Raw genomic sequence first — 57,671 nt, 5'->3', positions numbered from 1 at the left:
TCTTTGGTACACCGGCTTTCTGATAACGATGACTATCAGTATGCTTCTTCTGATCAAAGCTACACAAACATTACCTATTGGTACTGCTTATGCGGTATGGACAGGAATTGGAGCGGTAGGAACAGCTTTAATGGGAATTATCTTATTTAAAGATCCTGTAAGTTTCTGGAGAGTATTTTTTATTGTAACCCTTATTGGATCAGTTGTAGGTTTAAAAGCGGTTTCTTCATCACATTAAGATAAAAATATAAACTTCTATCTATATTTAAAAATGAAACCGCCTTCGTTATGAAGACGGTTTTGTTTTTTTATATTGCTGAGTGCTCTGCTTCTCTATTTATATTTTTTATTATTTTTTGAAGACTAAAGGTAAGATTTCATTGCTTCTTAATCCATATTTCTTTATTTCTTCTTCTGAAAATTTCTGCGAATAGAAATTGATATCTGTTTCAAATCCTGCATTTCTTAAACGGTCAAAATAATCCATTCCATACCAACGGACATGATCGTATTGTCCAAAATGTTTCTGGCGTTCTTTTGGATCTTTGATGGTAAAATCTTCATAGGTTGTTGCCAGTGAATTTTTCATCGGAACCTGAAGAATTCCCCATCCTCCGGGTTTCATTACCCTGTACAATTCGCTCATTGCTTTTGCATCGTCTTCAATGTGTTCCAAAACATGATTACAGAAAACAATATCAAAGCTGTCGTTCTCGAAAGGTAAATCAAGAATATCAGCCTTCACATCTACAATAGGAGAATATAAGTCTGCCGAAATATAATTCAGATTACTCATTCTCTTGAATTTTCTCAAAAATTCTTGTTCAGGAGCAATATGCAGTACTTTATAATTTTTAATGAAAAAATCGGTTTCGTTCTGAAGATACAGCCACATCTGGCGATGTCTCTCCAGACTCAAGGTTCCCGGAGAAAGAGCATTTTCTCTTTGTTTCCCGTAGCCATAAGGTAAAAATTTGCGATATGATCTTCCATCGATTGGATCATAAAATTCATCTCCTTTGAAAAACTGATAAATAAGCGGTCTTGCCCAGATGCTCATTTTAATAAGCATAGGACGTGGAATTTTATTCAGTAAAAGCTTAGTTATCTTCTTCATTAAAAGTCCAGTTGGAAAGGCTTCTCTTCGTCACTTACGATCCCTAACGCTTCATATACATAATCAAATGTAGAAAGCAATACCGGCTTACCATTGATTACTGCTACATCGTGCTCAAAATGTGCAGAAGGCAGGTTATCTAAAGTAGTTACCGTCCAGCCATCATTATGGAATTTCACTTTTTCAGTTCCAAGGTTAATCATCGGTTCAATAGCAATGGCTAAACCGTCTTTAATCACCTTTCCACTTCCTTGTTTTCCATAGTTAGGAACCTGTGGATCTTCGTGCATCTGTCTTCCTAAACCATGTCCTACAAGCTCTCTTACGACACCATATCCTTCTTTTTCACAATGTGTCTGGATAGCATGAGAGATATCTCCGATTCTTTTTCCTCTGATACATTGCTCAATCCCTTTATAAAGAGATTCTTTCGCAACTTTCAACAGCTTTTTAACTTCCGGCTTTACTTCCCCGATTTCAAAAGTATAGGCATGATCTCCCACAAATCCGTTAAGGATTACTCCACAGTCTACGGAAAGAACATCTCCTTCTTTTACCACTTCATTATTCGGAAAACCGTGAACTACCTGCTCATTAGGAGAAATACAAAGAGAGTTCGGGAAACCTCCGTATCCTAAAAATGCAGGTTGCGCACCATGATCTTTAATAAAATCGTGTGCTAACTTATCCAAATATAAAGTTGTAATTCCCGGCTTAATTTCTTTTGCCAACATTCCCAATGTTTTAGAAACCAATCGGGCGCTCTCCTTCATCAGACGCAGTTCGTCTATTGTTTTTAATTGAATCATTGTATTAATTTACCAATGTATTAATGTATCAGTGTATCCATATTGATCGATAAATTGGTACACTGTTAAATTGTTATATTTTTATTTTACCAGAAAAGTCCTTTTTTCTTTTCTTTTTTAAGTTTTGAATAAGCCAAAACTTCTCCTCCTTCTACACGGAATTCTATTCTTTCCTGAATAATATTGTAGATTTCACCCCATCCCGGGAACCCACCAATATTTCTGTCATCAATGAACCAGTCTGCATCTAATTTTCTCGATTGATTTGCGGAATCAAAAACCTCTCCTTCGAAGCTTGAATTCACTGCATAAAATTCCAATCCATTTTTTTTGCAGAATTCTACTGCTTCATCTAACGTTTTTCCGTGTCTGTATGTCCAAAGAATAAGCCTGAATCCTTCTGCCTGTAATCTTTTCAAGGTCTCGAAAGCGAAGATCTTTGCCTTTCCAATTCCTGGGTAAGCATCATCAACAATAGTTCCGTCAAAGTCAACAGCAATCTTTTTATTATTTAACATTTTGTTCTTTTTTTAGCTTTGCAAAGATAAGAAATAAAAAAGAGTGCCAAATAGAAAGGCACTCAATACTTTTATAATTTAAAATAATAATATGGGCTACTTAGCTTTTAACCCAGTTAAACTGGAACTGAAGATCCGGAGTAGAAACTCTGTCTGTAACCTTCTGTAATCTTGAAGGAAGCTTCATCAGGTATTCCTGAGCTTTTTCTGCTTTTTCTGTAAGACCTTTTACGTGCTCAATTTTCCATTCATCCAATAGATCTTTCATAATGTTGATATAATCCTGACCGGTATATACCATACATCTTTGTGCTGCATCTGAGAAGTGTCCCCAAAGTTCACCTGCTTTCTGTCCCGATTGTCTCATCAGGTGAGCAGGCATTACAATCTTCTTACGCATCATATCTTCGAAGGCAAGAATCATTTCTGATGGATCTATTTCAAGGATTTTAGCTACGAAATGCTTGTAAGCTTTTGCGTGTCTCGCTTCGTCTGCTGCAATTACACCGCACATTTTAGCTAATTTTCCGTTTCCGGATTGTTTTGCTAATGTTCCTACTCTTCTGTGAGAGATATTGGTTGCCGTTTCCTGGAAACTTGTATAAATGAAATTTCTGTATGGGTCCATGCTTGTTCCCAAATCAAATCCATCATTAATAAGATATTGAGTGGTAATTTCTACCTCTCTCATATTTACTCTACCACACAGGTAAAGGTATTTATTCAATAAGTCTCCGTGTCTGTTCTCTTCTGCCGTCCAAGCTCTTACCCAGTTTGCCCAGCCTAATTTCTCTTCCTGATTAATACCGTCAACACCCATTAACCAAGATTCATAGGAAGGAAGTGCCTCTTCTGTGATACAGTCTCCGATCAATGTTACAAAAAGATCGTACGGCATTTCACGGGCAAAAGTCTGAATTTCTTCAAGATCATGTTTAAATTCATCGCTTGAAGGATCTGGCAAATAATCAGAAGGCTGCCAAATTTTTTCAATTGGCGTTAAAAATTTATCAAGAAAAGAACCTACTTCCTTTTCCAATATTCCCATTACTTCTTTCCTAACAAGCTTTTGATACATTTTTATATTCAGTTTTTAATTAGCAAAGATATGATTTATTTATTATTTAACGCATAATAAAGTATGCAACTCATACCTTATCTGACATAAATCATAAAAAAACGCCGATATACAAGTATAACGGCATTCTTTTAACAATATTATTGAATTTTAGCTAACTAAAATATCTCCTGTCATTGCATTTGGTATTTCAACCCCCATTACATTGAGGATTGTAGGGGCTACATCCCCCAGTTTTCCTGGTTTTAAGTTCCATGTACGGTCTTTATCCATGACAATGAAAGGGACCAGATTGGTTGAGTGTTGAGTATTAGGAGTTCCATCAGGATTCAGCATAACATCTGAATTTCCGTGGTCAGCCAGAATAAATACGGCATATCCGTTTTCATAGGCTGCTGTAGCTACTTTTTCAATACATGCATCTACTGTTTCGGCAGCTTTTACAGCGGCTTCAAATACTCCTGTATGTCCTACCATATCTGTATTCGCAAAATTCAGACATACAAAATCTGCGGTTCCTTGTTCCAGTTCCGGAACAATTGCATTGGTAATGTCGTAAGCGGACATTTCAGGTTTTAAATCATATGTAGGAACGTCTTTTGGACTTGGACATAACAGTCTTTTTTCTCCATTGAATTCTTCTTCTCTTCCTCCTGAGAAGAAGAAAGTAACGTGTGGATATTTTTCTGTTTCAGCAATTCTGATCTGAGTTTTCCCGTTATTCTCCAAAACTTCCCCCATTGTTTCTGTTAATACATTTTCGTCAAATACTACCTGAACATTCTGGAATGTTTTATCGTAGTTGGTCAACGTAATATAATTAAGGTTTAGTTTCTTCATTGAGTATTCAGGAAAGTCTTTCTGTGAAAGTACTTCTGTAATTTCTCTTCCTCTGTCTGTACGGAAGTTGAAGCAGATTACCACATCATTATCGATAATTTTTGCCACCGGAACAACGTTTCCTGTAGCGGTTGTATTGACTAAAATAATAGGTTTAAGGAATTCATCTGTTACATTATTATCATATGAATCTTTGATCGCTGCTAATGCATCGGTTGTTTCGAATCCAATTCCTTCTACAAGAGCATCATAAGCCAATTTCACACGTTCCCATCTCTTATCTCTGTCCATTGCGTAGTATCTTCCTACAACAGTAGCCAGTTTTCCGGTAGTTGCTTCCATATGGTTCTGAAGTTCTTCAATAAAACCTAATCCGGAATGTGGATCGCAGTCTCTTCCGTCTGTGAATGCGTGTACAAAAACATTTTCGTCCAATCCGAATTCTTTAGCTGCAGTCAATAATCCTTTTAAGTGATTGATATGTGAGTGTACTCCTCCATTGGATACCAATCCTATAAAGTGTATTTTTTTGTTTTCTTTTTTAGCATAATCAAAAGCATCCTGAATCACTTTTTCCTGTCCCAGGGTCCCGTTTTCAACAGCCATATTCAATTTTACCAGGTTTTGATAAACGACTCTTCCGGCTCCAAGATTCATGTGTCCTACTTCAGAATTCCCCATTTGTCCTACAGGAAGACCAACCGCTAAACCGCTTGCTTCAAGGGTTGTATGTGGAAATTTTTGATAACAGCTATCTATAAATGGTGTATTTGCTTTGTCTATGGCAGAAACTTCAGGGTTTGTTCCCAGTCCCCATCCGTCAAGGATTGCTAATATTGCTTTTTTTGACATTTTGTAAAACTTTAGTACACAAATTTATTGAATTTCCGATGAATAGACGAATTTGAAACCTCCAATTTTATACTACTCTTATAATCAAAACCCTACCCTTGAAACAAGGCCAGGGTTTGTAATTTGGTAATACCTGGAAGATCTTACCTATATTATTATCTTGATTTAGTTTCCCAATACGATTATTCTTTAAAAAAGTCTTCGAATTTCATATTGTTCTTCTTAGTGTATTCTTTGATATAGGAATCTAGAAAACCACTTTCTTTTAAGAACTTTAAGGGATCAGTAATATGCAAAATATCATGAACCGCTTTATGTTTATCTATCTGTTTATTGAAATAAGCCTCACTAATCTTATATCCCATCCAATACCCAAGGTCATTGGGACGATCGTCCTTTTTAGTAGTTCCGTAAAGCCAATCCATAGGACTGCTTGTTTTTAATACGGTTACGAATTCTCTGTATAATGCATCAGAATGAGCCTCACCATATTGATAAAATGGGCTGTTATTCGTCTCTCCTGAAACCAGTTCACTGATAAAATCTGCACTTCCTTCCATAAGGCAGTATTTCAGTAAATTATCTTTCCCTTTAATGTCTTGCTGAAAATGAACCAATTCATGAGAAATAAGACCAACAATTCCATCCAGGTTTCTAAGATTTTCTGTTCCAATCATTACTCCGTCTTTAGTAAAAGTCCCACCAGTGTTGAATCTTCCATACACAAAATAGATGGGTGGGAATTTAGCTTCAGGATACCAATATTTCATTCCACTATAAATAGATCGGATTCTTTTTTCTTTTTGCTTTAATCCTGACAACACATTACGGCTTTCCAGATAATCTGCTTTTCTCTTTTTCACCATCGTATATAAGGAATCAGCATTGATGATTCGGTTTTCCGTAAAGCCCTTCACTCCAGGAGAACCATTTTTCATATAGTCTATAAAAGGATTTTGTTTTGAGGTATCCATTTTATCAAATGCTTTCCAGAAGTTTTCGGTATCTTTTGTTTCAAAAACAGCTCCCAAAGGATCTGTAGAAAAACCGGTTTGAGCGTTTGTCATTCCGAAGGTCAAAAGTAAGGCAGCAAGGATATGATGAGTCTTCATATTAGTTTTTAAAATTAACGATCAAAAATATGAAAAATTGTACCTCATTTAAATTTGAAAACATATTTTTCAGCATCAAACTTTTCCTATTCTTCTAAAAAGGTTTATAATTTCAGAAACAGATCTTTTATAAATCCATAAATCTTTTTTAATTTTGCGGTATGGACTTACGTGATCAATTGAAGAATCTTTTTCCTGAACATGAAGAGCAGGATTTTGAAATGCCTGAAGAAGAATTCAAGCAGAAAGAACCTTTAGTGTGTAAATTTGAGAAGAAGGGAAGAAATGGTAAGCCTGTAACTATTGTTGAAGGCTGGGAAGGGAGTGAAGAGGACCTAAAAAAAATCTCAAAGAAAATAAAAACCACCTTAGGAATAGGCGGTTCTGAGAAGGACGGAACGATTATCATCCAGGGAGACAACCGTGATAAAATAATGGCTATCCTTAAAGATATGGGTTATAAAACCAAACGTGTTGGCGGGTAGGTTTAGAAATAAACCTGGGCGTCCGGCAGTAACGTTTTTAATTTTTCAATTTTAGATTTTTCTATAGGATTTCCTGTAAGAATCAAGGTTTTCAGGTTTTTAAGCTGACTGATTTCTACAGGAATATCTTTCAGTTTATTGTTGGCCAGATTCATACTGACAATCTTCTTTAATCCTTTTATTCTGGATGAAATTTGTGTGATATTATTGTCACTTACATTCAGAAATTCAAGTTCTTCAGCTTTAAACAGGTTCTCCGATAGTGTGACAATGGCATTTTGCTGCAATTCAAGATATTTAATTTTTTTTGGGAAAGAAAGACTTTCTAAGTCATTGATCTGGTTATTAGCCAGGTTTAAAAACTTTAGATTCTTAATCTGATACAACCGGTCAGCGATAAAACTGATCTGATTTCCCTGTAAATTTATTTCCTCTAAAGTGGGAATTTCCATCAATGCCTCAGGAAATGTATTCAAGTTATTGGCATCAAAATGAACAACTTTCAGATTTTGCAACTTTGCAATATTAGGATTGATGCTCGTTAAACTGTTCAGATTCATAGAAAATGTAGTCAACTTTTTAAGCTGGCTAATTTCATCCGGAATATACTTGATGCTGTTTTCATTTACATTCAAAAACTCCAGTTCTTTCAGCGTAAAAAGCTCATTATCCATTCTTTCAAACTTATTTGCCATCATATTTAGAAAGAATAATGAATCCAGTTTTACAATCTGAGGAGGAAGATTAAACAATCCTTTTTCTCTGAAACTCATGCTGTAAACAGCTTTTTTACTATTCAGAGCATCTTCAATATTGGTAAAAGTAGGATATTTAACAGGATCAATCTGAGCGTTAAACTGAGAAAGTGATAAAATAGAAATAAGTAAAAAAAACTTTTTCATACGAAGACGTTTATAATTTTTTTAAGGCCATATTGAATTGCATCATCTTAATCTTTACTTGTCTTTGCAAATCATAGCGATTTCATCAACAGAAAATGCCTGCCAGTCACTTTCGTTACCAGCAGGCAGAATTATTACTAATTTTACTTCTTTAATAGTTTTACCGTTTGCTGGAATCCTCCTTCTGCTTCAATATTCAGAATTAAAACACGAGATCCTTCCAATTGCGATGTAAAATCAAGATCTAATGCTTTGTTCAATCCATTGAACCTCTTAGTATAAACAATTTTTCCGTCCACACTGTAAGCTGTTACTGAAATATCTTTTAAGCCTTTTGGCGAATTGATCTTCACCATTCCCGAGGTAGGGTTCGGAGCTACCGTTACTGTATTTTCAGCTGCTTTATTTTCAATTGTTCCCAGAGTTCCTTGCGTTCCTAAGTTTCCTTTAAGAGCAATCACAACTGTTGCAGATTTCCCTCTGTAATCAATGGTATTTCCTGTAGCATCAACATCTGTAGAAATGGTAGAACTTGGATGCTGAACTGAAAAGAAACCAAATTTATGATCTGGAGTGAACGTTAATCCTGTAGGCTCAGATCCTGCCGGCATAGAAGCAAATAGCTTTACTTTCGGATTGGCCTGTGTATGATCCGGAGCAATAACCCAAATATAGTTTTTACCCCCATCCTGAAGTACCCAAAGATTTCCAAGTTCATCAAAGGTAAGGTTATCATTCCCATCTCCCCATGCTTCAGATTTTGTTCCCTGTGCGGTTTCGAAAGAGTATACAGAATTAGAACCTCCTACGAATGTTTCTACCTGAGAAGCTGTAGTTCCGTTGTCCTGTAAACGGTATACCCTGTCTAATCCTTTTGCTGTAAAATAGATTCTACCATCCAATGGACTGATATCCACATCTTCGATTCCATTAAATTTAGTTCCACCTACTGATTGTGCCAAATTATTGGTGTTATTCTGATCTGCCTGGGTCTTATTAGGAACCTGAATCCATGTTGCAGTAGTTCCTACCGGATCACCTGCCGCTGTTAATCCCTGGTCTAGTTTTAATACATAAAGATTCCCGGAAGAAAGATTATTTGGGGTATCCATCACATATTTATATACCATGTGAGTACCTCCATCTTCTCCGTAATAGGCAGTAGTTCCAGCATTATTAATCACCACGTTTTCATGGTTCATGATTCCCATCTGCCAAAGTTTCCCCTTGGAACCATCAGCATTTTTAGAAATAACCTGTGCTGTTGCAGGATCAATTTCTACAAGCCATCCGTAGTCTTTATATCCGTCTCCATTCGTATCGTTAGCGGTTACAGACTCTTCTGCTGTTACTACAGTTCCCCAGGGAGTAATTCCTCCTGAACAGTTTCTGATCGTCTGTACCAAGCTAGGATCTGAGAAACTTACGGCTCTTGATCTTGTTAACTGCCAAAGTTTTGTACCAGCATTATAATTAATCTCAGCCATAGTAACGCCACCAGGATTTGTTTCGTGGTTTACTGAAAGGTACCCATTTGTACTGCTTCCCGATTTGGCTACGTAAGCTGTAAAGTCATTCTGACCTCCTACCATTCCACCACCTTCAGTATAATTATCACCTTCCTTCAGGATAAGCTGATATTTATGTTCTGCCGGAATAATAAGTTTACCTGTTTGTGCCGTAGGAACAATAGAGGTAAAACAGCTGATGTGTGACCCGTTGCACACTACAGGTGTAGGCGTACTAGTGGATGTTGTTTTCAGATAGGCATCAATTCTAAGGTCTGAGCTGGTTATACTTCTGTTATGTAATTCAACAGAAATTCTGTTAACTCCGTTTATGAATTTTGATTTTGGAATAGAAAAAATATTATATACATTTTCTGCAGCCCCGTCAATTGTGGTACTGGACAAAGTATTAAATGTAATGACTCCGGCAGGCATATTATCTCTTACTACTTCCTGGCCGTTAAGATATACTACAATACCATCGTCTCTCATCACTCCAAGTTCCATATCATCGGAAAGTGTGGATAAGTTTACATTAAAATCTTTTGCAAAATACGCTGTAACCAATCCGGTAGCCCCTCCATGAATGGTAGTAGCAACAGGATCTCCATATCCTAATGGTGCATTACCAACAGGCCACGAAGAAATGTCATAGTTTTGAGTTTTCCATGCATCCGGTTGCGCCTGATCCAGATCTTTATAACTCCAGGACGTTCCTTTATCAAAAATAACGGTCTGTGCCTGAATAGTTGACCCGGCAAGCAGAGCTAAAGCTCCAATTGTTAGTAGTTTTTTCTTCATTTTAATTTGATTTATTAGACCTTGCAAAACTATTTTTTAAAGACTACCCTTCTGTTAATAAGATTTTAAATATAGGCGGGAGAATATTAATTAATTTAAAACCTAATGTTAAGGGGATTAAGTTTCTGTTAAATTGCGGAATCTCTTTTTTATGATGCATGAATTGTTATGGTTAATATTTCTATTCCATACACAAGAAAACCTAACAGGTTTTAGAAACCTATTAGGTTTAAATTAGATATCCAAAAAAAGCTATAGCTCAACTTCTGTATACCGAAACTCTTCTACTTTGCTTTACTCACATCTGTAAGTGCATTCAGAAAGGCAATTATTTGGTTCATTTCCGTTTGAGTAAGATTTAATTTATCCGGAGCAAGGGTCTGATTTTTCATCTTGAGCCCCAACCCTTCTCCTCCGCCTTCATTATAGAAATCAAGAACCTCTTCTAAAGTATTAAATGCTCCATTATGGAAATAAGGTTTTGTAAGGGCAATATTTCTTACGGTAACGGTTTTAAAAGAATAATCATAGATCCAGGATCTTTCTTTTTTCACAGGACTGTTTCCTCTTCCCAAATCCTGATCCAGTTCTATAGGAAGTTTTTTAATAGGTTGAGTAGTCACACCCAGCACTTCAGATTCGTTTTCATTAAAAAATGGCGGTACCAACCCTGAAAAATGAGGCGCAAAATGGCAGGTTGCGCAGTTCGCTTTTCCCATAAACAGATTGAATCCTCTTTTCACCTCTTCCGAAACATTTTTTTCATTTCTCATGAACCGGTCAAAATCACTGTCAAAAGAATATAAGGATGCAACGTAGGAGCTTAAAGCTTTTGAAAAATTTTCTTTATTGATTTTTCCGTCTTTAAAAGCGGTACGGAATGCTTTTTTATATTCAGATTTTGTTTTTAACTTTTGAATGATACTTTCGTAGCTTGTATTAAACTCATCTGCGTTATATATCACATGTTCAGCCTGCTGTTCAAGATAAAAAGCACGCAGGTCATAAAAAAATCTTTTGGCAAAAACTGCATTGTATAAGGACGGTGAATTCCTCAATACTGTTTTACCCTCCACGTTACTTGCCGACTTAGCTTTAAGGTCTGTAAAAGCATTTTCCTGAAGATGGCATGTTGCACAGCTCATTTTCTCATTACCACTTAAATTCTGGTCATAGAAAATCGATTTTCCAAGATTACGAAGATTCGGACTATCTTCTGAAGATTTCAGCAATGTATAAAAATAAGGATCTAAAAAATCACTACTAAAAAGGTTTTTATTATTGACATTCCAGCCAGAAAATTCTTTCATATCATCAGGTCTGCCATCCCATCTTCCTAATTCTTCATATAAAGGCTGAATATATTTTTTATAGAACTCAATTCTATCGAAGGTTTCAAAATCTTTATTTTTTGAAAGATAACTTATAGCCTCTGCGAAAGTCTGATCTGCTTGTTGGGTATTATAATTTTTAAAATAAGGATCATCATTGATATATTTTTGCATTCCTGAAAGGGCATGACTGGCTTCTTCGGAAATATTCAACGAACCCGGAGTGTCAAAACCTGTTACTCCCAGAGAATAGATCCTGATCAATTCTATACGCAATGGCAACGTTTTATTGTTTCCTTTACTCATTCCGTTTTTCATAGCACTCAGATAAAAACCTGAATAGCTGTTGTATAAAAAATCGGCAATTGTTTTGATCTTTTCTTTCTCATCTCCTGCTTCTTCAGAAAATATCAATTCATCTAAAACCTGTAGTCCTTCCGGTGGAAGTGTATAAGCTGATGTGCCAGCAGCTTCAATATGAAACAAAGGAGCTGCATTGAGGTGAGACTTGGTGAATTCGGGATAATGATAAGCAATATAAAATTCTATTTCCTTAAATGAATTTCTTGTACTTCTTAATGATTCCTGCAGTTCTTCAAGGGAAATACGGTCTTCAGAGAACTTACGGACATCTGACTTCAGCTGCTCAAGCGTACCTTTAAAATCAGATAATCCTTTATTTATAAATGTATTCTCACTTTCTTTTCCTTTGTAAACAGGATTAAAAGACATTACTGCAAATCCTATTAAAAGGATAACAACAAGCAGTGGATAAGATCTCATGAATTTTTAGCGGCAAAACTATCAATCTGATGTTATCTCAATTTTAATAGCAGATTAAATAATGTTTATATTTTTGATACAATATTTTTTACTAATTTTAAACCCCGAAATCAGATTCATTATTCTTTAAGGAACGGTTTATTCTAAAATACCGTTAAAATAATGGCGAGGGGTTATTGGGAGAGGATTTTTTTAATTAAATTCAACACATCAAAACTAAAATAAGAGTATGAAAACAAAATTATTGTTTGCTATTACAGCCAGTTTCCTTTCTCTTACAGCATTTTCACAAAAGAAAAAGCAGGCAGAAAAATCTGTAAAACAACAGGAAATGGCAATATACGCTGAGAAAAAAGGAAATGATTACTATCTGATCCGTCTGGAACAGGATAAAGCAGTACCCAATGTGTACGTCTATTCTAGCGGAATAACCAAACCATATAAAAGCTATACAGACCTTAAAGACGTTGTAATGGAATTTCCAGGGATGATGTCTTCTAATAATTCAACCAAAGAAGAATTGGTTTCTGTTCTTAAAAAAGACAATCATTTTTATGAAATCACTTCACAGAGAAAGGATCCGAAAAACTTTGAAAAGACTGTTGTTACTGTATATGAACTGATGGATGGTCAAAAAAGGATTGTTGAAGAATATGACTCTATTTATCAACTTATGGCTTCGCCTTATAAAGAAGCAATTTTCATTGATTAAAACAAAAAAAATATAAATTATGCTAAACAAACTTGCTGCTTCAGAACTTATTCTGAATGAAGACGGAAGTGTATACCACTTAAATCTTTTACCCGAAGATATTGCTGATAAAATCATCCTTGTGGGTGACCCGGACAGAGTAGCAAAGGTTTCAAAGTACTTTGATACTGTAGAAATCAAAAAAAACAAAAGAGAATTTTATACGCATACAGGAACCCTTCGTGGAGAAAGAATCACGGTAATGTCTACTGGTATCGGAACTGAAAACATCGATATTGTAATGAATGAGCTGGATGCGTTAGTAAATATCGATCTTAAAAACAAGGAGTTCAAAACAGAACATAAGGCCCTTGAATTATTCCGTATGGGAACCTGTGGAAGTGTGAATCCTGATGTACAGGTTGACAATATGCTAGTTACCCAAAACGTAGTAGGATTAGATGGTTTAATGCACTTCTACCAAGACTACAGCTTTGAGAATGAGTTTTCAAAAAGCTTCATGGAGAGATTTCCTTACGAAAAAATCAAACCTATGTTGTACTTCTCAGACTGGGCAGAAGAAATGGGTGAATATTACAAAGATGCTAAATACCACGGAAATACAGCTACATTCCCAGGGTTCTATGCTCCACAGGGAAGACAGCTTCGTCTAAAGGCGGTAGATGACCAATTCCTTGAAACACTGAACGACCTTGGAGTTACAAACTTTGAAATGGAAACTTCCGCAATCTATGCATTTTCAAAATTATTAGGACACAAAGCTATTACTGTAAACAACGTTGTGGCCAACAGAAGACGTGGAGAATTTTCTACAGACCACCACAATTCTGAGAAAAACCTTATTACTTGGGTTCTTGACAGAATTATTAAATAAATATTTATGGGACAGGACATCACTTGCTTGATCACCGATCAACCTCTTGAATTGGATAAAGACATTGTTCATTTTAAGATCAGAGATGTCCTGTTTGTTCCTTTCGACATTATGGGCTCTTCTATTTCCTGGTTGATTGAAGATGCTTACCAATATGAAACAGCGCAAGATCTATTTAGCTATTTCAAGCAATATCAACCTGATGATCTGATCTCATGGGATATGGATGAAAAACACACCGTTTTAGATATCATAAAACTCATTGAAGATCATGATATCAGGAATTTCATCATTGAACACACTGCAGATTTTGCCAGCATGCCAATGGATGATTATTTTCTGGCCATACTGGATGGTAAAATCATAAAAGATTCCATTGTTTTTGATGAAAATGATTTTTCTAAAAAGAACTACGCTAATATTGAAAAATACCGCGAAAAAATTGGACTTAATTTCAACTGGATAGGAATGGATAAATTTCACGCCTATAGTTTTGCGGAAAAGGAATATTTTAGATAAATAATGGAATAGTGTATACTGATTCTATTAAATAAAATCCTCCGAAGATTATTCCCGGAGGATTTCTTATAGGTTTGGGCTAATGTCAATGGATTTTTTTGATAGGTTAAACGGGCTCAAGCTTGTTTCTATTGAATCATATTATTATACCTAATAATTAAAAAGAAAAGACCTCCAAAATTGGAGGTCTTTAACACCATATCAACTATAATAAAAATTTATTATCAAATTTAAAACTCATTAATCATCACATAAAAATGACTTGAGTAGAGACTGTTTGCACTTCCTGAGATATTGGTAAGATTAATTACAATACTCGAAGTGGAAGTCATTCTTGGATTAGAAATCGAAAATGTTGAATTCCCTGCAAAGTCTCCGGCTGGAGAGACCACTACAACTGCTCTTGTTGAACCTGGCTGAAACCCTGATGGAACAGCAATTTCCAGTGTAGCAGATTTTCCCGGAGGCATATTATTAATGGAAACGCCAGGCCATACTTCAAAACTGATTTGGTTTTTCTGTACACTCCCCTTTTCTCCAAGTTTATACTGTCCGTTTACATCTAATCTTGCAGAAGTATTCGGAGCCCCCGTGCCAATGCCTACATTTGCATTATTATTCCCCAACACTATAGCATTGGCCTGTGAGGTAGTTGCTCCATATCCTATCGCAGTTGAAAATTGTCCCAAAGCATTTGCTTCTGATCCTACTGCTGTAGAGTTTTCTTTATTGGTAACCGCATTATATCCTAAAGCAGTTTCGCTGTTTGTATTTGTTTTTGCATTATATCCCACAGCAATAGACTGAAAACCTCCTGCTGAGGCATTATTACCAATCGCTGTGGATTCATTTTTACTGGTTTGGGCATTGTACCCAATAGCTGTTGACTTAAAAGCACCTGCTGTTGATTTATTTCCTATAGCCAATGCATCATTTGCCGTAACTGCAGCTGCACTACCAATAGAAATCCCCTGAAATGCAGAACTTGAACTTCCGATAGCAATTCCGTTCTGGCCAGCATTTGCCCCCAATCCAAAACTTACAGAATTATCTATACCTAGCCTTCCCGCTGTGGCAGCATTTACTTTAAAGATCAGGTCATCCATTGTTTTTGTTCCTAATGATAAAGCTGTATTAGCACCACTATATGTTCCTACATTCTCTCCTATTGTGTTCCATCCAGTACCATCATTCCCTTTATTAGTGCTGGCAGACGTTGAAATTTTATTCCATTTGGAAGCAAACCAATAATAAAATCCAGCTTCTGTTAATCCAGCCTTTCCATTGTTCCATACAATAAGGCCATCTGCGGGAGAAGGAACTGTAGCAACATCCGTATCTGAGGTCAAGGCAATACTTGGAAGAAGTACTCCTTTATCTTTAGCACTTACATGAAGCATAGCAGAAGTATCCGGACTTGATAGCCCAATCCCAATCTGAGCATATGTAAAAAGCGTAAAGAGTAAAAAGAGAAGACTAAATCTTAATTTATAATTTCTTTGCATCACCTATGTTTTTGAGGATGCAAATATACAAACTTTTTAATAAACTACCACTTTTATTGTAAATATAATAATTTAAAACACATTAATGTGACTAAAACTAAAAATACTCACATTTATTTGAAAAAAAGCTAATTAACAATAGTTTAAATACCTCTTTATTTATTGCTATTTGGTGAATTAAATACTTATACATCTCAAAACCAACTATTATACAATTACCATAAAACATCACTAAAAATTGAATAAAACACAACACATTATTTTCTAATAAAGCAAGTTTCAATATGATCATTTACCATCCCTGTGGCTTGCATGTGAGCATAAATAACCGTTGAACCCACAAATTTAAATCCTCTTTTTTTCAGATCTTTGGAAATCATATCAGAAATTTCAGTGGTTGCAGGGATATCCGCTAAAGCTTTTGGGGTATTATCAATGGGACTTCCCCCAATAAATCCCCAGATATATTTTGAAAAACTTCCAAATTCTTTCTGAACCTCTATCAATTTTTGGGCATTGATGATTGTCGCTAATATTTTAAGTCTGTTTCTAATAATTCCTGAATTATTCATCAACTCTTCTATTTTCTTTTCAGAATAATCAGCGATTTTATGATAATCAAAATGATCAAATGCTTTTCTGAAATTTTCTCTTTTAGAAAGGATGGTATACCAGCTCAAACCTGCCTGAAAACTTTCGAGAATAAGGAATTCAAAAATAGTTTCATCATCGTAAACGGGCTTTCCCCACTCTTCATCATGGTATTTCCTGTAGAGATCATCTTTTTCACACCACCCACAACGGATTTTTTCCATAATTATCAAATTTTGTAGGATAAAGGTAAGGTTGATTTATAAAAATATAACAAAAGATTATGAAAAGTTTAACAAAGCCATCTGATTTTAGGAATGGTTATTGTTTATTCAATACTACCAAACCAAATTTATACTATTATGAACAATTCAGATTATAACAAAGCGGAAAATGCAGTAAACAATGTAGAAAATTCTTTACAGAATGCATCGGACAAAGCCAAATGGAAAATCAATGAATTGGCAGACAGAGCCAAAGACTATATTAATGAAAAAAGAAATAATGACGAAGAAGCCAAACAGGAAGACTGGTTGGACAGGGTAAAAGCTAATGTATCCGATGCATGGGAAGATATTAAGGATAAAGCAGATGAAGCGTGGGAAAAAACAAAAGATGCAGCAGAGGATGTGAAGGCAGAATGGAATAAGAAAACGAATTAAAATTTCAGTCATATAAATATTTTCAAGAAAATGGGGTCTTATAATTGATAAGGCTCCATTTTTATTATGTCATAACCACAATTATTGCTACATTTGTATTTCAATAAACATTAAAAAATTATGTCATACGGTTTACTTAAAGGCAAAAAGGGAATTATATTTGGAGCCCTTAATGAACAATCTATCGCATGGAAAGTTGCTGAGAGATGTCATGAGGAAGGCGCAGAATTCATCTTATCTAATGCTCCTATCGCTTTGAGAATGGGAGAACTTAATGGTTTAGCTGAAAAAACAGGTTCTGAAGTGATTGCTGCAGATGCTACTTCTATAGAAGATCTTGAGAAACTTTTTGATGCTGCTGTTGCAAAATTTGGTAAAATCGACTTTATCCTTCATTCCATCGGAATGTCTATCAATGTAAGAAAAGGAAAACATTATACAGAAATGAACTACGATTGGTTAGAAAAAGGCTGGGATATTTCAGCAGTATCTTTCCATAAAGTAATGCGTGTGGCTTGGGAAAAAGACTGTATGAATGAATGGGGAAGCATCCTGGCTCTTACTTATATTGCAGCTCAAAGAACATTCCCGGACTACAACGATATGTCTGATAACAAAGCTTATCTGGAAAGTATCGCAAGAACTTTCGGAAATTACTGGGGCGAAAGAAAAGTACGTGTTAACACGGTTTCTCAGTCTCCAACAATGACCACTGCAGGTAGCGGTGTGAAAGGTTTCGGAGGATTCCTTGGCTACGCTGAAGACATGTCTCCACTAGGAAATGCTACAGCTCTTGAATGTGCAGACTATTGTGTAACTTTATTCTCTGATCTTACTAAAAAAGTAACGATGCAGAATCTTTTCCATGATGGAGGATTCAGCAGTTCAGGGGTTACTCAGAAAGTGATTGGTAAATATGATGCTGAATAATAGCATTTAATATACGATAAAACAGAATCGGCGGCCTCTACGAGGCCGCCGATTCTGTTTAAAATAATGTTAATATGATATTATAAAATTACGGTCTGTATAGAGTGTGCCGGGGCATTTAGCTTAGCTGCCATCCCTTCAATCCAAAGATTTGTTTCGATATCATTATCGGAGTCGTTCATAATCACAGTAACCAGCTGACCGTTTTCATTCATAAAAGCAGAAGATGTCAATGCCGCTCTGTTGGAAGATGAGCCTATCCTTTGAGCATTAGGTTTGATGTATTTTGAAACGTGTCCGATGTAGTAATACTCATAAGTATAAAATACCTCTCCTGTTTTCGTATCGGCAATGATAGGAGCAAAACAAAAATTTCCTTTATGGTTGGGGCCTCCGGTTTCATCCAGAAGAATATTCCAGTCTGTCCATAAAGCATTTCCTTTATTAAAATCGTTCAGCATATTTTTGCTGTACAGTTCACCAAGGCTTACATCGTAAATCCTGTCCATAGCAAACTGTTCTTTACAGCCTTCCGTGAAAGCAAGGAACTTATCCGGAAAAGCTCTGTGGGTTTCTGCGAGGTTATCAAATAGCTGAGTTTTATTATTCCATGTTTCATACCAATGATAGCCGATTCCATGAGCATACTTTGAAGTTTCAGGATCACCAAGTGTGGTAGTTGCTCTTTGATAAATCAGATCTCTGTTGTGATCCCAGATCATTACCTTTTTATCTTTATACCCGTTTTTCCAAAGGGTTGGGCCAAGATTATTCTTCAGAAACTCCCCTTCTTCTTCGGCAGTATAAATACATGATTCCCAGGATTGGGTCGCCATAGGTTCATTCTGAACGGTTAAGCCCCAAACATTAATTCCTCTTTTTTCATATTCTTTAATGAATTTAATATAATAATCTGCCCAGGTCTGATAATATTGGTTTTCCAATCTGCCTCCTTTGTATAAACTTTTATTGGACTTCATCCAGGCCGGTGGGCTCCATGGGGAGAAATAAAATGTAAAATTATTTCCGATTGCCTTCTGAGCTTCCTTAATCATTGGAATTTTATACTTTTCGTCATGAGCAAGGTTGAATGTTTTCAAAGAAGTATCGTTATCTTCTACATAGGTATAGGAATCGCTGGAGAAGTCACAGGAGTTCATATTGGTACGTACAACGGTATATCCCAATCCGTTTTTTCCAAAATAAGCTTCCAGAATTTCTTTTTGCTTGTTCTTTGGCATTTTGTAGAATGTTTCTGCGGACGCATCCGTAATAGCCCCTCCAATTCCGATCAGCTTTTGATATTTAAAACCAGGAGCTACAAAAATACAGGCTTCCGTTTCCTTGGGCTGTCCGAACTGCTCAAATTTTACGGAACCTTTATCTACCATTCTTTCATTCACTTTAGAGTTGGTAACAATGACCTTAGCTGTTTTTCCTTCATGCTTTTTCCAATAATTCTGGGCATTGACATTGATGGCAACCCCGATTACAAAACAACTTACAATTAGTTTTCTCATGATTTTTTTGTTTGTGGACCGTATGTCCTCTTTTTCATTATTTATTTTGATAGACTCTTACATAGTCTATATAATACTTTTGTGGAAAGATAGTGTCATCTATACCCTCTTTTCCGCCCCAGAAACCGCCTACTGCCAGATTTAAAATAATAAAATAAGGCTGGTCAAAAGGCCATGCTTCATAGGTTTTTTCTTTATTTTCATACGTGAAAATTTTTTGATCATCAATGTAAACATTAATTTTTTCCGGGGTCCAATCTGCTTTATACACATGGAATTTTTCGTTTACATCTTTTACCATCAAAGTATCTGTCTTCTGAGTTCCCAGAATATGATTGTATTTTTTAGTATGCACCGAAGCATGGATGTATCCTGGATTAAATCCTACATGTTCCATAATGTCAAGTTCACCATCATCCGGCCATTTCTTCATATTTTCACTCATCATCCAAATCGCCGGCCACGTTCCCCGGCCCTTCGGAAGCTTTGCACGCACTTCTATCGTTCCATATTGAAAAGAAAATTTTCCTTTGGTTAAAAGTCTGGCAGAAGTGTATGTATTCTTTTCCCAATTTTCTTTTTTAGCTTCAATAACAAGGTTTCCATTTTCCATACGGGCATTTTCCAGTCTGTTTTTGGTATAAAACTGAGCTTCATCATTTCCATAGCCATCACCACCCACATCGTAGTTCCATTTTAGTGAATCCGGAAGGCCTTTTCCGTTAAATTCATCACTCCAGATCAGTTTTCTCCCGGAATCTGCTTTGTTGGAAGCACAATTTAATGCAAATAAGGCTAATATTCCTGCTGCACAAAATTGAATGGTATTTCGAAATTTAATATTCATATTGTTAGGTTTTGCTAAAGCCTCTTTATTTCTTTAGTTTATTGTGACCAGGACAAAGACCGATCTTACTAAATATTTATTTCATCCAATTAATTCTTTTGGTTTGTACATTCTGAGAATTGGTTCCGATCATTATGTCGAAATCACCGCTTTCCCAATCGAAGTTCAGATCTTCATCAAAAAATTTCAGATCATCCGGAGTTAATGTAAATTCTACTTTTTTAGCTTCTCCTTTTTTGATGAATACTTTTTTAAATCCTTTTAATTCTTTTACAGGTCTTACTACTTTCCCAAAAAGATCTCGTATATATAACTGTACCACTTCCTCACCATCATATTTCCCGGTATTGGAAACTGTAACATTTATGGTTAATATCTGATTTCCTTTCAGGTTTTCAGAACTCAAAACCATATCGGAATAGGCAAAATTTGTATAGCTTAACCCAAATCCAAACGGAAATTTCGGATCGTTGTCAAGATCAATATACGCTGAAACATAATTTCTGTCCGTATTATTTTTTGCAGGTCTTCCCGTATTATAGTGATTATAATACACTGGAATCTGCCCTTCAGCTCTCGGGAAAGTCATAGGAAGCTTTCCACCCGGATTTACGGTTCCAAAAAGAATATCGGCAATAGAATTTCCCGCTTCTGTTCCCAGCCACCAGGTATAAACAATAGCTGGAATATGGTCTGCCGCCCAGTTGAAAATCAAAGGTCTTCCTGCATTAATCATGAGCACAATTGGTTTTCCTGTTTTGGCAATTTCTTTCAACAAATCTTCCTGTACTCCGGAAAAGCCAATAGTACTTCGGCTTTTTGCTTCACCACTCATCGCATGTCCCTCTCCTAAAGTCATAATTACCACATCTGCTTTTCTGGCGGTCTCTATTGCTTCTGCAAACATCGTTTTGTCCTGATCATCTACATTACAGCCTTTTGAATATAATAAGGTAGAGTTTTTATCGAGTTGATTTCTAATTCCATCAAACTGTGAAACAATTCGTTGGGTATCATCTTTAAATGCTATAGACCAAAACCCATGATTGGCTACGATTTCCTTTCCAAACGGACCAATCAAAGCCACTGTTTTTGCTGTTTTTGAAAGCGGAAGGATATTGTCCTTATTTTTAAGGAGAACGATACTTTTAGACCCGAATTCCCTTCCGAATTTTCTATTTTCCTGGTTATTAGTTTGTTCTTTTTGTCTTTTTTCATTACTGAATCGGTAAGGATCGTCGAAAAGCCCCATCTCGAATTTTTTGGCTAAAATTCTTCCTGTGGCATCATCTACTAATTTAGGATCAACTTTTCCTTCTTTAACAAGTTTCGGGAGTTCTGCCATATATACCCTGCTTTCCATATCCATATCACTGCCTCCCTGAATTGCTTTTTCAGCGGCTTCAGCACCATCTTTTGCATATCCGTGAGGAATCATCTCCCCAATACTGCCCCAGTCCGAAACCACAAAACCTTTATAATTCCATTTTCCTTTTAGTAAATTCCTTTGGATATATTGATTGGCAGTAGCTGGAATTCCATTGATATCATTGAAAGAGTTCATAAACGTAGCCACTCCTGCTTCGGCAGCAGCTTTGAAGGGTGGAAGATAAGTTTCATTCAGTTGCCTAAGGCTCATGTCAACAGAATTATAATCTCTGCCGCCTACCGCTGCACCATAGGCTGCAAAATGTTTTGCACAAGCCATAACCGCATCAAGATTTCCTAATCCTTTCCCCTGAAATCCTTTAATTCTTGCCAATCCGATTTGAGTTCCCAGATAAGTATCTTCTCCTGAACCTTCCATCACTCTTCCCCACCTAGGGTCTCTGGCAATATCTACCATCGGGGCAAAAGTCCAGTGAATACCATAAGCAGAGGCTTCTGTAGCGGCAATTCTTTCTGATTTTTCTATCATTCCCAGATCCCAACTTGCAGCCTGCCCGATATTAACAGGAAAAGTAGTTCTGTATCCATGAATAACATCTTGTCCGAACAATAATGGAATCTTCAATCGTGATTGCATGGCCAGTTTCTGAAATGCTCTGGTTTCTTCTGCTCCGGCAACATTCAGCATAGAGCCCACTTTTCCCTTTTTTATTTCTTCTAACACTGCAGCTGAATTAGAATGCTGAGGCCCTGTGGCATATTCAAATCCACTATATTGCACCATCTGCCCTACTTTTTCTTCCAGTGTCATTTTAGACAAAAGCTCTGCGACTTTCTGATCTGTTGTTTTCTGTCCGTAGACATTCATTCCAAATGCTGAGAATGCCAGTAAGAAATAAACTCTTTTCATACTTATTCGGTTAAAAAATATAAGTTGCGGCAGATTGCCCAGGAATGTTTACTGTAGCGATCTTTCCGGCAAATTTAATATTAAAATTTTCAATTTCTTTATTATCGTTCTGAACAATCAGCACCGTTTTTCCGATTGGAGTTTTGAATGCTGCAGTCGATAAATATTTTGTCTGGGTTGAAGCAATACGTTGAGATCCCGCAGGTACAAATTTAGAGGCGTGTGCTACAATATAATAGGCAACATTCCTGGTAAGATTCTCACTGTTTGCAATGGTTATTGCCCCTTTACATTCCGTACACCCACCGTCTGTATGGGGACCATATTTTGAATCATTAGCTAGGTTCCATTCCAGAGCTATTCTGCTCCAGTTTCTCATGGATCCGATAATTACATTCTTCATGTGCCAGTTCAGGTCTTCATTGAAAGTTCCTTTTGAACCTGTCCACTGCTCAGTAAAATAGAGATTCTTATCCGGGAAGGCATTATGTACTGTACTTAATGCTGAAATATCACCTTCATATAAATGAAAAGCGGAACCGTCAATATATTGATAGGCTTCAGGATCTTTTAAAATATCAAGAGCATACTCAAGTTTGTTACAATTATGATCGTATACAACAATCTTCGTTCTAACATTGTTTGCTTTAAAAACAGGTCCTAAATGCCCCTTAATAAAATCTCTCTGTTTTTCTGATGGCATATACAAACTCGGATTATTTCCCGGATGTAAAGGCTCATTCTGAGGAGTGATGGCATCAATAGTAATTCCTTCATTATGCATTCCCTGAATATACTTTACAAAGTAGCGGGCATACGTTTCATAAAATTCAGGTTTTAAACTCCCTCCTTTTGTCTTTCCGTTATCTTTCATCCAAACCGGGGCTGACCACGGAGCTGCAATAATTTTAATCTTAGGATTGATCGCTAAAATTTCCTTCAACATCGCAATCAGAGCTTTATCTTTTACTAAACTGAATTTGGAAAGAGAAACATCAGTCTGCCCTTCCGGAAGATCATCGTAGGAAAAAACTTCCCCATCAAGATCTGAAGCTCCAATGCTTACTCTCAGATAGCTAATGGAAATAGAATTTTTATCGTTTCCAAAAAGTTCATTCAACAGATCCTTTCTTTTCGCTGGAGATAAACGGTTAATCACCTCAACACTCCCTCCTGTCAATGTATATCCGAAACCATCAACATATTGAAACTTTTGGGTATCATCAATTTCAATATTCTGAAGGCTATTAGATGTATTTACAAATCTGATGGGGGTCTGAAACTGTAACCTTACACTTTCATCTCCTTTAGTAAGCCAGTAATTCACTTCATTTCCTTTATTCTGAGTAACTGAGGTACACGATAAAGGAAAAAGTACCACACCGCAAAGCAGTGCAGTACCTTTAAAGAAACTATATAAGTTGTGAAACTCCATATTTAATATCCCGGATTTTGGTGCAACGCTGTATTCGGCAATTCATTAAACGGAATGGGTAAAATTTCATTTTTACCAGCTTTAAATCCTTTGAACGCAAGCTTTATAGGAGCATCACCCCATCTTACAAGATCAAACCATCGGTGTCCTTCACCGGCAAGTTCTCTCCTTCTTTCATCTTTTATTGCCTGCATAGAAACCGGAACCGAACTTAATCCTACCCTTGCTCTTACCGCATCCAATAAAGCCTGAGCTCTCGCTCCTGATCCTCCCAAAGCCTCTGCCTCCATAAGATAGGTGTCAGCTAATCTTATGGCTACATAATTTTGTCTGAAGTTGAGTTCCGCTGCTCCGGGAAGTGAACTTTTCAAATCATTGGTAGGTAAATATTTATTTAAAAAATATCCGGTATCCGAAAATGCAGGGCTATAAGTAACCTTATCCTCTGCTAACAACGGTTTCATATTAAAAATAGTTGCATTCATTCGCGGGTCATCCTGCATAAAATTATACAGGTCTTCAGTCACTGTATTAAATGCCCACCCCGGATATAAATCAGGAGCATCATTATCTTTAATCTTTTTGTTAATGGAGTAAGAACGGGGTCCCAGCATTGCATTGATAGAGTTTCCTTCATCTTTTCCCTGTCCCCAGAAGCCCCAGTCAGAATTCCCTTTGTTGGTATGCATAACTTCCAGAATAGATTCCGTTGAAAACTTATAAGGATCTACCGTTTCTGGTCCTACTTTAAATAAATCTCCATAATTTGCTACCAATTTGTATCCATATTGGCTGGTACCTCCCGGTGTACCGTTCACCTGTTCAAATTGTGCTGCGGCTTCCGGCATTTTCTTATCATAAAGATAGATCTTTCCTAATATTGCTCTGGCTGTTCCCTGTGTAATTCTTCCTCTATCATTACCTGTAGCTATTAACATAAGATCAGGAAGTGCAGCAACGATATCGTTTTCTATCTGCGTATAGACTTCGCCTGGTTTTGCCTGTGGAATGTTCCAATAATCATCATCAAATTTTACACTCTTAAGAACCAAAGGAATATTTCCAAACATCCTTACCAATTCAAAGTAATATAAAGACCTTAAAACCTTTGCTTCGGCACTGTATCTTTTTTTGAGGCCTTCATCCATATTCGCTCCGGACACTCTCTCCATTAAAAGATTGGCACGTGCTATACCCTGATAATAATCTCTCCAATAGCTTGCAGGCATTGTATTAGGGTTTAGTGAATAATTATTGATTCCCTGAATACCTGCCCCGTCATTAGAATTTCCACCTCCGGAATAAAAATCATCAGATCCGGCATTAAAAAAGGTAACTGTATTCTCAAATCCCCCGGAATATTTTCTTAAAATATCATATACAGAAACCAGTGCACTAAATGACTGTCTCTCATTCTGAAAATAAGTCTCCGTTTTAAAAGCTCCTGAATTCTGTACCTCATCCAGATAAGAACCACTACAAGCAATATTGCTAAAGCTCAGACCTGCCAAAAAAGTTACAGCAAGCCCTTTATATATAAAACTTTTATTTTTCATGTTATTACGTATTAAAATTGAATGTTTGCCCCCAGTAAGAATGTTCTTGCCTGTGGATAGTAAGCTCTGTCAACTCCGATAATATCTTGTTCAGAGTTATTTCTTCCTGCAATTTCCGGATCATATCCAGTATATTTTGTAAAAGTGAAAAGGTTTTCTCCGGTGATATATAATCTCACTTTACTCATTCCAAATCGGCTCGTAACGTCCTGAGGAAGTGTATACCCCAACTGAATAATTTTTATACGTACATAATCTCCTTTCTGAAGGTAATAGTTAGACATCCATGAATAATTATGGTTAGGATCATCTCTGGTAACTCTCGGATTTGTATTGGTAGAACCCTCTCCTGTCCATCGGTCTAAAATCTTTGTCTGATAATTCGCATCAAGAATATCCAGTCTTCTTAACCCCTGGAAAATTTTGTTGCCAGCTTGCCCTTGAGCAAATATCATGAAATCAAAGTTTTTATAATTCATATTAACGGTAAGTCCAAAGGTGTATTTTGGGATAGAACTTCCTAAATTCATTTTGTCTTCCTCATCAATTTTACCATCGCCGTTATTATCCTGCCAGATAAAATCTCCTGGTTTAGCATTAGGCAACAGCTTACCACCACTAGCATTTACATAGGCATCAATTTGCGCCTGATTTTGAAACACACCACTGTAGGTCTGTCCGTAAAAAGACCCGTAAGGCTGCCCTACCGCGACTCTTGATACAGCTCCCATCGTCTGGAAAGAAGCAAGATTGAAATAATCAATATCATTCTCTAATCGCAAAACTTTGTTTTTGATTGTTGCAAAATTTCCGTTTACAGATATACTGAAGTCTTCCCAATTCTTTTTGTATCCCAATTCGAGTTCCAATCCTGAGTTTTCCATATCCCCTACGTTTGACCAAGGTAAATTAGGAACCCCTACATAACCGGGAATGTTGATCTGTCTTAAAATATCAGTTGTTTTCTTCTTATACCAATCTGCGGTAAGAGTGAAATTATTGAATAGCTTAAGGTCTGCGGCAATATTCAGCTGGCTGGTTTGTTCCCATTTCAGATTTGGGTTTTCCAATGTACTCGGAGCATATCCTATAATGATATTATTCCCTGAATTGGTATAGTTACTTCCTGAAACCATAAAACTTGCAAATCTGAAGTTCTCCATTTCGTCATTTCCTAAAACACCATATCCTCCTCTTAGTTTCAAACTATTAATCACCTTATTTTCTGGCCAGAAGTCTTCTTTATGCGCATTCCATCCTAAAGACATAGACGGGAAAGTTCCCCAATGCTGGTTGGTGGCAAATTTTGAAGAACCGTCTCTACGAATGGTTCCTGTAAATAAATACTTATCAGCATAATCATAAATAATTCTACCAAAATAAGAAGCTTTACGGGTTTGAATCCCATCCCATCCTTTAGCTGTAATATCATCCTGAGGAATATCAAAGTTAAAAGAAGCATCCTGCCAGCTATCAATAGGTAAATTACTGTAAGTTAAGCTGGCCCCACCTGATACATTATATCGATATACTCCTTGTCCTATCAAAATGCTTAAGTTGTGATCCCCAAATTTATTCTGATAGGTTAATGTATTTTCCATGCTCCATTCAAACTTATTTTCATCCACTTTGTTCAGACTGTTGAAACCTGTATTTCTGTAGTTGGGACTTAAATAATATTTAGGAGTAAAGGTGCGGCTTCCCCAATACGATTTTTTACCATTTAAACTTGACTTGAAGGTAAAATGGTCAAGAAACTTAAGCTCAGCAAAAACATTTCCTACAAAATCATCAGACCAGTTGTAATTGCCCTGCTGAATGGAACGAAAAGCTCTTGGATTTGTCATTTCATTGTTTACATACCGCGAAATCCCGTACGGATTGCCATTGGGATCACGAATGATATAAGGATCTGTGTACCCGCTTGGATCTACCTTCGACCAATCTGTAACCACTTCCGGTGTAATTGGATCCAGGTTAACCGCCGAAGCTAAAGGTCCTCCATATTCTTCATTGGCACTTACACCCTGAGATTTGGTATGGGTATAAGCAAAGGTTTGCCCTAACGTTAAGTAGTCTGTAACCTTGTGAGTGGAATTGAATCTGGCATTGATTCTTTTATAGTAGGATATATCAGTCATTACAATACCCGTCTGATCAAAATATCCAAACGATGTATAATAGCTTGATTTATCATTACCTCCAGTGATACTTATCTCATGAGAGGATTTTTCTCCTGTCCCAAAAATAGTATCCTGCCAGTTTGTACCTTTTCCAAATGATTCAGGATTAGCAAATCTAGGAGTACCTCCATCATTTACAAAACCTTCATTAATAATTTTTGCATACTGAGTGGCATCCAGAAGGTCCAATTTTTTAGACGCATTTGAGAACCCATAAAATCCATTATAAGAAAGTACCAGTTTCCCTTTTTTCCCTTTTTTTGTGGTAACCAGAATTACCCCTTTTGCAGCAGAAACTCCATAGATTGCGGATGATGCCCCGTCTTTCAACACTTCAATACTTTCTATGTCAGACTGGTTAAGCCACCCGATATTATCCACTACAATACCATCTACTACCCATAACGGACTATTACTTCCGGCTCCAAAACTGGTAATACCACGGACTCGAACCGTTGCTGCAGCACCCGGCTGCCCGGAATTGGTAACAACAGAAACCCCTGCAGCCCTTCCCTGCAATACCTGTTCCGGCTTACCGGTTGGGATGTTTTCTATGTCACTCGCTTTAATACTTGCGATAGCTCCGGTGACGTTAGACTTCTTCTGAGTTCCGTAACCAATGACTACAATCTCATCTATTTTATTCTCTTTAGAAAGCGTGTCCTTTTTTGTTTGGCCACTGAAGTTAGCCGTAAAATAGAGGACGGCAATCACTCCTAAATTTCTCGATATTCTTACATTCATATACAGCTATTTGTTTTAATTCTCAAATTGAGACAATAAAAATATATTTTTTTTCAATTAATTAACATTATATTAATAAATATTTTGAAATTTCGTTTATTATTGAGGGCTAAAAGCCATATCTTCGCATCAATTATTCACAAAAAGCTATAAAAATTCAATAAAGTTAACTCCCGAAATGACCGCTAAGCTTTCTAAAATTTCTCTCCCGTTAAAACTTACCTTCCTTATTTTCTCTATGGTGCTAAACTGTATGGGACTTATTATTCTTCAGCTTGCAGATACCAAGATCACCTATGGAGAGCTCGGATTTTTGGAATCTTTTAAAGATCTTCCTATTGCATTTATCTCTCTGTTTGCCGTAAGCCTTATCAATAAAACAGGATCAAAAAGAGCATTGATTGCTGCTTTGGCTATCGTAGGATTCTGTTCTTGCCTGCTTCCTTTTATAGAAGAATTTTGGTTTTATAAAGTATGGTTTGCTATTATCGGAGCTTGTTTCGCAATTGGGAAAATATGTGTATTCGGAATCATCAGAAATAATATTTCTGATGAAAAATCTTTAGCCAAAACGATGAACAGTGTAGAAGCTTCCTTTATGATAGGGATCTTTGCAGTAAATACAGGTTTTGGATGGCTCATCTCTAGCCAGTATTCTGAATTCTGGAGATTTGGATTTCTGTTGATTGCCGCCTTATCGGCTGTAACCATATTCCTACTTTCTAAAGCAGAAATAACGGAATCTAAGCCATCGGAAAGTAAAAGTATTTTTGTTGAATTATCAGGATTCACAACCCCTGTGGTTGCTTTATTTCTTGCCGTGATCTTCTTTATTGTTTTTGTAGAACAAGGATTCAATTCGTGGCTTCCCTCTTTTTATAAGAACCATCTGAAAGTGAATTCATTTTTTGCACTTCAGGCTACCTCCTTTCTATCCCTTTTCTCCTATGCAGGAAGAACCGTTACTGCTAATATTATCCGTAGATTTTCACTATCAAAATATTATATTACATGCATATCCCTTATTATTGCTCTATTGCTTGTAATTTTAGGAATTCAGTATTTTGATTCTGAAGATTCTAGAATGATTCTCTTTCTATTTCCAGTGATAGGATTATTTCTGTCACCACTCTATCCTGTTGTCAATTCAAAAATGATTGCTTTAGTAGATAAGGAAAAGATCAATCTATTTACTTCTCTTATTGTTATTTTCTCTTCTCTGGGAAGTTCAGTGAGCTCTATTATTATGGCTATACTCTTTGGAAAGCAGCTATTAAACTTTTATCCATTATATATTTTATGCTCTGTAATTCTTCTTTTTGTGATTAGTTTGATATATTTTAACGTCTCAAAAAGAAAATATAGAAAATAGTTTTATTTTTACAACCATGAAAATCAAAGACACAAAAAGTAAAGAAACACTTCAGGAACTGATCGACACCAAGGATTTCGTTGCTCATATTTCTGTAGACTGTACGATATTCGGATTTCACAATAACATTCTGAAAGTATTGTTATTGAAGTATCACGATCTGGATCTGTGGTCACTCCCAGGTGGTTTTGTTTTCAATGATGAGGATCTTAGGGAAGCTGCGGAGCGGGTTTTGTACGAGCGAACCCATCTTAAAGGTTTGTTTTTAAAACAATTCCATACATTTGGAAGGATTGATCGTACAGAAAATAATGTTCACCAAATCCTCCTTAGAAATAAAGGGATAGAAGTGCCGGAAGATCACTGGATCTTTCAAAGATTTATTACAGTAGGCTATTGCAGTCTTATCGATTTTTCATTGACCAATACTTTTCCGGATGCCTTTAATGAAAGCTGTGAATGGTTTGAAGTGAACAATCTTCCCAAGATGGCTTTCGACCACGACAGAATCATAGAAACCGGGCTGGAATACCTTAGAATGAATATCAATACCGAAGTAGCAGCCAGTAACCTTCTTCCTGAAAAATTTACCATGAAGGATCTTCAGGCTCTTTATGAAACTATTTTAGGGCAGAAATTCAGAAGAAATAATTTCCAGCGAAAAATATTAAGTCTCAATATTCTTGACAGATTAGAAAAACTATACGACGGTTCTGCTAATAAAGCTCCGTACCTCTATAAATTTAAAACTGAGGTACACAATGCCACTAATCAGTACCCTATCTCCAATGATGAGGAAACTTAAAATGTTAATTTTATCCCTTAAACAGGAAAAAACAGCATTATCTCTTTGAAAACCAGTCTTTAGATAAGTTTTCAAAAAAATTTCTCAAACACCACGAAAAATGTTATTTTTAACAAAATCAAAAAATCATGTCATATTATCCTCTTACAAGCATCCCTGATTATTATGGAATTGATGCTTTACTTACTGAAGAACACAAACTGATCCGCCAATCTATCAGAGATTGGGTTGAAAGTTTTGTAATGCCGCAGATAGATCAGGCAGCTCAAAATCATACAGATCTTCCCGGTCTTATGAGAGAACTAGGAAAAATAGGAGCATTAGGTCCATATATTCCGGTTGAGTATGGTGGTTCCGGATTAGATCAGATATCTTATGGTCTTATTATGCAGGAGTTGGAAAGAGGAGATTCTGCAGTTCGTTCTGCAGCTTCTGTACAGAGTTCTTTGGTTATGTTTCCCATTAATGAGTTCGGTTCTGAAGAGCAAAAGAAAAAATATCTTCCAAAGCTTGCTTCGGGAGAAATGATTGGTTCTTTTGGATTAACTGAGCCTAACCATGGTTCTGATCCGAGTTCTATGGAAACTTATATCAAAGATATGGGCGATCATTATCTTTTGAATGGGGCTAAAATGTGGATCACGAATTCTCCTCTTTGCGACATTGCAGTGGTATGGGCAAAGAATGAGGAAGGAAAAATACAGGGAGTAATCGTTGAAAGAGGAATGGAAGGATTCACTACTCCGGAAACACACAATAAATGGAGTTTAAGAGCTTCAAAAACCGGAGAATTGGTATTCAATGACGTAAAAGTTCCTAAAGAAAACCTACTTCCGGGAGTGACAGGGCTAAAAGGTCCTTTATCTTGTCTGAACTCTGCCAGATACGGAATTTCATGGGGAGTAATCGGAGCAGCTATTGACTGCTACTGTACAGCTGTTCAGTATTCTAAAGAGAGAAAGCAGTTTGGTAAGCCTATCGGTTCTTACCAGCTTCAACAGAAAAAATTAGCTGAATTCTTAACTGAGATTACAAAAGCCCAGTTACTATGTCTTCAATTAGGAAACCTTAAAAATGAACACAAGGCAACTCCAGCACAAATTTCAATGGCTAAACGTAACAACGTAAAAGTGGCGATTGACATTGCAAGAGAATCAAGACAGATTCTGGGAGGAATGGGTATCATGGGGGAATTCCCGATGATGAGACATGCTGCCAATCTGGAGTCTGTTATTACTTATGAAGGAACTCATGACGTTCATTTGTTAATCACCGGTTTAGATATTACAGGTATCAACGCTTTCTAAGAAAAGTAAAATATAAAACTGAGAGTCTGGTCTTTGGATCAGGCTCTTTTATTTTACTCACTTTCCGGAGAATTTAATATTCAATGAATAATTGTTATTGTCCGAATATTTTTGTGAATTTATTGAAGTTATTACCTTAACACTATTAAAAAATCACTATATGAAGAAAATAACAACTTTTTTAATAGGACTTACAGCTCCATTCTACTTTGCTCAACAGGCAGGAGACCTTGTAAGCGCCGAACAGAAACTGGATTTAACGCCGCAGGGAGTTATTAATTTTATTGCCAATAATCTTGGTGAACAAAATGCCCCGGATTTTGTAAATTATCTGAATGGGTTTAATGTGGGTTTAAAAGGATATAAAATAACCTATTATACCAAAAATGAAAACAATATTCTTGTAAAAGCAACAGGTCTGCTGATGTATCCTAATGTCAATATGAAACTTTCCACCGTAGTTTCCGACCACGGAACTACTGATAGCAGGCATAATGTTCCTTCCAATTTTAAAGGAACCCTGACAGCCGGATTTGTTGTAGAGCTTTCTTATGTTCTCAACGGCTACATTTTAATGGCTCCCGATTATGTAGGAATGGGTGACGGAGATGGTGTACATCCTTATGTAGATTATGCTACTGAAGCGGGTGCTACGATTGATTTTGTTACTGCAGCTAATAAAGCACTGGCCCAATTGGGAGTAAAACGCTATGATGAATATTTCTTAGCAGGCTATTCACAAGGGGCTCATGCAGCAATGTCTACTCTAAAAAGGCTGAACGTTTCCAATCCCGGCAACCTGAAATTTAAGTATGCTTATATGGGAGACGGACCTTACGACATGTCGGAAACCACTTTAAAGAAAGGTGTTTTAGAAAAAGATATTTATCCGTTTAGTTCCTTCCTGGCCAATGTTCTTCACAGCTGTAACAATACAGGATATAAAACATATACTAATGATATTTCGGAAGTTATTTCCGCAGAATATCTTGACAAATACAATTATCATGTTGTTCAGGACAACGGAGGTCTGCTGTGGGGACCGTTTCTATGGAGAAAAATGTTCACAACCAATTTTGTGAATGATGTGACCAATAATCCCAATCATACATTCAGACAATGTCTGAAACCTAAAGATGTATACGACTGGTATAATAAAACTCCTATGACGCTAGGCCATTCTACAGTAGATTTAGCCATTCCACCTGAAAATACTTCCAAAACTATTGATGTACAACGTGGTTATTATGCATGGTGGGATCTGAATAAATATAAACTGGACTCTTTCTACTGGGGACCTATCGGGCATGTAGGAGGTATTGTTCCATTTGTTCTGGCTTCTAATGCCAAATTCAACACCTTAAGAAGCGGCGGTCTTTTTAATCAATGGGCTGTAGTGGGCTCTATTTTTGGAAAACAGTCAACAGCATCTTCATCAGAAACGCCTACTCTATTTTCCTCCCAGATAAAACCTGACCTCGGAAATATGCAGTTGATTGAAGTTACTGATTTCAATACAGAAAATGCTGGCAGCAGATCAGCAAATGATCGTAGCTTAACCACTCTAAAAGATGGTGTATATCTGTTAAAAGTATCGGAAAACCATAAGGATAAAATGCTTCCATACATCAAGAATAGTCCTAAAGAAGTGGCTGAAAGTGAAGTTGTACAATCGGAAAACAATTCAGTTTTAAAATTAAAGATTGATGAGAACGAACTTTCAGCGGTTCATATTTTTGATGAAAACAAAAATCTGGTTCAAACGATTTCCAAAGATCAGTATCAGGAAAACAATGGCATCAGCTTACAAGATCTGGATGCACAGAAATATACATTCGAAATAGTGACCTCCTATTATAATCTGCAGTTCAATAAAAATATTGGAAGTAACAAACTGGAAAACCGTACAGATATCTTTGCTCAGAACAAACAGATCAGAGCCAGAGCTAATAATAATATTAAAAATATCAGCATATACAGTATCTCAGGAACTTTACTCCTTCAGCAGGAAGTGAATTCGCAGCAATTCGAATCAAAAAATATGGAACAGGGAGTTTATGTAGTACAAATGACTCTTTCCAATGGAAAAACAATCAATAAAAAAGTTAAACTATAGCATCAATCCTTTTTATATATCATTTTCAAGTTAATTTTGGCACTCCAGCAATGGAGTGCTTTTTTGATCAACCAACTATTTTATTGACAATAATTTATCTCCCACAGATTACACGAATTTCCAAGACGTTTACGATAATTTAAGCCATTAAGCTTCTGTTTAAGGATTAAGAAAAGTGAAGTTCATAGCTAAAACTATTGGTTAAGCTATCTCCCTTTTCACATTTGATGAAACTTAATTTTACTTAAAATCTTATTAGGTCATAATGGTTTAAATTTATGCTATTCTTTAACAAAAGCATCTCATTCTGTAAAGAATAATTCTAACAATAAAAATTAGAAATACAATTTCACAACTTTCATATGAAATAAAAATAAAACACTATTAAACAACAATATACACCAAAACAAACCTAATTTTTAAGGTCAAAAAAAGATAAAATCAATAAAGCAAGTAAACTGATTTTTATCAATTATTTTAAATTATTCTAAATAAAATTAGTTATCTTATCTGTAGCCTCCTACCTTTGCCGGAAGAATAATGCCAGATGGTACCAAACGATCCTCGATTCCCTTTTAAAACACAAATTTTCACATTTTTATTTCTCACTGCATTTTCAACAGCTCAATCGCAAGACAGGTCTGCGACTGTTTCATTTGAAATAAAAAATAATCATTCTGAACCGGCTACCGATTCAGAAATTAAAATTCTATCCGCTAAAACTATATACTCCGCCTCTACCAACGATAAAGGTGTTGCGGTTATTTCTGCTATCCCCGGTCAGTATACTATTGAAATTCATAAAAATAATATCGTTCAATATTCTGGTAAGATTAGCATCACAAAACCTGAAGTATTTACCTTTTCACTGGCAGACAAAATCAATTCCATTGAAGAAGTGATTATTACAGCCAAAGAAAGTCAGGGGTTAACTTCATCTTCTATCATCAATCAGCGTGCTATGCAGCATTTGCAGCCCTCCAGTTTTACAGATCTTCTGGAGCTTCTTCCGGGAGGACGATCCGGAGACCCTGTCCTGAATCAGGTGAATAAAATAACGCTTCGTGAAACAGGTAATCCTGGTAATGATTACAATACTTCTGCCATGGGAACTACATTTCTGGTAGATGGTGCTCCATTGAACTCCGGGGCTAACCTTCAATATACCTATGATTTTTTAGACAAGAGCAATAACGGACTGAAAAGACGGCTCAATCTAACAAGCGGTGTAGATATGCGAAGCATTTCAACAGACCAGATTGAAAAAGTGGAGATTCTGCGTGGGATTCCTTCAGTAATTTACGGAAACCTTACCTCCGGAATTGTTAAAATCACCAATAAATCAGGATATACCCCATGGAAATCCAGATTTAAAGCAGACGGTTACAGTAAACTATTCGCTATTAGCAAGGGATTTGAAGATAAGGAGCAAAACCTAAAAATCAATGCCGGAATTGATTATCTGAATGCTAAATCTGATCCAAGAGACCAGCTGGAAAACTATAAAAGAATTACAGCCAATTTTGCTTTAGCAAAAGAAAAACAACGCAATCATGGCATATTCAGATGGCAGACCCATTTGAGTTATACAGGTTCACTGGATGGCTCAAAGACCGATCCGGATGTAGATCTATCTCAATTAAATTCATATGAAGTCAACAATCATTTGGTAAGCCTTTCGAATGTATTTAATTACATAAAAACAGAACCTTCTTTTTACAGATCAACAGAGATTCAGGCAACAGTCAATCAAAGATTTGACAAAATAAAACAAACCAAATTTATCCAGTTGGAAAACGCCACTGCTTTCCCACTTTCAAGAACTGAGGGTGAATATGACGGTTATTATCCTGAGGCGCGATACATTTCAGACTATACGGTAGATGGTAAACCGCTTGATATTTTTGTAAAAATGGTTAATAACTTCCAATGGAATTTTAAAGCTGTAAAAAATGAAATCAACACAGGATTCGACTGGCAATTAAGTAAAAACTGGGGTCAGGGACAATTATTTGATGTTTATAAGCCCATAGATCCTAAAGCCACCTTCAGACCACGCGCCTATCGTGATGTTCCGGCCTATTCTACTTCTGCTTTGTTTTTAGAAACGATCAGCACGGCAAATCTTGGTCAGCATCAGCTGGCATTAGCATTGGGATTAAGAGGAAACTCAATGCTCAATCTTCCTACTCAGTTTAAAATGAACGGAAAAGTATATCTGGACCCAAGAATCAACCTTCAATGGAATCTTCCGGAATTCAGCCTGATGCATAAAAAGGCTCAACTTGCATTAACATTAGGCTATGGTAAACAGAGTTTATTCCCGGACCTTAATCTGCTATATCCGGAATTGATTTATAAAGATATCCAGCAACTCAATTATTTCCATTCTAATCAGAATTATAGAAGAGTGAACTATAAAACGATGATCTATAATCCTCAGAATCCGGAAATAGAGCCTGCTGTCAATGAAAAGTTCGAAACAAGGATCGACTTTACCTTTGGGCTTCATCAATTATCCGTAACTGTTTTTAAGGAAAAGATGCACAGCGCATTCCGGTCTATGAATGAATATGCTGGCTATCAATATAAAAAATACGATACCTCTGCTCTTAACCACGAAACCATAACTTCTCCACCGGATGTCAACACACTTCCCTATCAGCTTATGACAGAGAACTTCATGTATTCTGCCCAGCGAAATGGAAGTAAAATAGACAAGGAAGGGGTAGAATTTCAATATTCTTCCAACAGAATTCCTGTCATTAATACAAGATTTACATTGAGTGGTGCCTGGTTTCGTACAAAGTATGGGAACAGCCTGCCAGTCTACAAAAGACCTGATCTATTGATTAACGGGAGACCTTATCCTTATCTTGGCCTTTATAATGGAATGGAGCCTAATTCTGTAAACGAAATACTGAATACAAATCTGATGATGGATACCTACATTCCAAAGTTGGATCTGATCTTCTCTACCTCTTTCCAGTTTTCATGGTATTCGATGAGAAAACTAGATCCGATGAACGGAATTCCAAGCCATTATGTAGATCAAAACGGTAATATATTCCCATTCGACCCTGGTATAGCCAGAGAAACCATTCTTGAAAGATTGATTATTCCTCAGAATGAGGACCGGTATAATGCTACCAGAAGACCATTGGAAGCCAATCTTAATCTTAAAGTAACCAAAAGCTTCAGGAATAAGACTGTTATTGTTTCCATGTTTGCCAACAGACTTTTCAGTTATTACGCTCCTTATAGCGTTAATGGATTTACGATCAACAGAAAAGGGACTTATGATCCGTATTTCGGAATGGAGATCAATTTCAATTTATAACAATTTCAAACCAATAAGTTATGTTAAAACAATTATTTAGAACACTATTACTATTGTGTGCTGTATTAAGTCTTGCGGCATGTTCGTCAGATTCCGATGCCCCGGAAACCCAGGCACAAACCACGTTAAATCTTCAGCTGAAAGTAGTTCCGGAAAACATTCAGGTCAAAGAATATAAAACTCTTACGGTAAGCTTTAAGGAATTGAATACCGGTTTTACAGCTACTGAGGTGCTTAAAAACACCAATTCTCTGAAAAAGGTTCTTCCAACGGGAACTTATAATATCACTGTGGAAGGAAGCATTATCTATACTGATAATTCGGTGGCCACAGAAGCAAAAGTAGGTGGAGTTCAGACCGGAGTTGTCATCAATGGCACTGAACAGACCAAAATTCTTGACATTTCAATGAAAGCCGGAAGCAGCGACCTTATCCTTGAAGAAGTATTCTTTACGGGAACTAAAACTCCACAAGGAGCCATGTATTTTGGTGACCAATATTTTAAAATAACCAATAATACAGACAAAACATTATATGCTGACGGGATGCTGCTGATACAATCTGCATTTATGACGAATGAAAAGCAGGAATACAGTCCTAATATCATGGGAACTACATTCTCTGCCGGAGCCATTATCAGAATTCCAGGAAATGGAACAACGTATCCGGTATTACCTGGAGCCTCTATTATCATTGCAGAAGATGCCATTAATCATAAAGAATTCAATCCGTCATCTATCAATTTATCTCACGCTAATTTCCAGATCTTCAAGGAAGATTCTGATGATATTGATAATCCTGCAGTCCCTAAAATGGTGAATGTATTTGAAAAAATGGTAATCCACACGCAGGGATATTATGCTTACGCTTTAGCACGTATGCCACAGGGAATGACCAATGAGTCATTAATCAGCCAGAACTCGTACACTTATACTTACAATCTTACTTTCGGAGGAGATGTTTATCCTATGGACGGAACAGCTGTTAAAATTCCGAACGAATGGATCACAGATGCAGTGAACTTAAGTGTACAGGATTCTTTCCTATGGTTGGTTACTTCTCCTTCTTTAGACATGGGATGGACCTCAGTAACATCTTTTGATGGTGATAAAAACCGTTTTGGAAAAGCAGTCCGCAGAAAAGTTATAGGAAAAAATGCCGAAGGTAAAGATATCTTAAAAGATACCAATAACTCCACCGCAGATTTTGAACATGGTGTAAAACCTTCATTATTCAACTAAAATGAAACATTTTCAATCCATACTTATCCTGCCTGTTCTTTTTCTTGGCTCTGAAATATATGGTCAGGACAATGATACGATCATGAAGAAGATTCGTGAGGAGTATAGCTATGAAAGGATACTCAAAAACGACATCAATACCAACCCGGCCAATAGGTTGGGTTCAAGGAAGTATCAGATTACAGTTTTTAATATATTCACCCAAAACAATGATACTCCCAATGAAATCCAGCAAAAGGGCAAAGGAAAAAATCTCTGGGGGGCAGAAGCACGTACCCACCAGATATTGGATCCGAAAACTGTGGTTTGGGGGAATGCTTCTTACTCACAAGGAAAAAACAAGCAGCTAGTATGGAATGAAAATGCTGATTATGACATCATCTACCCCTACGTAGCAGCAGACAGTGTGGGGGGCGACATGAAGTTTGAAAATTATGCATTTTCAGGGGGATATTCTAAGAAAATCAATTCATTTACCCTGGGGATTACGGGAAGTTACAGCGCTAGTTTGAGCTATCGTGATATTGATCCGAGACCTAAGAATACTTCTGCTACCTTTTCATTGGCTCTGGGAGCTAATAAAATGATGTTTGAGAAGTTTAAGATCGGGGCTTATGTAGAAGCTGAAAAATATACCCAAAAGCATTATCTGAGTTTTGTAAGCAATCAGGGGTTTCCAATGATCTACAATATGAACGGTCTGGGAAACTATAATGAATTGCTTTCAGGAAAACTTCGTCAGGCGTATTATGAGGGATGGACTTATGGTGGTGGTTTACAGGTTTTTGAAGCAGAAAACAGATCATGGTATCTTACTGCGGGAATCAAGAAACTGAATCTTGATAAGCTTCTGACCGAATATGCAGATCTTAATGCCTCCAAAATTGATGAACAACAATTTAATTTTTCGTTAGGAAAGTTTTTTGAAACAGACAGAATCTCCTGGGGAATTTCTGTTATCGGAAACCATATCAACAGAAAAGGAACTGAGAACTTATTTCTTAATGACAATTCAAGGAATTATATACAAATTGGTTCCGCAGAAAAATACACTCATCAAATAACCAATCTGGTATTGAAAGGGCTCATTACAATGGAACATCCAGAGGCAAAATCGTCCCTGATTCCTTTCTTCGGATGGATTCAGGAAAAAGAAAAATATAATACTCCTCTTTCTATCATTGATTTAAATAAACTGGTCTACGGCGCAGATTTTCAATGGCTAAAAACATTCACAGATAAACTTGCACTTTCTATTTCTACGGGAATTTCTGTAACGGATGTCTATAAAAAAAATTCGGTCTTCAATATTTCCGGAAAACCTGCTATTCAGCAAATGCTACAGGAAAATTACAAATATCAGTCTTCTGACATCTGGCAGGCCAAACTTGATCTTAATTTTCATTTCAACGCTCCGGTTATTAAGAATGCTTATGTAGGGGGTAAAATGATGTACAGTAATTTCCAAAATGGTAATAATATGCTTTTTGCAGCCACCATAGGAGGTATTTTTTAAGTAAAAAACATGAAATTTTCAGATATTAAATTAATACTGCTGATAGGCACAATTGCCCTATTTTGTATGCAGCATACTTTACGAACCTACACTACAGATTATGGAGAAGTGGCAGCACAATACAAGAAACCTATACAGTATTGGCCTAAACCTTCCATAGATGGAGATGTCGACTGGAAAGAATTTGAAGCAATAGAATGGGATTCCAATTATTATGAAACCCAGGAGCTTCCTGAGGTAATGCTGGGGAAAAAACTGTTCTTTGACCCGAAATTATCCGCATCAGGTCAGGTTTCATGCAGCAGCTGCCATAATCCTGAATTAGGTTGGAGTGACGGGCAGGAAGTGGCATTAGGAAACGACCATCTGTTGGGAAAAAGAAATACACAGTCCCTTTATAATATTGCAGACAGAACTTCTTATTTCTGGGATGGAAGAGCTAAAACGCTGGAAGAACAGCTTGTAGGTCCCATCTCTGCTCACAACGAAATGAATATGAAACCGGAAAAACTGGCCGGGAAACTTTCAAAATATAAGGAATACAAGCAACGTTTCAAGGATGTGTATCATACAGATAAGATTACGTTTAACCAAATTGCCAATGCCCTGGCTACCTTTCAGCGTACTCTCAGAAGCCAGCCGAGTAAACTGGATAAATTCATTAAAGGAGATCACAAAGCCATGAGTGATAAGGAAATCTATGGGATGCACCTGTTTCGTACTAAGGCAAGATGTATGAATTGTCATTACGGTAAATATCTGACTGATGAATCATTTCACAACATAGGACTCACCTATTACCAACGTGAATATGAAGACCTTGGGCTTTATCATATTACCAACAATCCCAATGATGTAGGCAAGTTTAAAACTCCTTCTTTAAGAGATTTGAATTACACTGCTCCTTGGATGCACAACGGATTAATGGATGATCTGCATGGAGTTGTTAATTTATACAATAGCGGAATGCAAATGATTAACCCCAGTCCTGAAGAAAAGAAAGCTGATCCTAAATTTCCGGTCACCGATCAAAGGATGAAGGCATTACAGCTCAATAATGAGGAAATAGATGCCATTGTGGCTTTTCTGAAAAGCATGTCAGGAAGTTATTATAAAATGCCGAGACCTGAAATTCCAAGACAATAAATTGGGCTGGAAGAAGGAGGCTGGAAGTTATGATTGAAAAATGATTTCCGGCAGCCTTTTTTCATTAATTTAAATGATTAAGTAGCATCATCTTCATTAATTTTTTAGCTTCCTTACCATAAAACAATCTCCAGCTTCTTTATAGCATCTAGCTTTGTGGGTTCTTTATTCTCTTAAAACTTAAACCCAATACTGAAATAGATCCTTGAAAAATCAAGTTGGTTATTTCTGGAAATATTAAGATTAATAGGACCTATAAGAGATTCATAGCCAAGGTTGACTCCGTATCCGAACATTTCAAAACTGTCATTAAAAGGAGAAAACTCTTCACTCACTTTTCCATAACTGAATGAAGGGGTTATGTATAATCTCTTCATAATTCTATACTGAAGCGACACTCCAGCTTTGGCAACAGAGTTCATAGGAAGCTCTTTCTGGCGAAGTCCGTTAAATTCTGGGTTTAACAAATCATAGTTGTACTCACTTCCTCCTAAATTATATTTCTGGTTCAGAAAAAAGTAAGGGATTGTATCTTCTTTGTAGGAACCAAAACTAGTTCCCAGAAAAAGATTCACCTTTGCTGCCAGCCTTCTTGTAATAGGATAAGCAAAATTTTCATTCAGCGTAAACGACACCAGATTCTTAGGTACAAAATAACCAGGGTTGTTAGGATTTAAGATAGGATATAACTGAGGCTGCACTACTTGCAGGTCATACAACTTATATTGATCTCCAAAATAGAGTCTTGTACTTACCTGAAGATGATTCCCTTTGGTAAAAAAGTACCTCTTATTCAGATTATTCTGCTCAAACTTCAGAAATGCGTTAAAATTACTGTGATTATAGAGCTTTTTGCTAAAAATATCTGCCCTTGCCTGATCTATTTTATCCAGCAAAGTATACATTCTTTCCGTGCTGAATTCTGTTCCTAAAGAAATAAAAGCATTGGGGTTGATATTATAATTTAAAGCCACTTTTCCTGTGATATTTCTATAAATATGGTTAGGAAATTTCGTGGTATAATCTTCATCATCATATCCCAATGTTCTAAATGTTAAATCATTACTTTTAAGATGTATCATTTTAGCCTCAAGATCAATCCACCAATGGTCGCCGCTTCCTAAAAAAAGCTGGTAAGCCAGCCTTGCCTTAAAACGCTCTGAAATATCGATAGTAGCCAGGAACCTTGATCTGTTTGCCAGGATATTCCGGTACGTATAATTTACAATAATCCCCACCGACTGCTCTGTATCATAATGAAGAGCCAACTTAAAAGCTCCTTTCTTAGCTTTTTTAACGAAAATATTCATTGTAAGTCCATTGCCCTCATTGGTATAAGTGTAATAAACTTTTTCATATTGACGCACTCCAAACACTCTGTCTATTGCTTCATTGACGGTTTTCACATCATAATACTTCCCTTCCGTCAGCCCAAGTTCCTTTTTAATCACAGCAATTTCTACTTCATCGCTAAGTGGAGTTCCGTTTTCCTCGTTAAAGGTAAATTTTGTGGTAGGAAGCTTTACTTCCTCAATTTTTTCATGTTCATACTTGATCCCTAATCTTTTCTGAGCTTCTGCCAATGCAACAAATTCAGGGAGATGCTTCCTGGCTTCTACTTCTCCTATTTTAATGATCCTTCTGAACCTTGCAAAGTCTTTTGTGGTAATATCCCCCAAAGGGTCTACAAAGTCAACCAGAATGTTGGATAAAGCCTTCTGATGCTTAAAATCCTCTACAGAACGGATAGCATGCGTCTGGTAGATCATTTTCATAGGATTTTCAATCTCTTTTTTGGTAAAAAGCCTGAATCCGGTATAGCCACCGATAACAAAATCTGCTCCCATCTGACGAACTTCATTAGCCGGATAGTTTCGGTCTAACCCGCCATCAACTAATAACTTTCCATCAATATACACCGGAGCAAAAGCTGCAGGAATAGCCAAAGTAGAACGAATAGCCAAGGGAAGAGATCCCTTCTTCTGCATAATCAGCCCTCCGTTTTCAATATCTGAAGAAGTAAGCTCTACAGGAATCCTCAATTTACTGAAATCATTGATATGTTTTGCGTTAAAGGTTAGTGTATTCAAGACCTCCCCCATATACTGCCCTTCAATGTAGGAGCTGGGAAGCGTTGGAACTCCTTTTACGACCGGAAATTCAAGAATATATTTATCATACTCATCCTTCTCACTGATATTCACCTTGCTGTAGGGGATTTTATTGCTCAGAATCCTGTTCCAGTCTACTTTATAAATAGTTTTCTTCAATTCGTCGGCATTATATCCCATTGCATACAAACCTCCCAAAATCCCCCCCATACTGGTTCCGGTAATATAATCTACCTTAATTCCTAAGGAATCGATCATTTTCAAAATTCCAATGTGAGCAAACCCTTTGGCACCCCCTCCACTCAGAGCCAAACCAAATTTGGTATCCTTCGTTACATTTTGTAATCTGATATTCAGAGAGTCGTTAATCTGTTGGGATTTAAGAAAAAGAGAAAAAATGACAGTTCCCAAAAGCAGGAATTTTTTCATGAGACAGCCTGTTTTTATGTGTATAAAAAATTCACAGTAAATATACAATTATACCGTAAAAGCTGCTAAAAAACATTATCAATTTCCCTATTGAAGAAGAATGTAAAAAGATTTATTGTCAAAATAACTTTTCATGAGTATGACTTTTTTGGAAAATAGAATATTGTTACTAAAATAATTTAAGGTACTTAAGCCATTTATAATATTATCATTGGCTGCACCAAAATAAGTTTCATCAGAATCGATTTTTAATCCATTTCTTCTTAGCTCAATTCAAAATAAAGTGCACTCAAAAATAAGCTTTGCGTCACATTAATTTCGGCCACAGCCAAAAAACTATTTAAAAAATTGTATAAGATTAATAAGACTTCACAGTTTCCACAAAATTGATATCAGGATTCAGAATTTCCTGTATAAGACTTTTAACAGATCTCATTGCATCATCAATATCTCCCTTATCAAACACCAGAGGAACCATTCCTTTTTTAGCTTCTGCAAAACTCCAGATACCCGTTTCAATTGGAAAGCCCCAAAATTCCGGAAGATGCTGTACCACATAATGATAAATACAAAGTTGCAATGCCTGTTTTCTGTCACTGTTATGGAAATAGCCTTCTACATTATCCTCATCAATTTTTACATGGAGATTTTTAATTTTTGCTGTTTTATAATCAATGATCCTTAACGTTCCGTTTAGTTTATCAATTCTGTCGATAAATCCTAAGAACGAAATTTTATCATTTCCGTCGAGATAAAACTCCACATTTTCGAACTTTCTTTCAATGTCAATAATCTCTAATTTATTACCTCCTCTAATAAGATCCAGATCATGATTCAAAATGTTTTCAATTACTTTTTTCGCAATAGCCTTGTGGATATAGTTCATCCCTTTTTCATAGAATTCTGGCTGGTGTTTAAGCTTCTCAATAGCAATATTAATATATTTATCTATTGCTTTAACTGATTTCTCTAAATCACTTTCTTTTAAAACCTTACCCTTCAATACCTCATAAATTTCTTGAAGTGAATAATGAACTAAGTTTCCATAATTTTTCACAGACAGTTCCTCTTCAATTTCGTCTGACTCTGAAGTATTTAATATCTTGGATAAGTAAAAATCAATGGGATTATAAAGGTAGCTTGTTAGGTGGGAAGCCGATACCCTTTCCTTCCATTTCTGAAGTTTTTGTCTTACACTTTCCGTCTTGGAAATCTCTATAGGCTTTGTGATAATCGGTTCTGAAGAATTCTCAATAATCAGGTGTTCAATCTCATGGGAACTTTCCATTTCGATCTGGGTAATAAAACGGCTTTTCTCTCCCGTATTCACTCCTGAACTTAATGCATTGTACAACAAATGAACATTTTGGGCATCCTGAATCAGCCTGTAAAAGTGATAGGCATAAATACTGTCATTTTCCAAAAAGGTATGGAGATCAAAAAATCTTCTGATATCAAAAGGAATATAGGTATTTTGTGAATTTCCCAATGGAAGTTTCCCTTCATTGACTGAAAGCAGAATCACATTTTCAAAATTCAGAAGACGTGTTTCCAGCAATCCCATAATCTGTAACCCTCTTAATGGCTCACCCTGAAAATCGATACTTTCAGAATTGATATGCTGGTTGATGAGAATTTCCAGCGTTTCCATTTTAATCTCGATATTATACGGAGTCAATTGGTTTTTAATGATCCTGAAGGCATTCTCGAAATGAGATACATTTTCATATTGAATATCATCTATTTCCAGCCATTTCACCTGGTGACAAAACGATATCAGAATATCCAGATAAGTATTCGTGCTTGCAGCTTTTTGCAGAAGACCAAAGTAAGATAACTCTCCCAGAAGTTCATTCAAAAGCTTTTTAGAGATATAAACGATATTCCTTTCTTCTATCTTTGCTTTAAAATCATTGATGATTAGCTCATCTTTGGCTGATTTCGGAAGCTCTTCAAGAATAGGAAATACATCCCTGTAGTAATACGAAGTTTTATTTTTTTCCAGCTGTTTCTGCAGATAAAAAAGTCGTTTTACAGCATTGGAGAAAGACAGGTTCTTCAATGGGAATCCCATCGTGATATTCAGGTTATCTACCCCATGCATCACATCTAGGCTCGCAGGAAGAAGGTTCTCATCCAGCAAAACTACTGCTGTGTTTGAGTAGGTTTTATTATTGATTTCTTTAAAGATCTCCGGCAACACTTTAGTTTGCGTTACATTTCCGGAAACTTCATATACTTTGATCTTTTTAGGTTGGTTAAAGTCATCCTCTATCCACTGAAAAGCCCTGCTATCATCAAATTCTTTCCATGTCTTATGATTTCTGAGGAATTTTCCGGCCTCCTGTCTTTCATCATTAAAGTAATAACGGTCTGCCTGAAAAAAGCACTGAGCTTTATTCCACCGCAAAAGACTTCTTACCAATTTTTCTTCAACTGGCGTAAAGGCGTTAAATCCGCAGAATATAAACTGCTCTGAAGTATTCTTCGCGAAATCAGCAATACTTGCTTTAGCAGCCTCGTGAATCATTCCTGAGGTCGCCCAGTTCTTTTCCTGTAACCTGCTTTTTAATTCGGGAAGAAAAACATTCATATTCTGCCAGAAATTAAGAAATTTCTTTCTGGGTACATCATCATCCTCACCAAGGTTCTGGGCCCATTCTTTAATCCTTTCTTCATCAAACATGTACTGTAAAACCGCCACGTCACTATCCGAAAATTTCAGAATATCATCCCAATCCTTCTGCAAGGTTGGAAACCACTTCAAAAAGTCAGAGAAATTATCTCTGGGGATCAGGTTAAGACTTCGATACACGTCGAATGAAAAAAGCCAAAGCGGAATTCCCTGGATAACCTGTTTGTCAGCAATTGAGTTAATTAGTTCCTCGATGGTAAAAAAGTTGGGAAGAAATCCAGAATAGTTGTTTTCTTCCAGAATCTGTCTGATAAATACAATCGGACGTTTTCCGGGCAGGATGATATTAAACGCAGATAGATCCGGGTTTTGTGCCAACAGTTCGTGGATGATCTTATTGAGGAATTTCAAGGGGCTTGGTAGCTTTTAAGGTTTTCTAATTCTTGAGAGATAGCAGCGTTGTATTCTGCCTGTTTTCCTTCATCCATTCCATGACGGGTATCTCTGTCATAGGTTATCTGAAAGTTCTTATATTCGTTGGAGATTGCGTTATAAATAGATTTAAATAACTTATCGTAATCGCCGGAATTCCTGATTTTTTCTGCTATAGTTTTTCTGAATTTCCTTACAAAAAGTTCAGCAATATCAAAGTGTTTCTGCTCATGCAGCAAAATATAATCATTGATCTTTTTGACGTCCTTCCACGATTTATCTTCGCTGAAAATTGTCTTTATTTCAATTTTTACAGGAGATTTTGGATTGGAGGATTTCACTACAGAATATTCCCAACCACAATTGGTATAAGCCGCAACATCCGGATTGTTTCTTCTGTTGACAGGACTTTTAAAATTGTCCCATACCAGCTTTTGCCCTTCCTGCCAGATAATTTTCTGTCCAAACACAGCATTTGCCGCCAATAGACAGAATATAAAAGTCAATTTCATTATTTCACTACAATCGTTTTTGTAATCCAGTTATTTCCTCCGCTCCAGAAAGTAAAGGTGTACTTTCCTATTCTCTGCGGATTAAAATTAATCTGATTAACGGCAGAGTAACTCTTTTGAGTACAGGGACCATTACTAATGTACTTATAAGCAGTAACTGATCTTTCAAAATTACCATTATGAATATAATCGTACCCATAAAACCCCTGGCACTGAGAAGAATAGGTGGAATAAGTTTTTATGCGTTGTATCGCAAAGACATCCATAGTGTCATTGGTAATTTTTACACTGTCTATTTTGACCTTATCAATAGATTCTATGGTCTGATAATCATCATCATTACATGAAATCAATACAAAGCCAAACAATAATGCTGAAAATCCAATATTTAGAAACTTTTTCATAATCTTTAATTTTCTGATTACCAATACATATTTAGTAAAAATTATTCTTTATTCCAAGAAAATCAAGAATTAAAATTACCTTTTGATAAATAAACTACTTTTTTAGTATCAAAAAACTCTTCATCAAAATAATTTTTTAGGCTAAAAATTTCACATTTAAGTCCGGCAAGTTCTTCAGCAAGATCCCCGCCTTTTAAATATAAAATCCCATTATGTTTAGGGTTAAACTGGTCTTTTTCAAATTTTCCTTTCAGCCATCTTAAAAATTCCGGCATCTGAGTGACCGCTCTGCTGACTACAAAGTGAAATTTTTCTTTTAATTTCTCTGCTCTTCCGTGGATGGCTGTTACATTTTTCAACCCTACTCCTTCCGCTACAGCATTTACTACACTAATCTTCTTCCCTATGGAATCAATAAGAGTAAATTGTGTTTCAGGAAACAGAATTGCCAATGGAATCCCCGGAAAACCACCTCCGGTACCAATATCCAACACTTTCGTTCCAGGAGCAAATTCCATTACTTTAGCCACTCCTAACGAGTGAAGAATATGCTTTTCATACAGCGATTCCATATCTTTTCTGGAAATTACATTGATCTTTTCATTCCATTCATGGTACAGGGTTTCCAGTTTTCCAAACTGTTCTAGCTGTGTTTCGGTAAGATCCGGAAAATATTTTAATAGTAACGATGTAGACATGTGAATTATTATAATCTGCAAAAGTAAGTTTTTATTGGCTTTCTTCAAATTTTAAAGAAGAGTATATTAAAAAAGAGGCCTTAATTTCAAATATCACATCCCTTTCAAACCTGATAAAAATCTTTAAACCTGCTCCTTTTTTATTTCTCCTACAAGGTGTTTTTATTATATATTTGTTAAAATTCAAAAAATACATGGACAAACTTTCAGATAGAGTAAAAAGACTAGGATACTCACAGACTTTTGTAATGTCTAATAAAGCAAGGGAAATGAAGGCGAACGGAATTGATGTCATCAGCTTAACCCTTGGCGAACCGGATTTTGATGTTCCGGACAATATCAAACAGGCAGCATTCGATGCCATTAACCAAAACTACAGCCACTACTCTCCTGTTCCGGGATTCCTGGAACTGCGCGAAGCGATTGCTTATAAATTAAAAAGAGACAATAATCTGGAATACAAACCAACACAGATCTGTGTTTCAAATGGCGCAAAACAGGCTATTCTCAATGTTTTAGCTGCTATTATCAATGATGGTGATGAAGTTTTGCTTCCAGCTCCTTATTGGGTAAGCTACGATGAAATGGTTAAAATGATGGGAGGAGCTTCTGTAATGCTTCCTACTTCTTATGTTACCGATTTCAAAGTAACTGCTGAACAGCTTGAAGAAGCAATTACTGATAAAACAAAAGCCATCCTTTTCAGTTCACCATGTAACCCATCAGGAGGATATTACACCTATGATGAATTGAAATCTATTGCTAAAGTGGTCGCTAAATATCCTCATGTAACGATTATTTCAGATGAAATCTATGAATTCATCAACTATGAAACAAAAACTACTTCCATTGCCCAGTTCCCTGAAGTGTATGAGCAAACTGCCGTAATCAACGGGATGTCAAAAGCTTTTGCAATGACCGGCTGGAGAATCGGATATTCTGCATGTCCAGAATGGCTGGCTAAAGCCTGTGAGAAAGTACAGGGACAAATGACAAGCGGAGCTAATACTGTAGCTCAAAGAGCTTCTATTGTTGCTTTAAAAACCGATCCATCAGAATACAGATACATGATTGATGCTTTCAAAAAAAGAAGAGATCTTGTATATGAGCTTATCAAGGAAATTCCAGGATTCAAAGTATTACTTCCAAAAGCAGCTTTCTATTTCTTCCCGGACATTTCACATTATATCGGAAAAACACTGAACGGAACAGAAATCAAAAACTCTGATGATTTCGCCATGTTCTTATTGGAAAACGCTCATGTAGGATGTGTTGGAGGATTCTCTTTTGGAAGTCCGGAATGTATCAGATTCTCTTATGCAGCATCTGAAGAAGAATTAAGAGAAGCAATGAAACGAATCAAAGATTTATTAGAGCAATTTAACTAAGAATCAAAAAACTAAAATAAAACACAGCCATACCAATGAATTTGTTTAAAAAATTAACAATCGTTACCAGTATTGCAGCAGCAAGTTTTGCAGGCCATGCTTTCGGACAGGACTATCAATGGAAGGAAGCAACTTCCAATGGATACAAATATAAGTTTGTCACCAATGACCCTACCGCCGCAAGATATTATACTTTAAAGAACGGATTAACAGTTATTTTAAGCCCAACCAACAAAGAACCAAGAATCCAGACCTATATCGCTACAAAAGCAGGAAGTAAAACAGATCCTGCAGATCATACAGGTCTTGCTCATTACCTGGAACACATGCTCTTCAAAGGAACCAATCAGTTCGGATCTAAAGACTGGGCGAAGGAAAAACCTCTTTTAGACCAGATTGATGCTCTTTATGAGAAATACAACCAGACCAAAGACGAAGCTAAGAGAAAAGAGATCTACAAAGAAATCGACAGGGTTTCCGGAGAAGCTGCCAAATACGCGATTGCCAATGAATATGACAAAATGATGGCTGGTATGGGTGCTGACGGATCAAACGCTTTCACCTCTTTTGAACAAACAGTATACACGGAAGACATCCCTTCCAATGTTATGGATAAATTTCTGGCTTTGCAGTCAGAAAGATTTAGAGAGCCCATTCTCAGATTATTCCATACAGAATTAGAAGCAGTATACGAAGAGAAAAACAGAACGCTTGATGATGATGGAGACAAGGTATATGATATGATGTTTGCTAACCTTTTCCCTAATAACAATTATGGAAAGCAGACTACCATCGGAACCATTGAGCATTTGAAAAACCCTTCTCTGCACGCGATCAGAGATTATTATAACAATTATTATGTTCCCAACAACATGGGAATCATCATGTCGGGAGATTTCAATCCGGATGAAGCTATTGCCAAGATTGACAAAGCTTTCTCTTATATGAAATCTAAACCGGTTCCGGAATATAAAGTAGGTCAGGAAAAAGCGATTACCTCTCCAGTCATAAAAGAAGTGGTAGGACCTGACTCAGAAAGTGTAATGCTTGGCTTCAGATTTCCCGGTGCTTCAACAAAAGATGCAAGACTATTAAACTTTGTAGGCAGCATGCTGACCAACGGGCAAGCTGGATTAATTGATCTTGATCTGGTGAAAAAGCAAAAATTACTTGGTGCTTTTGCTTATCCTTATGCCCTGAAAGATTATTCGGTATTACTTCTGCAAGGAAAACCGACTGAAGGACAGTCTTTAGATGAAGTGAAAAATCTTCTTCTTCAGGAAATCGATAAACTAAGAAAAGGAGAATTCTCTGATGACCTTATTCAGTCTATCGTAAACAACGAAAAAAAGAATACGATTCAAAAGGATGAAAAATACTCTTCAAGAGCAAGCATCTTAATGGATGAATTCACTTCTGATGTTGATCACAAGGCAAACCTAGAATATATTGAAGAAATTTCTAAGCTTACCAAAAAAGATATCATGGACTTTGTTTCCAAATATCTTCAAAACAACAATTACGTAGCGGTTTATAAGAAAAAAGGAGAAGACAAAAACATAGTAAAGGTTGACAAACCTACCATTACTCCTGTTTCTGTAAACAGAGAAGACCAATCTGCTTTTCTTAAGAAAATTGATGAAATGCCTGAAAAAGCAATCGCCCCGGTATGGCTAAACTATGATAAGGACATTGCTAAAAACAAATTAGGTGATGTAGAGGTACTTTCTGTAAAAAACACGGACAACGCATTATTCAGAATGTACTATCACTTTGATTCCGGAAAATGGAACAACAAAATGCTTCCATTAGCCGCAGAGTATCTACAGTATTTGGGAACTAATAATAAGTCGTCAGAAACTATTAGTAGAGAGTTCTATAAACTGGCATCAAGCTTTAAAGTAAGTGCAGGCAATGAAGAAACTTATGTTTCCTTGGAAGGCCTGAATGAAAACTTCGATAAAACAATTGGTTTATTTGAAGATTTGATTAAAAACTGTAAAGCAGACCAGGCAGCATTAGACGCTTACAAAGCAAGACTTAAGAAAGCCAGAGCCAACGCAAAGCAGAATAAAGCCACCATCATGGCCGGATTAAGAAGCTACGCTCAATATGGAGCACAGAATCCATTCAATAATGTTTTGAGCGATGCTGAACTTGATGCCCTGAAAGCTGAAGACCTTGTGAATATCCTTCATGATTTATTCAACTTCAAGCATAGAGTTTTATATTATGGACCTAAGACAGGAGCTGAGACGGTAGCTTCTTTAAAACCTATTCACAAACTGCCTTCAGCACTTAAGGAACTTCCAAAGACAAAAACTTTTGAGCAGATTCCAACAGATAAAAACAAGGTCTTATTTGCTCATTATGACATGGTACAGGCCGAAATCTTCTGGGCAAGAAACTCAGAACAATACAATGCTGGCATTACCCCTACAGTAAGCTTATTCAACAACTATTTCGGAGGTGGAATGGGTTCTATTGTTTTCCAAACCATCAGAGAATCTAAAGCATTAGCTTATTCTACTTATTCCTATTTTGCGCTTCCAAGCAAGAAAGAGGATAAAAACTCTATTATGGCATACGTGGGAACTCAGGCTGATAAATTCAATGAAGCTTCTTCTGCTATGAATGAACTTCTGACTACCCTACCAAAATCTGAGCAATTGTTTGAAACTGCCAAAAGCGGATTGAAAAAAACAATCGCATCTGAAAGAATTTCTCAGGATGGTATCATTTTCTCTTATTTGAAAGCCCAAAGACTTGGAAATAATACAGACATAAGAAAAAACATCTACGAACAGGCTCCCAAACTGTCATTCGCAGACATCAACACTTTCCATGATAGCGAAATGAAAAACAAGAACTACACCTATTGTATCGTGGCATCACAAGACAAAGTAAATGAAGCCGATATGCAGAAATTAGGAGAGATAAAAAAACTCAATTTAACTGAAATATTTGGTTATTAAAATAACAAAAAGCCCTGGTTTCAGGGCTTTTTATTTAACAACACATCAAAAACAATTATAGATTTTATTTATCGAAAAGTGTTTGTTTGATAGATAAAACTTCTCTATATTTGCATCAGAAATTTAAATATAAAAACAGAAAATTATGTCTTTAGTAGGAAAAAAATTCCCGAATTTAACAATCGACGCAATGTCTGAAATGGGTGACGATTTAAGAATCAACATCCTTGAAGAAGCAACTAACAACCAACAAAAAGTTCTTTTGTTCTGGTACCCTAAAGATTTCACTTTCGTATGTCCTACTGAGCTTCATGCTTTCCAGGAGGCTTTAGGTGAATTCGAAAAAAGAAACACTAAAGTAATTGGTGCATCTTGTGATACAAACGAAGTACACTTCGCTTGGTTAAACACACCAAAAGATAACGGAGGTATTGAAGGAGTAACTTATCCACTTTTAGCTGATACTCACAGACAATTAGCAAACACTTTAGGAATTGTAGATCAGGATTTCGAATACAATGAAGAAGGAGAAGAAGTATTCACAGGTTCTAACGTAACTTACAGAGCAACTTACCTTATTGACGAAACTGGAAAAATTTTCCATGAAGCGGTAAACGACATGCCTCTAGGTAGAAACGTAAAAGAATTCTTAAGATTAATCGACGCTTATACTCACGTTCAAAAACACGGTGAAGTATGTCCTGCAAACTGGGAAGAAGGTAAAGACGCTATGAAAGCTGACAGAACTTCTACAGCAGAATACTTAGCAAAAAATTAATATCTTAATTTTAATATAACAATGTAACAATCTAACAGTATAACAATTTTAAAAGTTTTTTGAATTGTTAGATTGGTAAATTTTTAGATTGTTACATTGTTTATTTTTTTTAAAAAATAAACTTATGTATACAGAATTAACCGAAGATACATTACAGAATATTGTAAACGACAATGAAAAAGTAGTTGTTCAGTATGGAGCAACATGGTGTGGAAACTGCAGAATCATGAAGCCAAAATTCAAAAAATTAGCATCTGAGAATGAATCTATTCCTTTCTTATACGTAGATGCTGAGAAACTTCCTGAAAGCAGAAAATTAGCAAAAGTAGACAACTTACCTACATTTGCTATCTTTAAAAATGGTGAATTGGTAAATCAGGTTCAATCTAACCAGGCTGAGAGTTTAATTAATCTTTTTAACGAATTAGCATAATGAAATTACCAGTAATCAGACAATTCTATCAGAATCAAACCCCTGAGAACTTAGAAAAAACGTTAGAAGTGCTAGAAAGCTTCTCTGAATTCAGAGGAACAAGTGAAGAGGATCTAAATGTTGCAGGAGAGCTTATTACCAACATTTGCGGAGCTTTAGAAGTTCATGCTAACGTACAAAACGGGATGAGCGAAAAAGATGCACTAAACTCATTTGCACAAAAGGTTTTAGGATCTATTGATAAATAATCAGAAATACACAACATAAAAGTTTGTTAAAAAACTCTATATTTGGTAAAACTCATATAGAGTTTTTTTTTATTAACACCAAACAACAACGCTATGAAAAAAAAACAATTTGCCATTCTCTTGGTAGTAGCTTGTTCTGTAGCCTTAAAATCACAAGTTGGGATCAACACTAGCCCGCCGCATCCCAACGCCGTTTTACAACTGAAACCTAATCCTACAGTCACAACCGCTAAAACGTTTATCCTTCCTCAACTTCCCGATCAAAAAAACGGGGGTATTGCCCCAGCATCAAATCCCGGTAATATATCTATAACCAATCAATTGGACAATGGGATGATGTACTACAATACAGATACGGGATGTATTGATTATTGGGTTGCCACCAAATCAAAATGGGGCTCCCTCTGTTCTACCCCTCCGCCAAGTCCGGCCATTACAAAAATCACCAATGATCAGGACTCTTACCTTTATACTTTTAATTCATCCTTAGGAACTAAAAACCCACCTTCCATTAATTTACTGGCAGACATTACAGCTCCTGGTAGTATGGTCATTAATACTTCTGACGCCACCCAAAACACAAATGGGGTTAACTACACTTACAGCGGTCAGATATATGCCGGAAACAATCAGGCGATTCCCTTGGTAACAACACAAGGTTACCCTCAAAATACAGGAGTTTTTCGTTATAAGGCAGTGTATGACTCAAACGGAGATGGAGTTCCGGATACCGTTGTAGCCAACCAAAACAATAACCCCTATACTTTTATTATAAGATATCAGGATATCATCCCTGGACAGATCAAGAACACAACAGCCTCACAAACAACTCCTTCTTTCAGCAACCCCAGCTTTGTAAGCACCCTAAATGATCTTACAATTCCTGTACCTCCTGGGCAAAAAATAGATGCTACCTACACTCTTAATCTTACGAATACCAATAATGCATATGCAGGATCTTTTGCTTTCCCAGCTATAACCGATGCTACGGCAGTTCCTTCCAGCTCATTTAGCTTATCAGGGTCATATACGAATAAAAATGGCAATGGTACCGTTATCAATTCAGGATCGCTCAATAACACAACTAACAGAGATAAGAATCCTGTACAGGGACGTGCCACAGACTTAACAACAACCAATCTCAAACAAACCATAGAGATAACTATCTCATATACAAACAACAGTTCCGCTACAGTGGATTTTTCTGTTGCTGTGGTACAAGACATCAATTTCCTCAACAACACTCAAACCATCACAATACCTTCTGCTACTGTAACCTATACCACGACCACACCCGGGGTAATATAACTAACAAAAAAGATATAATAAAAAAGACCTGATATAAATATCAGGTCTTTTATTCTTTATCGTATTCAATTAACTTCTTCTGCTCATTAATATATTCAGGATATACCAGAATAAAAGCATAATAGAAGCAAAAAGTTGTAATGCTGCACCCACATACTGATTCGTAGCATAAGAATCTTTCAGCTTACTTGTCTGATATAAAATCGCCGCAGAAGCAAGAATCACCATTCCTACAGAGAACCATAACCCAAGATTAAAACCAAAGGCCATTCCTCCAATGATTAATCCGATTGAAATAAATCCTCCAATAATAATGATATTTCTTAAAAAAGAAAAATCTCTCTTGGAAGTAAATGCAACTGCAGAAATACCTGCAAACATGGCTACCGTTAAAGTAGCTGCCTGAAAGATAATATTAGCACCACCGGCAATATTAGTAGCTATAAAAAGCAATGGTAAAAAAATCACCGCCTCTAGTACAATATAAAAACCTAACCCAAGATACTGAGTGGACTGACTTTGCGAAAGTGACCATTTAGAGGCTAAAATAGAAGCCAACCAGAAGACACCGATAATTAACAGCCAGGTAAACCTTCCGCTAAACATCATCGCAATAATCTCTACCGGTACAGTCTTTAACAAAATAGTCTCAACTCCAATAAATGCAAGAATTGATAGAGCAACGTGCAAATAGGTCTTCTTGTAAAAATTCGCCTTCTCCACTTCTGAAGAATGAGCGACTAAAACATCTGTCATCATAGTTAATATTTTTTTATCGAAATTTATTTATTCTTTTTAACAGGCAATACACCCAGAATCTTCCCATCATCTTCGAATACAACACTTATCACTTCTTTTGAGGAAGAATCACCGGCATATTTGTATTTAATATTAGGATGATTAACACCATCCATCGTTACGTAATAGCCTACTTTTAAAATCTCAAGTTCTTTATTGGGATCAATACCATCCCTTACTTTTTTAAGAACATCTTCTGTGACAATTTCCTTTACCTTATCAGCAAGTGTTTCGTTCACCGTTTTATAATCCGAAGATTGCAAAGCGGCAATAAACTTCTGAAAATTAACATTATACTCATTGACTTTCTCCTTACTTATGGTAGCCAGCTGTTCTTTCTTTTGATTGTTCTCAACCTTCAGCCCTGTAACTTTCTGAGCAAACATTACCTGTGTGCCAATAATCGCCAGACCTAAAAATATTTTTTTCATAATATTCGTTTTGTAATTGGGTGAAATAGTGATGGAAGATACGAAAATCAGACCAGTTCTAAAAATTTCATCGTATCCACATTATCTGCATAAGTATCAAGGCCTGGATTTTGTGCTTCACCAAAATAAATTGATTGTAATCCCAACTCTTCTTTAGCTACTACACATTGAATATTTTCCTCGTTTTCGGCAATGAAGTTTTTAACATCATCCAATGATTCGTATCTGCTAAAATTAATGACAGAAAGCGGACTGAACAAATTATCATCTTCTTTCAGCATCACAAAGTTGTTATCCCAGAATTTTTCCAGATTCAAAAGGTAAACTGCTCTGTTATAATCATAATTATTAGCATATTTATTATGATTGATAATATCCTGGAATCCTAAAAAGTTTTCAAACAGTCTGTCGATCACAAAATCCTGAGGAATAAAGATTCGGGTTACATTTCTGCATCCCAGCCCAAAATATTGGAAGATATCTTTTGCTAAAAGTTGTAGTTCTTCATCAGTTTCATCACCTTTCAAAACAGCAACAGAAGTTCTGTTTTTACGAATAATGCTCAAATGGTTTTTAAAATAATACTCAAGATATCTCGCTGTATTATTACTTCCGGTAGCAATAACTGCATCAAAATTCTCTAATTTTTCTACAAATTCAAACTGAACCTGGTCTCCAGAAAACTCTTTCCATTTTTTTAACAAAAACGGAATCAAATACTTATCCTTAGATGAC

46 protein-coding genes (2 of these 46 running past the window's edge) are annotated in these 57,671 nt (G+C 36.4%); 21 read left to right on the top strand and 25 right to left on the bottom strand.

Going from position 1 to position 57,671, the window contains the following annotated elements; translation table 11 throughout:
• On the top strand, positions 1 to 238 hold the 3' portion of the coding sequence (locus EL260_RS12265; RefSeq protein WP_123855625.1) for a DMT family transporter. It extends 95 nt beyond the left edge of the window; 238 of the gene's 333 nt are visible here — the last part of the coding sequence; its start codon lies beyond the left edge, outside the window; the stop codon is at positions 236 to 238.
• A 111-nt stretch (positions 239 to 349) separates the two neighbouring features.
• Here EL260_RS12265 and EL260_RS12260 read toward each other — a convergent pair whose 3' ends face one another.
• The 6 genes from EL260_RS12260 to EL260_RS12235 all read right to left on the bottom strand — a co-directional run bounded on the left by EL260_RS12260 (position 350) and on the right by EL260_RS12235 (position 6,326).
• Positions 350 to 1,117 carry a class I SAM-dependent methyltransferase gene (locus tag EL260_RS12260; RefSeq protein ID WP_123855624.1) on the bottom strand — a complete coding sequence of 256 codons (768 nt, stop codon included), beginning with the start codon at positions 1,115 to 1,117 and terminating at the stop codon, positions 350 to 352.
• Complete coding sequence (map, locus tag EL260_RS12255) at positions 1,117 to 1,926, bottom strand: type I methionyl aminopeptidase (RefSeq protein ID WP_123855623.1); 810 nt, start codon at positions 1,924 to 1,926, stop codon at positions 1,117 to 1,119. Before map ends, EL260_RS12260 begins: the two co-directional genes overlap by 1 nt.
• An 86-nt stretch (positions 1,927 to 2,012) precedes the next feature.
• Positions 2,013 to 2,444 carry a BT0820 family HAD-type phosphatase gene (locus EL260_RS12250; protein ID WP_123855622.1) on the bottom strand — a complete coding sequence of 144 codons (432 nt, stop codon included), beginning with the start codon at positions 2,442 to 2,444 and terminating at the stop codon, positions 2,013 to 2,015.
• A gap of 100 nt (positions 2,445 to 2,544) precedes the next feature.
• On the bottom strand, positions 2,545 to 3,522 hold the full coding sequence (locus EL260_RS12245) for an acyl-ACP desaturase (RefSeq protein WP_123855621.1): 978 nt from the start codon (positions 3,520 to 3,522) through the stop codon (positions 2,545 to 2,547).
• Between the two features lie 150 nt (positions 3,523 to 3,672).
• Positions 3,673 to 5,214 carry a 2,3-bisphosphoglycerate-independent phosphoglycerate mutase gene (gene gpmI, locus EL260_RS12240; protein ID WP_123855620.1) on the bottom strand — a complete coding sequence of 514 codons (1,542 nt, stop codon included), beginning with the start codon at positions 5,212 to 5,214 and terminating at the stop codon, positions 3,673 to 3,675.
• Positions 5,215 to 5,396: 182 nt separating this feature from the next.
• Entirely contained in the window at positions 5,397 to 6,326 is a 930-nt protein-coding gene (locus EL260_RS12235) for a DUF2268 domain-containing putative Zn-dependent protease (RefSeq protein WP_123855619.1), read from the bottom strand.
• A gap of 161 nt (positions 6,327 to 6,487) precedes the next feature.
• Here EL260_RS12235 and EL260_RS12230 point away from each other — a divergent pair, with 161 nt between their 5' ends.
• Positions 6,488 to 6,811, top strand: a complete 324-nt coding sequence (locus EL260_RS12230) for a translation initiation factor (RefSeq protein ID WP_068943063.1) — start codon at positions 6,488 to 6,490, stop codon at positions 6,809 to 6,811.
• Positions 6,812 to 6,813: 2 nt separating this feature from the next.
• Here EL260_RS12230 and EL260_RS12225 read toward each other — a convergent pair whose 3' ends face one another.
• From EL260_RS12225 to EL260_RS12215, 3 genes are all read right to left on the bottom strand, one after another.
• Complete coding sequence (locus EL260_RS12225; RefSeq protein WP_123855618.1) at positions 6,814 to 7,713, bottom strand: leucine-rich repeat domain-containing protein; 900 nt, start codon at positions 7,711 to 7,713, stop codon at positions 6,814 to 6,816.
• 143 nt (positions 7,714 to 7,856) lie between these two features.
• Positions 7,857 to 10,022: an alkaline phosphatase PhoX gene (locus EL260_RS12220; protein ID WP_123855617.1), complete on the bottom strand. Its 2,166-nt coding sequence runs from the start codon at positions 10,020 to 10,022 to the stop codon at positions 7,857 to 7,859.
• Positions 10,023 to 10,306: 284 nt separating this feature from the next.
• Positions 10,307 to 12,136 (bottom strand): cytochrome-c peroxidase, encoded by a 1,830-nt coding sequence (locus EL260_RS12215; RefSeq protein WP_123855616.1) that lies wholly within the window; start codon positions 12,134 to 12,136, stop codon positions 10,307 to 10,309.
• 229 nt (positions 12,137 to 12,365) lie between these two features.
• Between EL260_RS12215 and EL260_RS12210 the strand changes: the two genes are divergently transcribed.
• The 3 genes from EL260_RS12210 to EL260_RS12200 are packed head-to-tail and all read left to right on the top strand — an operon-like array spanning position 12,366 to position 14,241.
• Positions 12,366 to 12,848 (top strand): hypothetical protein, encoded by a 483-nt coding sequence (locus EL260_RS12210; protein WP_123855615.1) that lies wholly within the window; start codon positions 12,366 to 12,368, stop codon positions 12,846 to 12,848.
• 19 nt (positions 12,849 to 12,867) lie between these two features.
• Positions 12,868 to 13,722 (top strand): nucleoside phosphorylase, encoded by an 855-nt coding sequence (locus tag EL260_RS12205; protein WP_123855614.1) that lies wholly within the window; start codon positions 12,868 to 12,870, stop codon positions 13,720 to 13,722.
• A gap of 6 nt (positions 13,723 to 13,728) precedes the next feature.
• Positions 13,729 to 14,241, top strand: coding sequence for a hypothetical protein (locus EL260_RS12200; RefSeq protein WP_123855613.1), 513 nt, complete (start codon positions 13,729 to 13,731; stop codon positions 14,239 to 14,241).
• Positions 14,242 to 14,471: 230 nt separating this feature from the next.
• Here the strand turns inward: EL260_RS12200 and EL260_RS12195 are convergent, their stop codons facing one another.
• Positions 14,472 to 15,746: a hypothetical protein gene (locus EL260_RS12195; protein WP_123855612.1), complete on the bottom strand. Its 1,275-nt coding sequence runs from the start codon at positions 15,744 to 15,746 to the stop codon at positions 14,472 to 14,474.
• Positions 15,747 to 16,003: 257 nt separating this feature from the next.
• Positions 16,004 to 16,561 carry a DNA-3-methyladenine glycosylase I gene (locus tag EL260_RS12190; protein ID WP_123855611.1) on the bottom strand — a complete coding sequence of 186 codons (558 nt, stop codon included), beginning with the start codon at positions 16,559 to 16,561 and terminating at the stop codon, positions 16,004 to 16,006.
• Between the two features lie 138 nt (positions 16,562 to 16,699).
• Here EL260_RS12190 and EL260_RS12185 point away from each other — a divergent pair, with 138 nt between their 5' ends.
• Together EL260_RS12185 and EL260_RS12180 are read left to right on the top strand one after the other, a co-directional pair.
• The gene (locus EL260_RS12185) at positions 16,700 to 16,999 is read left to right on the top strand and encodes a hypothetical protein (protein ID WP_123855610.1); all 300 of its coding nucleotides are present in this window, start codon (positions 16,700 to 16,702) and stop codon (positions 16,997 to 16,999) included.
• A gap of 120 nt (positions 17,000 to 17,119) precedes the next feature.
• A complete protein-coding gene (locus EL260_RS12180) occupies positions 17,120 to 17,929 on the top strand; it encodes an enoyl-ACP reductase FabI (protein WP_045496151.1) in 810 nt (269 codons plus the stop codon).
• A gap of 80 nt (positions 17,930 to 18,009) precedes the next feature.
• Here the strand turns inward: EL260_RS12180 and EL260_RS12175 are convergent, their stop codons facing one another.
• The 6 genes from EL260_RS12175 to EL260_RS12150 all read right to left on the bottom strand — a co-directional run bounded on the left by EL260_RS12175 (position 18,010) and on the right by EL260_RS12150 (position 28,513).
• Positions 18,010 to 19,449 carry a glycoside hydrolase family 30 protein gene (locus EL260_RS12175; protein WP_123855609.1) on the bottom strand — a complete coding sequence of 480 codons (1,440 nt, stop codon included), beginning with the start codon at positions 19,447 to 19,449 and terminating at the stop codon, positions 18,010 to 18,012.
• Between the two features lie 37 nt (positions 19,450 to 19,486).
• On the bottom strand, positions 19,487 to 20,296 hold the full coding sequence (locus tag EL260_RS12170; protein ID WP_123855608.1) for a glycoside hydrolase family 16 protein: 810 nt from the start codon (positions 20,294 to 20,296) through the stop codon (positions 19,487 to 19,489).
• Positions 20,297 to 20,372: 76 nt separating this feature from the next.
• Positions 20,373 to 22,595 (bottom strand): beta-glucosidase BglX, encoded by a 2,223-nt coding sequence (gene bglX, locus EL260_RS12165; protein ID WP_123855607.1) that lies wholly within the window; start codon positions 22,593 to 22,595, stop codon positions 20,373 to 20,375.
• Positions 22,596 to 22,605: 10 nt separating this feature from the next.
• Positions 22,606 to 24,030, bottom strand: coding sequence for a glycoside hydrolase family 30 protein (locus tag EL260_RS12160; protein WP_123855606.1), 1,425 nt, complete (start codon positions 24,028 to 24,030; stop codon positions 22,606 to 22,608).
• Between the two features lie 2 nt (positions 24,031 to 24,032).
• Positions 24,033 to 25,586, bottom strand: coding sequence for a RagB/SusD family nutrient uptake outer membrane protein (locus tag EL260_RS12155; protein WP_123855605.1), 1,554 nt, complete (start codon positions 25,584 to 25,586; stop codon positions 24,033 to 24,035).
• Between the two features lie 11 nt (positions 25,587 to 25,597).
• Complete coding sequence (locus tag EL260_RS12150; protein WP_123855604.1) at positions 25,598 to 28,513, bottom strand: SusC/RagA family TonB-linked outer membrane protein; 2,916 nt, start codon at positions 28,511 to 28,513, stop codon at positions 25,598 to 25,600.
• A gap of 178 nt (positions 28,514 to 28,691) precedes the next feature.
• Between EL260_RS12150 and EL260_RS12145 the strand changes: the two genes are divergently transcribed.
• The 8 genes from EL260_RS12145 (at position 28,692) to EL260_RS12110 (ending at position 41,356) form a co-directional block, all read left to right on the top strand.
• Complete coding sequence (locus EL260_RS12145) at positions 28,692 to 29,885, top strand: MFS transporter (RefSeq protein ID WP_126367215.1); 1,194 nt, start codon at positions 28,692 to 28,694, stop codon at positions 29,883 to 29,885.
• A 16-nt stretch (positions 29,886 to 29,901) separates the two neighbouring features.
• Positions 29,902 to 30,690: an NUDIX hydrolase gene (locus tag EL260_RS12140; RefSeq protein ID WP_123860522.1), complete on the top strand. Its 789-nt coding sequence runs from the start codon at positions 29,902 to 29,904 to the stop codon at positions 30,688 to 30,690.
• A 128-nt stretch (positions 30,691 to 30,818) separates the two neighbouring features.
• Positions 30,819 to 31,997 (top strand): acyl-CoA dehydrogenase family protein, encoded by a 1,179-nt coding sequence (locus EL260_RS12135; RefSeq protein ID WP_123860521.1) that lies wholly within the window; start codon positions 30,819 to 30,821, stop codon positions 31,995 to 31,997.
• Positions 31,998 to 32,157: 160 nt separating this feature from the next.
• Positions 32,158 to 34,113 carry a T9SS type A sorting domain-containing protein gene (locus EL260_RS12130; RefSeq protein ID WP_123860520.1) on the top strand — a complete coding sequence of 652 codons (1,956 nt, stop codon included), beginning with the start codon at positions 32,158 to 32,160 and terminating at the stop codon, positions 34,111 to 34,113.
• Between the two features lie 547 nt (positions 34,114 to 34,660).
• On the top strand, positions 34,661 to 37,453 hold the full coding sequence (locus tag EL260_RS12125) for a TonB-dependent receptor plug domain-containing protein (RefSeq protein WP_123860519.1): 2,793 nt from the start codon (positions 34,661 to 34,663) through the stop codon (positions 37,451 to 37,453).
• Between the two features lie 20 nt (positions 37,454 to 37,473).
• Positions 37,474 to 38,694, top strand: a complete 1,221-nt coding sequence (locus EL260_RS12120; RefSeq protein WP_123860518.1) for a DUF4876 domain-containing protein — start codon at positions 37,474 to 37,476, stop codon at positions 38,692 to 38,694.
• A gap of 1 nt (position 38,695) precedes the next feature.
• Positions 38,696 to 40,210, top strand: a complete 1,515-nt coding sequence (locus tag EL260_RS12115; RefSeq protein WP_123860517.1) for a DUF6850 family outer membrane beta-barrel protein — start codon at positions 38,696 to 38,698, stop codon at positions 40,208 to 40,210.
• Positions 40,211 to 40,219: 9 nt separating this feature from the next.
• A complete protein-coding gene (locus EL260_RS12110) occupies positions 40,220 to 41,356 on the top strand; it encodes a cytochrome-c peroxidase (protein WP_123860516.1) in 1,137 nt (378 codons plus the stop codon).
• Between the two features lie 173 nt (positions 41,357 to 41,529).
• On the opposite strand, the gene EL260_RS12105 is transcribed toward EL260_RS12110, so the two are convergent.
• The 5 genes from EL260_RS12105 to rsmG form a co-directional block, all read right to left on the bottom strand.
• The gene (locus tag EL260_RS12105; RefSeq protein WP_126367213.1) at positions 41,530 to 43,896 is read right to left on the bottom strand and encodes a patatin-like phospholipase family protein; all 2,367 of its coding nucleotides are present in this window, start codon (positions 43,894 to 43,896) and stop codon (positions 41,530 to 41,532) included.
• Between the two features lie 358 nt (positions 43,897 to 44,254).
• Positions 44,255 to 46,942, bottom strand: coding sequence for a PD-(D/E)XK nuclease family protein (locus EL260_RS12100; protein ID WP_123860515.1), 2,688 nt, complete (start codon positions 46,940 to 46,942; stop codon positions 44,255 to 44,257).
• Positions 46,939 to 47,475, bottom strand: coding sequence for a DUF922 domain-containing protein (locus EL260_RS12095; RefSeq protein ID WP_123860514.1), 537 nt, complete (start codon positions 47,473 to 47,475; stop codon positions 46,939 to 46,941). The genes EL260_RS12100 and EL260_RS12095 overlap by 4 nt, the downstream gene beginning before the upstream one ends.
• Positions 47,475 to 47,879: a hypothetical protein gene (locus tag EL260_RS12090; RefSeq protein WP_123860513.1), complete on the bottom strand. Its 405-nt coding sequence runs from the start codon at positions 47,877 to 47,879 to the stop codon at positions 47,475 to 47,477. Before EL260_RS12090 ends, EL260_RS12095 begins: the two co-directional genes overlap by 1 nt.
• A gap of 62 nt (positions 47,880 to 47,941) precedes the next feature.
• Positions 47,942 to 48,577 (bottom strand): 16S rRNA (guanine(527)-N(7))-methyltransferase RsmG, encoded by a 636-nt coding sequence (gene rsmG, locus EL260_RS12085; protein ID WP_123860512.1) that lies wholly within the window; start codon positions 48,575 to 48,577, stop codon positions 47,942 to 47,944.
• A gap of 194 nt (positions 48,578 to 48,771) precedes the next feature.
• On the opposite strand from rsmG, the gene EL260_RS12080 reads away from it, so the two are divergent.
• The 6 genes from EL260_RS12080 to EL260_RS12055 all read left to right on the top strand — a co-directional run bounded on the left by EL260_RS12080 (position 48,772) and on the right by EL260_RS12055 (position 55,707).
• On the top strand, positions 48,772 to 49,965 hold the full coding sequence (locus EL260_RS12080) for a pyridoxal phosphate-dependent aminotransferase (RefSeq protein ID WP_123860511.1): 1,194 nt from the start codon (positions 48,772 to 48,774) through the stop codon (positions 49,963 to 49,965).
• Between the two features lie 35 nt (positions 49,966 to 50,000).
• Entirely contained in the window at positions 50,001 to 52,940 is a 2,940-nt protein-coding gene (locus EL260_RS12075; protein ID WP_126367211.1) for a M16 family metallopeptidase, read from the top strand.
• A gap of 145 nt (positions 52,941 to 53,085) precedes the next feature.
• The gene (locus EL260_RS12070; protein ID WP_089733937.1) at positions 53,086 to 53,718 is read left to right on the top strand and encodes a peroxiredoxin; all 633 of its coding nucleotides are present in this window, start codon (positions 53,086 to 53,088) and stop codon (positions 53,716 to 53,718) included.
• 124 nt (positions 53,719 to 53,842) lie between these two features.
• The gene (locus EL260_RS12065; protein WP_123274739.1) at positions 53,843 to 54,151 is read left to right on the top strand and encodes a thioredoxin family protein; all 309 of its coding nucleotides are present in this window, start codon (positions 53,843 to 53,845) and stop codon (positions 54,149 to 54,151) included.
• Positions 54,151 to 54,399 carry a DUF6952 family protein gene (locus tag EL260_RS12060; protein WP_027375263.1) on the top strand — a complete coding sequence of 83 codons (249 nt, stop codon included), beginning with the start codon at positions 54,151 to 54,153 and terminating at the stop codon, positions 54,397 to 54,399. Before EL260_RS12065 ends, EL260_RS12060 begins: the two co-directional genes overlap by 1 nt.
• Positions 54,400 to 54,492: 93 nt before the next feature.
• Entirely contained in the window at positions 54,493 to 55,707 is a 1,215-nt protein-coding gene (locus EL260_RS12055) for a hypothetical protein (protein ID WP_123860510.1), read from the top strand.
• A 69-nt stretch (positions 55,708 to 55,776) separates the two neighbouring features.
• Here the strand turns inward: EL260_RS12055 and EL260_RS12050 are convergent, their stop codons facing one another.
• The 3 genes in view from EL260_RS12050 to EL260_RS12040 are tightly spaced (at most 47 nt apart) and all read right to left on the bottom strand, a layout consistent with a single transcriptional unit that may run on beyond the window.
• The gene (locus EL260_RS12050; protein WP_123860509.1) at positions 55,777 to 56,466 is read right to left on the bottom strand and encodes a Bax inhibitor-1/YccA family protein; all 690 of its coding nucleotides are present in this window, start codon (positions 56,464 to 56,466) and stop codon (positions 55,777 to 55,779) included.
• A 23-nt stretch (positions 56,467 to 56,489) separates the two neighbouring features.
• The gene (locus tag EL260_RS12045) at positions 56,490 to 56,936 is read right to left on the bottom strand and encodes a peptidylprolyl isomerase (RefSeq protein WP_123860508.1); all 447 of its coding nucleotides are present in this window, start codon (positions 56,934 to 56,936) and stop codon (positions 56,490 to 56,492) included.
• 47 nt (positions 56,937 to 56,983) lie between these two features.
• On the bottom strand, positions 56,984 to 57,671 hold the 3' portion of the coding sequence (locus EL260_RS12040) for an acyl-CoA reductase (protein WP_123860507.1). Its footprint extends 347 nt past the window's final position; 688 of the gene's 1,035 nt are visible here — the last part of the coding sequence; the start codon falls outside the window, past its right edge; the stop codon is at positions 56,984 to 56,986.

Origin of the sequence: Chryseobacterium nakagawai (assembly GCF_900637665.1) — a bacterium.
GTDB lineage: Bacteria > Bacteroidota > Bacteroidia > Flavobacteriales > Weeksellaceae > Chryseobacterium > Chryseobacterium nakagawai.
Note: the sequence above shows the minus strand (reverse complement) of the source record. Positions and strands in the feature narration are given on the sequence as shown.

Coding starts and splice junctions, on each gene's coding strand:
- EL260_RS12070 (WP_089733937.1), top strand. CDS start 53,086: ATGTCTTTAGTAGGAAAAAAATTCCCGAATTTAACAATCGACGCAATG.
- EL260_RS12115 (WP_123860517.1), top strand. CDS start 38,696: ATGAAACATTTTCAATCCATACTTATCCTGCCTGTTCTTTTTCTTGGC.
- EL260_RS12190 (WP_123855611.1), bottom strand. CDS start 16,561: ATGGAAAAAATCCGTTGTGGGTGGTGTGAAAAAGATGATCTCTACAGG.
- EL260_RS12130 (WP_123860520.1), top strand. CDS start 32,158: ATGAAGAAAATAACAACTTTTTTAATAGGACTTACAGCTCCATTCTAC.
- EL260_RS12230 (WP_068943063.1), top strand. CDS start 6,488: ATGGACTTACGTGATCAATTGAAGAATCTTTTTCCTGAACATGAAGAG.
- EL260_RS12215 (WP_123855616.1), bottom strand. CDS start 12,136: ATGAGATCTTATCCACTGCTTGTTGTTATCCTTTTAATAGGATTTGCA.
- EL260_RS12110 (WP_123860516.1), top strand. CDS start 40,220: ATGAAATTTTCAGATATTAAATTAATACTGCTGATAGGCACAATTGCC.
- EL260_RS12065 (WP_123274739.1), top strand. CDS start 53,843: ATGTATACAGAATTAACCGAAGATACATTACAGAATATTGTAAACGAC.
- EL260_RS12195 (WP_123855612.1), bottom strand. CDS start 15,746: ATGCAAAGAAATTATAAATTAAGATTTAGTCTTCTCTTTTTACTCTTT.
- rsmG (WP_123860512.1), bottom strand. CDS start 48,577: ATGTCTACATCGTTACTATTAAAATATTTTCCGGATCTTACCGAAACA.
- EL260_RS12210 (WP_123855615.1), top strand. CDS start 12,366: ATGAAAACAAAATTATTGTTTGCTATTACAGCCAGTTTCCTTTCTCTT.
- EL260_RS12175 (WP_123855609.1), bottom strand. CDS start 19,449: ATGAGAAAACTAATTGTAAGTTGTTTTGTAATCGGGGTTGCCATCAAT.
- EL260_RS12135 (WP_123860521.1), top strand. CDS start 30,819: ATGTCATATTATCCTCTTACAAGCATCCCTGATTATTATGGAATTGAT.
- EL260_RS12200 (WP_123855613.1), top strand. CDS start 13,729: ATGGGACAGGACATCACTTGCTTGATCACCGATCAACCTCTTGAATTG.
- EL260_RS12170 (WP_123855608.1), bottom strand. CDS start 20,296: ATGAATATTAAATTTCGAAATACCATTCAATTTTGTGCAGCAGGAATA.
- EL260_RS12045 (WP_123860508.1), bottom strand. CDS start 56,936: ATGAAAAAAATATTTTTAGGTCTGGCGATTATTGGCACACAGGTAATG.
- EL260_RS12080 (WP_123860511.1), top strand. CDS start 48,772: ATGGACAAACTTTCAGATAGAGTAAAAAGACTAGGATACTCACAGACT.
- gpmI (WP_123855620.1), bottom strand. CDS start 5,214: ATGTCAAAAAAAGCAATATTAGCAATCCTTGACGGATGGGGACTGGGA.
- EL260_RS12185 (WP_123855610.1), top strand. CDS start 16,700: ATGAACAATTCAGATTATAACAAAGCGGAAAATGCAGTAAACAATGTA.
- EL260_RS12105 (WP_126367213.1), bottom strand. CDS start 43,896: ATGAAAAAATTCCTGCTTTTGGGAACTGTCATTTTTTCTCTTTTTCTT.
- EL260_RS12250 (WP_123855622.1), bottom strand. CDS start 2,444: ATGTTAAATAATAAAAAGATTGCTGTTGACTTTGACGGAACTATTGTT.
- EL260_RS12125 (WP_123860519.1), top strand. CDS start 34,661: ATGGTACCAAACGATCCTCGATTCCCTTTTAAAACACAAATTTTCACA.
- EL260_RS12075 (WP_126367211.1), top strand. CDS start 50,001: ATGAATTTGTTTAAAAAATTAACAATCGTTACCAGTATTGCAGCAGCA.
- EL260_RS12060 (WP_027375263.1), top strand. CDS start 54,151: ATGAAATTACCAGTAATCAGACAATTCTATCAGAATCAAACCCCTGAG.
- EL260_RS12155 (WP_123855605.1), bottom strand. CDS start 25,586: ATGAAAAATAAAAGTTTTATATATAAAGGGCTTGCTGTAACTTTTTTG.
- EL260_RS12095 (WP_123860514.1), bottom strand. CDS start 47,475: ATGAAATTGACTTTTATATTCTGTCTATTGGCGGCAAATGCTGTGTTT.
- EL260_RS12220 (WP_123855617.1), bottom strand. CDS start 10,022: ATGAAGAAAAAACTACTAACAATTGGAGCTTTAGCTCTGCTTGCCGGG.
- EL260_RS12160 (WP_123855606.1), bottom strand. CDS start 24,030: ATGGAGTTTCACAACTTATATAGTTTCTTTAAAGGTACTGCACTGCTT.
- EL260_RS12205 (WP_123855614.1), top strand. CDS start 12,868: ATGCTAAACAAACTTGCTGCTTCAGAACTTATTCTGAATGAAGACGGA.
- EL260_RS12120 (WP_123860518.1), top strand. CDS start 37,474: ATGTTAAAACAATTATTTAGAACACTATTACTATTGTGTGCTGTATTA.
- EL260_RS12140 (WP_123860522.1), top strand. CDS start 29,902: ATGAAAATCAAAGACACAAAAAGTAAAGAAACACTTCAGGAACTGATC.
- EL260_RS12090 (WP_123860513.1), bottom strand. CDS start 47,879: ATGAAAAAGTTTCTAAATATTGGATTTTCAGCATTATTGTTTGGCTTT.
- bglX (WP_123855607.1), bottom strand. CDS start 22,595: ATGAAAAGAGTTTATTTCTTACTGGCATTCTCAGCATTTGGAATGAAT.
- EL260_RS12245 (WP_123855621.1), bottom strand. CDS start 3,522: ATGTATCAAAAGCTTGTTAGGAAAGAAGTAATGGGAATATTGGAAAAG.
- EL260_RS12150 (WP_123855604.1), bottom strand. CDS start 28,513: ATGAATGTAAGAATATCGAGAAATTTAGGAGTGATTGCCGTCCTCTAT.
- EL260_RS12145 (WP_126367215.1), top strand. CDS start 28,692: ATGACCGCTAAGCTTTCTAAAATTTCTCTCCCGTTAAAACTTACCTTC.
- EL260_RS12180 (WP_045496151.1), top strand. CDS start 17,120: ATGTCATACGGTTTACTTAAAGGCAAAAAGGGAATTATATTTGGAGCC.
- EL260_RS12055 (WP_123860510.1), top strand. CDS start 54,493: ATGAAAAAAAAACAATTTGCCATTCTCTTGGTAGTAGCTTGTTCTGTA.
- EL260_RS12235 (WP_123855619.1), bottom strand. CDS start 6,326: ATGAAGACTCATCATATCCTTGCTGCCTTACTTTTGACCTTCGGAATG.
- EL260_RS12260 (WP_123855624.1), bottom strand. CDS start 1,117: ATGAAGAAGATAACTAAGCTTTTACTGAATAAAATTCCACGTCCTATG.
- map (WP_123855623.1), bottom strand. CDS start 1,926: ATGATTCAATTAAAAACAATAGACGAACTGCGTCTGATGAAGGAGAGC.
- EL260_RS12225 (WP_123855618.1), bottom strand. CDS start 7,713: ATGAAAAAGTTTTTTTTACTTATTTCTATTTTATCACTTTCTCAGTTT.
- EL260_RS12050 (WP_123860509.1), bottom strand. CDS start 56,466: ATGATGACAGATGTTTTAGTCGCTCATTCTTCAGAAGTGGAGAAGGCG.